The following is a 57,671-nucleotide window of genomic DNA, read 5'->3' on the forward strand; positions in this document are numbered from 1 at the left end:
GCTCTCAAGGTGAACCGATGGCAGGCTTGTCCCGTATGGCTACAAGTAACCACCGTACTGTAGAATTGGCGCCGAATGACACAGTTATTATCTCTGCTACACCAATTCCAGGTAACGAAGGTGCTGTAGGTAGAACTATCGATAATTTGCTTCGCTTAGGTTGTCATGTAGTATACGGTAAAGACCGTGGTATTCACGTATCTGGTCATGCGAGCCAAGAAGAGCTTAAAACTATGCTCAATCTTGTTCGCCCAGAATACTTCATTCCAGTTCATGGTGAGTACCGCATGTTGCGTCGTCATGGTGAACTTGGCGTTGCTATGGGCGTGGATCCTAAGAAAGTCCTTATCGGCGATAATGGTCAAATCTTTGAGTTTGATAAAGATGGTGGCCGCAAAGGTGGCCGTGTACAAGCTGGCGCTATCTTCGTTGATGGCCTTGGCGTTGGTGACGTAGGTAACATCGTTATTCGAGACCGCCAACAATTGGCACAAGAAGGTATGGTTATCGTTGTAATGGCAATGGATAAAGCTTCTGGCACAATCGTTGCTGGTCCAGACCTCGTGTCTCGTGGTTTTGTATACGTACGTGACGCAGAAGAACTTATGATTGCTGCAGAACACCGCGTAGACCAAGTTCTTGAAGAATGTGAAATGCAACGCATTAAAGATTGGACTACCATTAAGCAAAACGTACGTGACGCGTTGGGTAAATTCTTCTACGATAAAACTCGTCGCCGCCCTATGATTTTGCCGATTATTCAAGACGTATAATCAAATACAATACAAAAAGTACCGCATCGTATGATGTGGTACTTTTGACATTTAAAAATGTGCTTTAAAACTACTATAAATAGCTATGCTATCGCGTTTAGCTACTATATGGGGTATTTGAAGTTACCCTTTTAAACTGTTATAATTAAAAGATACCAATTAATCTATCTTCTTATATATAGAATGGAGATCTATGAAACAAACAAATACAAGAGCGATGGTGGAAACAGGATTTGTCAGTGCTATAGGTGTTATCCTTAGTGCTATTAGTGTGTATTTACCAGCTTTCGCTTTTTTATCATTTTTTGTTACACCTGCAGCTATTGGTATAATTGGAACAAAATGGGGTCGCAAATATAGTATATCGGCAGCTGTTGTTACTACTTTATTAGCGGTAGTTTTGTTTGGACCATGGAATGGTATACCTGTTGGCTTATTTGCTACGGTAGGTGTAGGGGTAGGAGAGGGTAATCGTCTTTCTTTAGGAACGATTAAACGGCTATTACTCCCAAGTATTGCTATGTTTGTTGCTGTATTTGTAACTTTTATGGCACAACTATATGTATCTGGTATTGACCTATCAATGATAGATACACAGATGACTGAGCAAGCTCGTATGATTGCTGATCAAGCATTACAGACGAATCCTAATATCACACAGGAACAAGCTGATTTATTTGTAAAAAATATGGATAAACTTGTTACTGGTTTGAATGATGCGTTTTTTGTAGCTGTAGCTATAGCTGCAGTATCATATAGTTATATAACTATCCAGATATCTATATGGTTAGGCAAGCGACTACATATTTCCATACCTCGATTTTTACCAATCGAAGAGTGGAAGATGCCTATTTGGAGTGCAGGGTTATATGCTTTAGGGATTATTGGTATATATGGTGCTCCACATATTAATATGGAGTCCTCATGGGTTACAGCCATTAGCACTAATGTATTACTCCTCGGTAGTTCTATGTGTTCTATTCATGGTTTTGCAGCTTTAGCAGACTTGATGAGTAGTTACCGCATGAGTAATAAATTAAAGTGGATATTGCTAGGTGTATATGCCTTTTTCTTTGGACAAGCACTTGCTATATTTGGTGTTATAGATATGTTTTTAGATTTACGGACACGTTATAAAGCGCGTCAATAGTAATAGAAAGGAGGCCGTTATGAAATCCTTTCAACGGAAATGGCAAGGTTTAGAAATTACCATTATCACCGTTATCGTATTATTGTTATTATTGTTGGCCTATTTGAACTGGGCCGTTGCAATTTTAGCGTTAATTATTGTAGTAGCGGCATATTTGGTTAACTATAATACCCTTCATAACCGGCGTCGTTTAGCGAGAGAACAGTTTAGTGCGATGATGAAAAACGTCACACAAGCTTCTAATTTTGCTTTACAAAATTTACCAATGGGTATTGCCCTTGTTAATAAACAAGGTACTTTAGTATGGAATAACAGTGTCTTTGCAGACTGGATTAAAGTGGACTGGAATAAACTTCAAAAAATGTCTGCTCTTTTACCCGGCTTCCGTATTGATAAAATCTGGGGTAAATCCGGATATATGACGGAGCAGTACGAAGACAAGTACTTCCAAATTATTTACAAATTTATTGATCCTCGTGATACACGTCCAGAGATTCATAGTGAAGATGAACTGGCTAATCATGCAGTGATGGCACTATACTTCAAAAATATTACAGAAGTAGAAAAGGCGCGTATCAAGGCCGAAGAGGATCAGCCTGTATGGGGCATGATTCAAATCGACAATCTGGAAGAGTTGACAAAAGGGCTTAGTGATCGCGAATATACTAGCGTTTGGTCTGATATTAACAATATCATTGTGGATGAAATCGACGGCTATGAAGGCTTCGTTCGTAACTTCCAAAGTGATATGTACACCTTTGCCATCTCTCGTGGCGCTCTTCGGTCGATGGAGGAAAAGGGTTTTAAAATCCTTGAGAAAATCCGCAAATTGCCTTCTCCGCGTCAGGTGCCAGCTACGATTTCTATCGGTATTAGTGAGAACGTAGGCTCTGTAAAAGATGTGTCTAGTCGTGCTCGTGCCGCCTTAGATATCGCATTAGGTCGCGGTGGTGACCAAGTGTGTATTATGGATGGTAAAAGTACCCGCTTCTTTGGTGGTAATACAGCAGGTGTTGAAAAGAACACTCGTGTTCGTGCTCGTGTTGTATCTCAAGCTTTACATGAGCTTATGATCGATTCTGATAAGATCCTTGTCATGGGTCATCGACGCGAAGACTATGATGCATTAGGCGGTATCATCGGTGTCACTTCCATTGCTCGAGCACTGGGAAAAGATGTACGTGTTGTACTTTCAAAAGAAACGAGTGCTATTGATAAAATGGTGGCCGTTCTCAATGAATCTGAGTTCTGGCAGGAACATTTCATCACTATAGAAGGGGCAAAAGTGTGGGTCGATGCAAATACACTCACGATTGTGTGTGATACGCATCGTCAAGAAATGGTAGCAGCCCCAGAGGCGCTTGAAATTTCTGAACGACGCATCGTTATCGACCATCACCGTCGTGCAGCGGACTTTATAGAAAACCCATTACTTACGTATTTGGAACCTAATACATCGTCCACAGCTGAGCTCGTTACAGAGCTCGTACAATATGCAGGTGTTCCTGTGAAGCTTTCAAAAGCAGAAGCTACAGGTATATATGCAGGTATCGTTCTAGATACGAAGAACTTTTTTCAACAAACTGGTGCACGTACCTTTGAAGCGGCTGCATTCTTGCGCCGTGCAGGGGCGGATATTGAAAAGGTTAAGCAATTATTTATTGAAACCTTCGATTCTGTTCAATTGCGTGCTAAAATAGTATTTGAAGCCAATCGTACTGAAGGAATTGCTATTTCTGTAGCCCCTGAAGGGTTGAAGGATATGATGGCATTAGCTGCACAAAGTGCGGATATGCTCATCAGTAATGAAGATATTGAAGCAGCCTTTGTACTGTATTCCTTGAATGACGGCGGTATCGGCGTTAGCGCCCGATCCAAAGGCAAGGTAAACGTACAAGTTGTAATGGAAGCCTTGGGTGGCGGCGGTCATAGGACTGTGGCTGGAGCCCAATTACAAGGTATGACCGTAGAGGAAGCGAAGCAGGCTATCTTAGAGCGTGCTCTAGAAGCCCTTCATTCCGCTGAACAAGAGGAGGAACAACAATGAAAGTAGTATTGTTAGAAGACGTTAAAAAAGTTGGTAAAAAAGGCGAAATCGTTGAAGTTAGCGACGCATATGGTCGTAATGTATTGATTAAAAAAGGTCTTGGCCTTGAAGGTACAACAACTAACGTAAATAACGCAAAACAAAAACAAGACTCCATTGCTCACCACAAAGTAGTAGCGAACGATGAAGCTAAAATCTTGGCAGCTCAATTGACTAAGGTTGAAGTAACTGTAAAAGTTCGCATGGGCGAAGAAGGTCGCGTATTCGGTTCTGTTACTGCAAAAGACATTTCCGATGCAGCTAAAGCTCAATACAAAGTAGATATCGATAAAAAGAAAATCGAAATCAAAGAACCATTGAAAACATTAGGCGTACATGACGTATTAGTTCGTGTTCATCCTGAGATTACAAGTACTATCAAGGTTAATGTAGTAGCTGAATAATAGTGTTCACCATGCTCTTTGAGTATGGTGAATTCTTTTATCCATAGTGGTTGTTGAAGGGGATTATCATGGATGTACGCATTCCACCGCATAATCTAGATGCGGAAAAGGCCGTTTTGGGGGCTTTATTAACCAATGGTTCTAACTCGGGCGCTGTTGTCGATACAGTAACGAGCATTCTAAAATCTGAAGACTTTTACCGCGATGCGCATCGTATTATTTATGATGCTATCTTAGAAATCGTGTATGCCAATAAGACCGCAGACTTTATCACTGTTGGTGAAGAGCTTGATCGTCGCAAGCGACTTGATGCAGTAGGTGGTCTTGCTTATATTACATCTCTTGCCAATGAATCGGTGTCCTACAATGTGGAGGAACACGCAAAGATCATCAGCGAGAAAGCTCAGTTGCGCCGCCTTATCGATGCAGGGAATAAAATCGTAGGCATGACGTATGCTGGCGAAGATGAGCCAACGGCTATCCTCAACAAGGCTGAGCAAATGGTACTAGACGTAAGTGGTCAAACTCAATCTGAATCTTCCTTTGCTCCCATTAGTGAGATCGTATTATCTAACTTAGATAAATTAAACGCATTGCAACAGCATGATGGTGCTATTACAGGGGTGCCAACAGGCTTTAAAGACGTAGACCATGTCTTTAATGGTTTGCAAAAATCTGACCTTATCCTCGTAGCAGCTCGTCCTGCGATGGGGAAAACGGCGTTTACCTTGAACATTGCTCAAAACGTAACTATGCTGTACGACAAGACGGTAGCATTCTTCTCTCTAGAAATGGGTAAAGAACAGCTCGTTGGTCGTATTTTGTCATCCGTGGCAGGCGTAAGCTCTGAAAAACTGCGCCGTGCCAATATGGATCCAGCAGACTGGGAAAAAGTTATTGCCGCTGCGGACCGTATGAGTAAATCTAAGCTCTTTATCGATGATACGCCGGGCCTTACCGTACAAGATATGCGCTCTAAATTGCGCCGTCTTAAGGTGGAACATGGTCTCGACCTCGTTATCGTCGACTATATTCAGTTGATGCAAGGCCGCAACTCCGGCAAGGGTAGCGAGAACCGTCAACAAGAGGTATCCGAAATCTCTCGTAACCTCAAATTGATCGCTCGTGAGTTTAACGTGCCGCTCATCGCTTTGTCTCAGTTGTCTCGTAGTGTTGAAAGCAGACCAGATAAACGGCCTGTACTTTCCGACCTTCGTGAATCTGGTTCTCTGGAACAAGATGCGGATATCGTTATCTTCCTGTATCGCGATAAATATTATGATGAAAACTCTGAAAAAGGGGACAATGCAGAAGTCCTCATTCGTAAACACCGTAATGGTTCCGTAGGTACCGTGGAACTCCAATTCATTGGGGAATTAACACAATTTAGAGATGTGGAATTCCGAGACATGGGGCCGGAACAATAATGAAAACTATCGGTTAGTTCCTATATATTGATGGGGCCCGACTATATTCCGACAACTTAGTTACAAAAAAGCACCACCTATCTCGTGGCTCCAAACGACACGTAAGTCGCCCCTCGATAGGTGGTGCTCTTTTTGTATTACGTTAGCGAAAATAAGTCCCATCAATATAGTGCACTCAATAGTTTTCATTGTATTGCTTAATCCTAAGTCCTAACTATATAGTTAAGGCTTGGGATTTTTTATTTATCTCTAAAATTTACCCTTATAATAACAAACATATGTTTGAAAATACTTTGTATTTTTGTTATACTAATCATAGAAATTCTTTTTTTATATTTCTTGTAGAGCCTAGTGATTAAGCGGTTTGAGGAGGTGTTTGTATGGGTTCAGCTGATACGGATCGAATGTATATGTGCATTGATTTGAAGAGTTTTTACGCGTCTGTGGAGTGCGCCGATTTGGGGCTGGATCCGTTTACAACGCCTTTGGTGGTGGCCGATGGGTCTCGTGGCAAAGGGGCTATTACATTGGCCATTTCTCCGGCTTTAAAAAAGTTAGGTGTTAAAAACCGTAGCCGATTATTTCAGATTCCACCGCATATTGAGTATTTGACGGTAAAGCCTCATATGAAGCGGTATATGCAGGTGTCTGCTGAGATTTACGGAACTTTGCTCAAGTATGTAGCGCCTGAGGATGTGCATGTATACTCTATCGACGAGTATTTTATCGATATTACGCCGTACTTGCCGCTCTACAAGAAAACGCCTCGTGAGCTGGCGCAGATGCTACTTGATGCGGTGTTAGCGGCAACCAAGATTTATGCCACCGTTGGGATCGGTACGAATTTATTCCTCGCCAAGATTGCCCTCGATATCCTCGCAAAACATGCGCCTGATTTTATAGGCTATCTTGATGAAAGCCTCTTTAAGGAGAAAATCTGGCATCATCAGCCCTTGACCGATATTTGGCAGATTGGCAAAGGCATAGCCAATCGCTTGCATAAGTATGGGGCATACGATTTACATGGTATCACCATGGTTCCTGAGGCGAAACTATATAAGGAGTTTGGCGTTAATGCAGAACTTATCATTGATCATGCTTGGGGTCGTGAGCCTTGTACCATTGCAGATATTCACGCCTATCGTCCTATTAAGCATTCTATCTCCCATAGTCAGATTTTATTGCGTAACTATACTTACGAAGAGGCGTATGTGCCCATGCGGGAAATGGTAGAGTCCTTGGTACTAGAGCTTTTACAAATTAAAGGGGTTACGAACCATATTCATGTTCATATCGGTTATGCAGATGAAATGGTGCGCTCCACAGGGGGCTCTAAGAAGCTCAAACAATATACAGATTCTTTGCAGACATTGACGGCGGCTATTATCAAATTATATGAGCAGCATTGCCATAAAAATGAGCCTATCCGTCGTATTGGAATAAGCTTTGAAGATTTAGTGAATCGTTCAGCAATCCCTCAAGAGGAGGATTTATTTAGTGCTCTTACGACAGATACAGAGGAAAAGGAGCGACAAGTACAAGAGGCAATGCTATCTATTAAGGAACAGTTTGGTAAGAACTCTATTTTACGTGCCTCTAGCTTGCAAGAGGAAGGAACCATGCGATTTAGAAATACTTTGGTAGGCGGTCACAATGGGGAATAAATAGTAGAAAGGATACATTGGAAATAATTAGTAGACTAGCTAAATTGGGAATACATTAGTCGCGTAAGAGGAGGTATAGATTAATGAAACATCGCATGTCTCGGTTACAACGGGCTAAACAATTTATGCCCTTTGCGGCATTAAAAGGATTTGAAACCTTGCTCGCTGCTGTTGCGAGGCCTAAGGAGGCGCGGGTGGAGTTATCTGAGGATCAAATTGAGGAATTGAACCGTACTATACAATCCTTGGTAGAAGGGGATTTTGTGCGGGTCCTTTATTATACGGGCCATTGTTATACAGAGTTAGTAGGGTCCATAGAGTCTGTAGGTAAACCTATCCATAGTTTATCTATCGAGGGTATGGTCATTGCGTTTAAAGATATAAAAGAACTAAATCTATATGAATGAAGCTTAGTAAAATTAAAATATACAAGATGATACATTTAAAATATAAAGCTAGCCTATACTTGTGCATAATGAGTATAGGCTATTTTACTATTATTTTTTATCATAGCGAGCCTGATAAATCTTCTTGACATATTGTATATGTTCTATTAAAATAAATATATGAACAGATATTCATATAAAAGAAATATCTAAGAGACACATTTAAAAGATATATCTAATAAGTATTAGAGTCATTCAAAGGATAGTTTACATACATAGATTGAAACTTTCACTATTATCAAAGGAGATATCATGGAAGAAACATTATTGCTGAAGGATTTGAACTGTGCGAACTGCGCGGCAAAAATTGAAGACCGCATCCGTAAAATGGATGTTGTAGAGACTGCAAACTTTACAATTGCAACGCATCAATTAAAATTAACAGGCTCCTGGGAAGACAGAGAAGCTCTTAAACGTGACATTCAAGAGATTTGTGATGCTATCGAAGAGGGCGTAACAGTAGCTGATTATGAGCGTAAATCTAAAGCGGCTATGGAGGACCATGGTCATGATCACGACCACGGCAGTGAGGCAATGACAATTGTAGTTATCGCAGCAGGCTTGTTGTTCATGCTCTACGAAGCGTTGACTACGATTGTTCCGTCCATTAGCATGCCAGAGTCCATCGAAACTCCAATTTACTATATTACTTATATTCTTCTTGCGTTCCCCGTATTGCGTATCGCAGGTCGCAATATCTTGAAAGGCCAAGTATTTGATGAGAACTTCTTGATGTCTATCGCTACATTGGGTGCTATTGCTATCGATGCATTGCCTGAGGCTGTAGGCGTTATCTTGTTTTATCGTATCGGTGAGTTCTTTGAGCATAAAGCTACAGAGCGTAGCCGTACAGAAATCATGAATGCTGTTGATATGCGTCCCCAAGAGGTACGCGTTGTTGATACATGCTGCGGTGGTGAAATCGTAGTTATGGCTCCTGAAAAGGTTGAGGTAGGCTGGACTATTGAGGTTCGCCCTGGCGATTTGATTCCTCTAGACGGCACAGTGCTTGAAGGTGAAACTCGCGTTAATACAGCTCCTGTAACAGGTGAACCTGTACCGGTTCGCGCGGTACCTGGCACTCAACTCATGTCTGGTTGCATCAATGAATCTGGTCGCATTACGATGCGTGTAGATAAGGTTCTTGACGAATCCATGGTTACTAAAATCCTTGATGCTGTTGAAAATGCTGCATCTTCCAAACCTAAAATCGACCGTTTCATTACGCGTTTCGCTCGCGTATACACACCAATCGTTGTAGTGTTTGCATTGGCTGTTGCTATCATCCCATCCCTTATTACAGGTGAATGGCATAAATGGATCTACACAGCCTTAACATTCCTTGTTATTTCTTGCCCATGTGCATTGGTGCTTAGCGTGCCACTTGCATTCTTCTCTGGTATCGGCAATGCGTCTAAACACGGTATCTTGCTTAAAGGTGGTCGTGTTATCGAAGCGTTGGCAAGTGTGAAAGCAGTAGCTCTTGATAAAACTGGTACGATCACATCTGGTGAATTTAAAGTACAAAATGTAGAAACTGTAGGCTCTCATGTGAGCAATACTCAATTATTGTCCATGGCAGCAGCTATCGAAGCCGTTTCTACTCATCCAATCGCAACAAGTATCGTATCTGAAGCAAAAAATCAAGGCATTACTGTAGAGCCTTCTGATTTTGTTCAAGAATTAGCTGGTGAAGGTATGGTAGGTATGACTGATGGTCAACAAGTTCTTGTTGGTAACCGTCGTCTTATGGAACGCTATAATGTTCAAGGCTATCCAACAGAACCTGCTGAATACGGTACAGAAGTTCTAGTAGCAGAAGGTAATGTATACATTGGTCGCATCATCATTGCCGATGAAGCTCGTCCTGATTCCGCAGAGGCTATCGCTGCTCTTAATAGTCAAGCTATTAAAACTATTATGCTTACAGGTGATGCTGAAGCAAGTGCAAATTACATCGCTAAAGAAACTGGTGTAAGTGCTGTTCGCGCTCAATTGTTGCCACAAGATAAGTTATCTGTAGTACAAGATATTCGCTCTGAATATGGTCCAACTATGTTCGTAGGGGACGGTATCAACGATGCTCCAGTACTTGCTGGTGCTGATGTTGGTGGTGCGATGGGTAGCGGTGCTGATGCGGCTATCGAAGCGGCAGACGTTGTATTCATGCGTCCGTCCTTGACTGCCATTGCACATGTCCTCGACTTGTCTAAAGCGACATTGCGCGTCGCATGGCAAAACGTAGTATTCGCGATTGCTGTAAAAGTCATCATCATGGTGCTTGGTCTCATGGGCTATGCATCCATGTGGGGGGCCGTATTTGGCGATACTGGCGTATCCATCCTTTGTATCTTGAACTCTATTCGTATCTTGCGCCGTTAATATGGTGAAAGTATCCTTTATAACAAGATAGAAATATAACAAATATCATTCTTCTAATCTGAAAGATTAGCATACAATAATAACCTCTATACTGGTGAAAGCTAGTGTAGAGGTTATTTTTATAAGCTTTAATCTAATGAGATGTTGTTAACTATTGGTTTGCTAGATTTCTTGGTCAAGTTGATATAAAGATAGTTTTAAGATATTCTTACTATGTACAATTGTGTATTGTTAATATACATAAAGTGATTTGTGCATATACTACATGTACAAAACTTTCACAATTGAATTGAATAATAGCTATGAAATAGTATATAATTTATTAGATGATTACTATATATTTGTTGGAAGGAGGGATAGCATGATCACGGTGTACAAACACATAGAAGAAGAGTTAGTTTCAGACAGCACTGTATCAGATGCCACAAAAGGTTCTTGGGTAAATTTGGTGAACCCAGACCCCGATGAGTTATCCCTAATCAATATTTTGACAGAAATTCCAACGGATGTTTTAAAGACCGCCCTCGATATGGAAGAACGTTCTCACGTGGAGTTAGAGGACAATTATATCTTCGTTGTTATCAACATTCCAGTTGTTCGCGGTAACGACATGTACGATACAGTGCCGCTTGGTATCTTCTTGACGCCGGACTTCTTTATTACGGTCTGCCTCGAAGAATCTGAAGTATTGTATCCGTTTATTTCTAATCAGATTTCTACGTTCTACACGTATAAAAAGACGCGTTTCTTGTTCCAAATCTTGTATCGCACAGCGACCATGTTCTTGCGTTACTTGCAACAAATCAACCGTCGTACAGACGATATTGAAGTTCAATTGCGTCATACTACAAAGAATAAAGACTTCTTCCAATTGTTGGAATTACAGAAATCCATGACATACTTTACCTCTGCATTGCGCACGAATGGTACCGTTATGGAGCGGCTATTGCGCTTGCGTGGTCATAGCTCTTATAGACATTTGCTTAAAATGTACGAAGAGGATGAGGATTTATTAGAGGACGTTATCATCGAGAATAAACAGGCCATCGAGATGGTTGAAATGTACTCCAATATTTTGATGAACATGATGAACGCTTTTACGTCTATCATCTCTAACAACCTCAACATGGTTATGAAAATGTTGGCTACCGTAACCATTGCTATGGCGGTTCCGACTATCATATTTAGCTTGTGGGGGACAAATGTACCATTGCCATTCCAAGAGGATGTGAATGGTTTTTATGAGGTTATAGGTGTTGCGGTAGTATTTACTATTATTGCTATCATTGGCATGTGGAAAAAAGACTTGTTCTAAAATATGCTGAATAGTTGAAAACTAAACTTCAAACACTGAATATACAAGAAAAAGCTGGCTATGAGCCAGCTTTTTTGCTTGCTTAACTATTACGTTATTGCTTATTATTGGGCCAATCTGATATAATAATACCGTTATGGAGAGGTGTCCGAGTGGTTTAAGGAGCTGGTCTTGAAAACCAGTGACTCCGCAAGGGGCCGTGGGTTCGAATCCCACCCTCTCCGCCATTCAATTTTAGATATTAATATACTTGGTAAGGTAATTGGAGCCCGTTCCTTGAATAGTAATATATAGAACCCTTTATCAAATTGATAGAGGGTTCTTTTGTGTTACCAGTCATGCTTTGTATTTGAAAAAATATTTCTATTTATAGTATGATAGTTTTATATGTTTTTATTCTATAGAAAGGAGCTCGTATGAATCGACTTAGTTTCTCACGAACTCAGATTTTAATTCTTGTCAGTGTATGGCTAACGTTTTTGATTAGCTTTGTTATGCGCTTATCTTGGGCATCTTTGATGCCTATCGTTAACGAGGCATTGAATTTTACGCCTCAAATGGGGACGGCCTATTTATCTGCGTTTTATATGGGCTATGCTATCATGGTTCTACCAGGCGGTATATTAGCGGATCGCATTGGTTATCGTTACACTATTTTGGTGAGTTTGCTTGCTATGGCAGTTATTACGGCATTGATGAGTACCATAGATAATTACACCTATGGTTGGATATTGCGATTCCTGTTAGGTATCGTATCTGGTCCTGTACAAGCATCTTGTTTAAGTGCTATTGGGGATTACTTTGGTCCTAATCAACGTGGTGCTGCAGTTGGTATTTTTATGTCCTGTACATCTCTTGGATTGACTACTGTAAACCTATATGCACCATATGTGGCAACTAACTATGGCTGGCAAAATGCATTCCTGTTAACAGCAGTATTACCTATCCTTGTTTTCATTCTTAGCTACTTTACGGTTCGTAAACCAAGTGCTGACATCTTGGCACAACGGGAAGCAGAAGTGAGTGCTGCATCTGCGCATGTAGGTGAAACAACTTCCTTAAAAGAAAACTTATTACATGTTTTGAAAAATCGCAATATTTGTTGCCTTGCCTTTGCAGGTTTCTTCGCTACCGGTGCTACTTGGGCGGTGGCGCAATGGTCAAACTTATACATGGTTAAACAGCTAGGTGTTAATGCAATTTATGCAGGCCATGTAATGTCTGCTTTCGGTTTAGCGGCTCTTATTGCAAAACCGACTATTGGTATCTTATCTGATATTTTACCGATTAAGAAAAATCATTTAACAGCTCTTGTTATGTTCTTATTCGCACCTGCTTTGATCCTTTTTGCAAGTACAACAAATCCAGATATGCTCTTTATAACAGGCCCAATTCTTGGCGTCGGTGCTTTCATGCATAGTGCATTGACAAATGCTCTTGTAGTTCAATCCGCAGCACCTCACTTGCGTGGTACAACGGCAGGCTTCGTAAACTTGTTTAATCAAATCGGTGTTATGTTGGCACCTATGATTTTAGGTAGCATGTTGACTGCTACAGGTAGTTATCAATCTGCATTGATGACTCTTGCTATTGCTCCAGTTATCGGTGCTATTGCATTGTTCTTTGTACGTCTTAAATAATGTGAAAGTATCTAATTAGGATGGATATAGGTACATAAAAATATAAATACTATAACAAGAAAAGGACCCGTAAGGGTCCTTTTTTTGTAGTCATTTATTCTATTGATACGTCCCTATGGTCTAGGAGGCGCATTATAATCTGGTTGTGGGCCCCATTGACTCATAGGTGTGTTCGGATCTGGTAAATCTTGATTTTGTATATCAAGAGCCCAATCAGGGCGTGGTCCTGTTGGAGGTGGTGGAGGCACTGGTCCATATACACCCAGCTTAGATGGTTCTAAGCGCGGCTGTTGATACGCATATGGCGATTCTAGTTGATTTAGTGGTTTATATACACCTTCAGGTGGTTGAATACCAAATAATGGTTTCTCCGCAGTAGGAGCAGGGGTGTTCATTGGTTTATATGGGCGTGGTGGCACATAGGGGTTTGTGAAGGTATATGTGATTCGCTCCATTTCTAAGGCATTGTGTAAGATAAACTGACCTATTTCAGCAATTGCAGAGCCTTTAGTAGCGACATGAGCACCTGTAGATAGGACAGAATGCTCATTATTAGTGGCTTCAATAGGGGCACCATTTACTTGGTAAAACTTCGCCGGTGTTACATGCCAATCCATAAGATAAATATCTTTAGACGAACTGCCTCGATGGTATGTATAATTAGTTGAATAATCTGCAATGATATTTTGCTTTTTATACAGACTAATTGTGCGTGCGTGAAGTGTACTGTAAGTAGGGTTTGCTTGTACCAGACTGATTGTACTCAAGTCGATATATACGGTCTCTGAAGGACTATTATAAGCAACTTGATACTGACTAGGCTTATTTTCTAATTCGTATTGTGAAATAGCACTAGCTGTTTGGAAACTAGCCAGAGCAATCACTAAAAAAGGATATAGTTTTCTCATATTAGACCTCTCTTATGTGGCATTAGTATATCATAGTCACACATGTAATTCTATGAAAAATGAATATAAAACTCCATAATATGTATATTGTGTATAATTGCCTTTTTGTTATATGATTAATGCATAGTTACAGGAGGTCTTGCTATGGAAATTATATGTTTTGGCGACAGTATTACGCGTGGTTACGATGTGCCTTATGGACGAGGGTGGGTTGAAATCTGCGATGCATCTATTGAGGGTGTAAACTTTACAAATTATGGGGTGGATGGCTGCTCTGTACAAGCCATGATTTATAATATTGAAAACTGGGCGGTTGCTGCTATATCTGATCCAACGCGCCACATCTTCTTGATGTGTGGTACCAACGATATCTTACAAGGTCGAGATAGCGATTATGTGTTCCAGACTTTGGTGAAAGCTATTGAATTAGCCAGTACAAAGGGGACAGTCATAATCGGTTTAGAAACTCAGATTGATAGCGATATGGATGGTTTAGACCTCGTCGTACGAGATGTTAATACACAGCTAAAAGCTTACGCAGAGGCTCATAATCTGAAAGTCATCGATTTCTATACAACTTTATATGAAGCTGATCGAATCGGGCAAATCGTCTTTGCTGGAGAAGTGCATCCTAACGAGCTAGGCTATCGATTGATGGCCTATAAGGCATTAGAGGTCTTTACGCGGTTATAATAAAAAATCCCCTCATGAGTTACCTCATGAGGGAATTTGGTGATTTATATAGTCTTTATGTGTGAAGGCATGTGGCTTTCACAATTATATCTAATTCGTCACGAATTAGTTGTTAGAATTAGCGAGTACGTGCATTGGATACGCGAGCGGATTGTGCAATTGCGTATGCAGTACCTTTTACTAAGTCATAAGCATCAGCAGTGTTGCCAGATACTGTTACAGCAGCTACAGTGTCTTCAGTTACAGCGAACAATGCAGTTGCGTAAGGGTGTTGTGCTCCGTTTGGTACAGTTACAGTGCCGGATTTAACGATGATGTAACGGCCGCCGCTGTTGAAGATGTCGTAATGAGCAGCTTGTTTTACACCGTCATAGCTTTCATTGTAAGCAAACAATGCAGCTACTTCACCACCTGCTACTTGACCAGTTTGTTGCATGGAACGCAATTTAGCAGCTGCTACAGCTGTTGGTTGAGTCATGTTAACAGTGATGCGCAAAGGGTTGTTGTTTACAACTGCTTCAGTGATTACGTTTGTAGAGAATACATTCGCTACGCCGTCACCAGCACGGTTGTAAGTGCTAGCAGTTTTCACTTGGTAGCCATTAGTGTATGCAGGCAAGTCAAAAGTGTAAGTTTTGCCGTTCAACAACAAGTCGAAAGCATTTAATTGGTTAGTTTTGTAACGAGAAACGTATGCACTGCCATTGCCATTAGCTGTTACAGAAGTTACAGTTTCTTGGTATACCGGTTGGTTGTTAGTAGGGATTGGATCCATAATTTGAAGACCTACAGCTGTTGTTTGAGGTGCTACGAAGATTGGATCGCCCAATTCTTTGGATACAGGCATTTGTTGAGCCATGTCACCTGCTGTGTAAGGAACCGCTGGCAATGGTTTATAACCAGGGCGTGGTGCACTTGTTACGTAACCAGATTGGTAAGCTGGTGTAGCCGCTTGAGGTGCTGCGTAAGTATATTGCTCTGCTGCAGCACGTTCGTAAGCGCGTGCATTAGCATCGATGGATGCAGCGAAAGCGGAGAAAGACATAGTTGTAGCTGCAAATACTGCGAAAGCAGCTGCTAAATGTTTTTTGTTCATAATAATTCACTCCTAAATACATGATTTTACAAATAACACAAATACTAACATGTATTATATATGAAATCCTGTTAATTGTAAATAAAATATAAATTTTTTTCTTAATTATAAACAAATATAATCAGATGAGTCAAATATTGTACAATTAGCTTGAATTTACCCCAGAATCAAGCACAGAATGTCATATTACTATATAATAATACTTAGTATAGTGATATATAGTAGTATATTATATCGAAAAATTTCATTTAATGCTATACCTGAAGAAAAGAAATATATAAATAAGATGAAATTTGTGGAATATATAAATTATATAAAATTATATAAATTGAGATGGTGAACATTTCACTAGGGAGGTCTCATGAATATTAGCGTCTATTATGGACGAGCAGGATCAGGCAAGACGCGTGCCGTATATGAACGGATCCGTCAAGTCATGACTGATTGTCCAGGGGAACCTATAATCTTACTTGTTCCTGAACCAGCTACCTATAGGGTAGAACGAGAGCTTGCTGAATTTATGCCTGAAAAAGGCTTTACGACGGTCCGTGTGGTAGGCTTTGGTCGTTTGGGGTACCAAGTATATCAATCCATAGGCTCCAAAGGGACCGGTCAATCAAGCTTATCTAGCTTTGGCCGGTCTATGTTGTTGCGCCTTGTTATGAAGCGGAAGCAAAAGGAACTGGGCCTATTAGAACAGGCTACAAAGCGTCCTGAATTTTCTTCTGTATTGCAACAGCTCTTTTCTGAATTTCGCGCCTTCCGCGTCGGTCCTAATGACCTTGAACGTGGGGCGGAGTCCGTTAAAAATAAAGTATTACAAAAGAAATTGCGCGAACTTGCCATTTGTATGGCAGCCTATGAAGAGGAAATCAGTCGTCATGGGGAACGTGACATCGATCCTATCATGGAAATCGTTGAGGCTTTGCCTCAATCTCCACTGATGGAAAACAGTCATGTCTTTATCGATGGCTTTCATTGGTTTACACCGACTCACTATGAGTTAATCTACACCTTGTTTGATTTTGCGAAGGAAGCAGTTATTACCATCGACTTGCCAATGGCTCCGAAAAGCTTGTATCTTGCTCGTCGAGGGGAGCATCTCTTTAGTCGTCCTTTAGAGATTTATGACACCTTAGTGGCTCGTTATGGTTCTAGCATTAACTGGGTTGGATTTGACGGGAAACGGGGACCTCAAATCGTACAAGAATTAGAGGCTAATTACTTTACGAGTCCTAGCAAGCAAAATTCTACTAATACTACTATTCCGCTCATTCGTGGATATAACCGAGAACGGGAAGCCGACGCAGTAGCTCGCCGTATTTTAGCCTACGTAGAATCCTCTCCAGAGGCACGGTACCGCGATGTATGCATCATGCTTCGCGAGTCCGAAACGTACGGGGATACCTTAGAAAAGGTCTTTGCTCGGTATGGCATTCCGCATTTTATCGATCGCCAGCGGCCTATGAAAAATCATCCATTAGGCGAATTGTTGACGGCTCTCTTTGATATTGTACGCCATAGTTACAGCCGAGATAGCATGTTCCTCTTGCTTAAAACGGACTTGATGCCACTCAACCGAGAGGCCGTAGATGAATTGGAGAACTATGTGCTCGAGTTTGGTATTGATTATTATAAATGGGAACGTGAAAGCTGGCCCTATTTACGAGGCTTCCATGAGGGGCAAGATGAAGAAGGTCACCCAGATGCACCTCGTAGAGCCCGTGTTAATAAGGCAAGACAAACTATTATGGAGATTCTATCTCCATGGTTTGACTTTGCCGCTCATAGCGAAGGACATACAGGGGCAGAATGGGGCGAACAGCTGTATGGACTCATAGAAACCTTGCAAGTGCCGCAGCGTCTCTATGAATGGGCGAAGGACGCAGAAACTATAGGTGACCAAGAGTCTAAAGCTAGCCATGAACAGATGTATAATGCGGTCATTTCTTTCATAGACGAAATCTCTATGGTCATGAAGGATGAAGTGTTGACACTGGACGAGATGATGTTACTCCTCGAAAAAGGCTTGAGCGATGTAAATTATTCCATGATTCCACCGTCCTTGGACCATGTAGTAATTACCACCATCGAACGTGGTTATAGCCAATGGTGGCCTAAGGTATTTGTTATGGGCCTCAACCAAGGCGTATTCCCACAAAGCATGGGCGATGAAGGGCTTATCAAGGATAAGGAACGTCAAGAATTAGCAGAGGCCGGCATTACGTTGGCTGAAGGGGCTTTGCCGAAGGCTTTTAACGAAAATTTCCTATTATACCTAGCTATGACGCGGGCATCCGCTTCCTTGACGCTGTCCTATGCAAGTTCTGGTGAGGATGGAACGGGACTTGAGCCATCCCTCGTGGTGAAACGACTAGAATCCCTTGGTTATGTAGGTAAGGCGGTAGATATTCCCCTATCCATTGAGCCTAATACAGAGGCTGATTATGTATGGAGACCTTTACAGAGTTTGTCCCTATTGTCTGAGCGTTGGGGCGCTCTCTTTAGTGGTCATGAGGTCAATCCACTGTGGTGGGGCCTCTATAACTGGGCTCGTGAAAGCGACACCTATCGTCCACGTTTAGGTGAGGTGTCTCGTGGTATTCGAGATAATAATGATGTGCCTGTCATTACAAAGGATTTAGTAAATGGATTGTTCTTATCCAAAGGCTATATGTCTGGTTCTGTAACGCGTTTAGAGAGATATCAGCAATGTCCCTTCAAGTTCTATGCTCAATATGGTTTGAAACTAGAACCGCGTCGTGTGCGCTCCTTTGGTGCGCCAGAAATTGGTACATTCCTTCATGCTAACTTAGAGCGTTTAGGTAATTATCTATTAGCTAACAATAAACAATGGCGTGACCTTAACGAAGAGGATCAACATAACTTATGTCGTACGGTAGCGGAAGAAATTTTACAAGAAAATCAAGGTGGCGAGGAAACGAGCGATGCCTACCAAAAGGCAATCGAGCAGCGTGTACAAAGAACATTACATGTGACGGTAGACCGCCTCGTAGAGTGGTCGAAGCGCAGTGATTTTGATACGAAATACTTAGAGCAAGATTTTGGCCGTCAAGGCGGCTGGGATCCGATTCGCGTGCCTCTTGGAGAGGATCGTTATTTACGCCTCATTGGTCAAATTGACCGCATCGATGAATATACCCAAGATGGTCAAACCTACGGTATGGTTATTGATTATAAGTCGGGCGGTGCACACGTAACGGCGCAAGATGTATACTATGGCCTTAAATTGCAGCTTATGACCTATCTATTGGCCTTAGAATCTGCTTACGGTAAAGCGAAGGGCGAATCGATAGCTCCTGCGGCTGTGGTGTATTCCTATGTGAAGAATCCTAAAATTCCGTCTAAAACGCCTATATCTTATGAAGATGCAGTATCTTTGGCTAAGGAAAGCGATGCATGGCAAAATAGTGGGTACTTCGCAGACGACGTTGAGTTGTTAACGCATATTGATCATAAGTTCTTATCCTATGGTCGTAAGCGAGGTCCGTATGTACCGATTAGGACAACAGGGGATCAAACGATTAATAGTAATGATTTGCGCAAGGTTAAGAATCCTGGTGAATTTGACGTAATGTGCCGTTATACAAACCACGTAATGGCTGAAACGGGCCGTAATATTGGGGATGGTCAATTCCCTATTAAGCCATATCAATTGAATGGCTTTAGACCATGTACATATTGTGACTATCGTACTGTCTGCCGTTTTGACTCTAGCCGTAATAAGTATAATTATCTATCCGGCTTATCTGAAGATGATGCATTAGAACGGATGAAAGAAGTCTTAAACGACGGTAACGACGGAAACAGCAGTAACGAAGAAAACAATAGTAACGATAGAAATAACAGAAACGATAGAAAGAATAGTAACGAAGGAGGTGAAAACCATGGGTGTTAAATGGACGCCAGAGCAGGAGTCTGCCATCATAGCTCCTAAGGATTCGTCCTTAGATAATCAAACCTTGCTTGTGGCGGCAGCGGCCGGCTCAGGTAAAACAGCAGTTCTTGTAGAGCGTATTATTACGCGTCTGAAAGATATGGATAATCCTTTATCCGTACAAGAGCTCATGGTTGTAACCTTTACAAAGGCGGCAGCTCAAGAGATGAGTGCCCGTATCGGACTTGCCTTGGCAAAAGCCATGGAGTCTACTGATGACGCGGCTATGCAAGAGCGTCTCGAAAGACAGCTCAATCTCTTGCCGTCTGCTCACATTTCTACATTGCATTCCTTCTGCCAATGGGTAATTCGTTCCTATTTCTACAAGTTAGATATTAATCCAACGGCTCGCATTGGCAACGAAGCAGAAATGGCGCTCCTACAACAAGAGGTATTAGCCGATTTACTGACTAAATCCTATGAAGAAGGCCTTTATAATATCTATGAATTGGCGGACTTCTTCAGTGATGATAAATCTGATGCGGGCTTAACGGCAAAGATTATGTCTCTCTATAACTACGCTATGTCTCTGGCTAATCCTGATGGATGGCTTAGAAAAGCGTTAGAGCCTTATAAAGAGGCCATGACTGTAAGTCCAAGCAATACGCTATGGGGCCAATATATGTGGGATAACCATGTAGCTGTTATTGACCGTATTCGGGATCGCTTGGAACGGATGGAACAAATCTTGCTCGATCCAGTAGGGCCTCATAAATGGCAAAAGATATACGATAATCAACTAGCTGCACTAAGCATGCTTTCAAGTGCTCAAACATGGGACGATATGGGTGAAGCATGTAAGCATATGGATACCTTTATTAAAGACCAGTTTCGCATGGGCCCAAAAGAGGCACAAGCCTTTGACCCTATATTGGTAGCAGAGTTTAGATCTTTAGGTACACAAAATAAAGATGACCTCAAAGCGATGCAAGCCGCTGTATTCACAGTGCCTGAAGCTACCTTGCAAGAGCAGTTCAAGGCTCAATATCCCATTATTGAAGGGCTTGTGGAGCTCACCATTGCGTTCCACCAAGCGTATGGGGATATGAAACAAGAGCAAGGCATCATGGACTTTAGCGACTTAGAGCATTTATGCTTAGCCCTTCTCGTTGAACCTGGCACAGAGGATGATCCTCAGCCATCTGACGTGGCAAAGGAACTGCAAGATACTTTCAAAGAAATCATGGTCGACGAATACCAAGATACGAACGGCGTGCAAGAGACGATTATCAATTTGATTTCTCGCGTCGATAATCGGTTCTACGTAGGGGACGTAAAGCAGGCTATTTATAGCTTCCGTATGGCGGACAGTTCTCTGTTTATGGAGAAATATAATACGTACGGCGGTACTGACGCGGTGGAGCGTCGCATCGACCTAGCAAAGAACTTCCGATCTCATGAAAATATTTTGGCTACAACGAATTTCTTGTTCTACCAAATCATGACGGAAGAGGCAGCAGAGCTTAATTATACTGAGGCTGAATCGCTCATTCCTGGCCGTATTGTAGAGGATGCGCCACCGGATTGGGTTGGGGGCGACGTGGAATTGCAGCTCCTCGATGTGAGCAAGGATACCCTCAGTGCTAGTGAAAGCGACGAAGACGAAGGGGATGACCCTGAAAACAACGAGCGTGAGCTAGATTTCATCATTCAAAAGATTAAGGAAATCCACGGTGCCAAGAAGAAGGTGCAAAATCCAGATGGCACATTCCGTCAAATCGAGTGGCGTGACTTTGCTATTTTGCGCAGATCCTTGGCGGGCTGGGGCACGCGTGCGGTAGAGGCTATGCGCCAAGCGGGTATCCCTGCGGTGGTAAACGAACGGGATGGCTACTTTGAAGCACAAGAGATTCAGCTCTTACTAGCCTTGCTATCCATCATAGATAATCCTGAACAAGACTTGCCGATGGCTGCGGTGTTGCACTCTGGCCTTGTGGGGCTTGATGCTAATGAGCTAGGTGCACTACGCCTATCTGGTGAGGGCTCGTTGTGGTCTCTCATGCCCGCCTATGCAGAAGAGGCTCAAGATGAGCGCTTATTAGCTTTTATTGGACACATGGAGCGTTGGCGTACCTTGTCGCGCCGTCACGGTGTAACCGATTTGCTATGGGATATTTACGAATCCCAAGATTATGTAAATTATGTAGGGGCCATGCCAAATGGTCTCGTGCGTCGTGCAAACGTACTCGCTTTATACGACAGAGCAAAGGGCTATGAGGCGTCTGGCTTCCGTGGTCTCTTTAGATTTTTGCGTTTTGTTGAAAGCTTGCGCGATAGCAACCAAGATATGCCGCTGGCTAATGTGGTAAGTGAAGCGGACAATGTAGTGCGCCTCATGACGATTCACAAGAGTAAGGGTCTAGAATTCCCTGTTGTATTCCTATCTGGGGTGCAAAAGAAATTCAACATGATGGACCTCCGATCAGAGCTTCTTATCGATAAGAACGCAGGTTTAGGTCTTAAGGGCTACTTCCCAGATATTCGGGTATCCTTCCCAACCATGCCGTGGTTTTATGTGAAAGATGTAAAAGAGGCGGCCCTCAAGGCCGAGGAACAGCGTATTCTATATGTAGCCTTAACACGAGCTAGAGATAAGTTGTTCATGACAGGTCATTTTAGAGGCTTAAAAAACGCTAAAGGTGAGTTAAGTACCTTAGGTAAACTCATTAAAAATGTTGCTTCCGTAGAAGGTCAACAGTTGCCGACAGATATTATTACGCAAGCTAATACCTATTTAGACTGGATGATTATGGGCTTTGCTCGTCATTTAGATGGTGGTAACCCGTTGCGTGTAGCTATTGAATACGAAGGGCCAACTTATTTTGATTTACCAGATAAGAAGTGCCGCATAAAGGTTGAAATTCACGACGGTTCTCTCTATGGTGACCTCGACTACAAAGCAGACATCGACGAAACTACCATCAACAAGGTACGTGAGTTGAAAGCTGTTAATTCTGTGCAATTACCGCAGGAAATAGTAGATCGATTTAACTATACCTACCCATACAGCGATGCAACACGTCGTACTGCTAAAATCTCCGTTAGTGAATTAAAACGACGATTCCAAGAGCGAGAACTAGAAGCAGGGACAGTCGATACCCTTAACACACCTATTGAAGATGATTTAGCGAACTCCGTATTCGGTCGTAAACCTCAAGTATTACAGTCCGAAGAGGATGTGTTGACGGGGGCTCAATGGGGTACCTTGATGCATGAGGCCATGCAGTGGCTACCGCTTGCTAAGTACACGAAGGCTTCTTTAACAAAAGAGCTTGATGCACTCGTAACGAAAGGGACTTTCACAGAGGAAGAACGAAATCTATTAAGCGATACAAGTTTATATAAGTTCTTTAGTTCTGACCTTGGAAAGCGACTTATCAATGCGAAGCGCATAGAACGTGAGTTGCCGTTTAGTATGCTTTTTGAAGGAAAACGTGTATATGATACCTTAGAGGATGGGGAAAATCTATTCCTTCAAGGTATTATTGATACTGCCTTTGAAGAGGACGGTGAATGGGTTCTCGTAGATTACAAGACAGACCGCGTCAAATCTGGGGAAGACCTCATCAAACGCTATAAAATACAAATGGACCTCTACAAAGAGGCCTTACAGCGATTGACGGGAATGCCTGTGAAAGCATGTTATATCTATAGTTTCCGCTTGCACGATGCAATCATCATAGATTAGTCTAGGTTGCTATTTAAGAGTCTTGTGTTATTTATGGGGCCTGTGTTGAGAATAGACAGATATTTCAAATAATGTAATAAACATAAAAAAGCTCTCTATCCTTGGATAGAGAGCTTTTGTGTTAGCTGTATCATTTAACTTTTGTGATAACTATATATGACTCAAATACATTCCTTAGATTGTATTTTACAGTTCTATATGCGGTAGTTTAGGCAAATTCAAAGCCTTTTTCTTTTTATGTTTTGATGGGGCAAATACTTTTAGTACCCGTGGTAATACTTCGATATCTACTGGCATAGATGGACCTAGATCGCCATCCATATTAGTTGCTAAATCATCAACATCAGATAAGAGCTCAATAGATGCTTTGTTTACAGTTAAGGTAGTTGTATACCGAGAGTTATAAATGGCACCATTAATGACGAGTGGTATTACGCTGAGCATATCGAGAATAAAGTATTCTTTAAAAATGATGATACGCATGTAGCCGTCATCTACTGAGGCTTCAGGCATAAACCGTTCAAAACTAGATACTACATTGGTAAGCAATGCTAAAACGAGAGGGGATTTACAGATGAAATCTTCGTTCTCTGTTTTGATGCGATATGTATAGTCTTTTGTGGTAAATAACGCTTGGCCTGCACGCAAGAAGTAGGCGAGAGGGCCGAGTATGCTTTTCTCTTTTGGCGTAACCTCTTCTACTACCTTAGGGATAACGCCTGCTGCAATGTTATTGCAGAAATACTTATCATTGCAACGTCCGATATCAATTGTTCTCGTTTCATTGATGTCGATGTGTTGGATCGCTTGTGCTGGATTTTGGTGAATTCCAAGTGCGCGAGACATATCGTTAACAGTACCAACTGGGATAAAGCCAAAGGTAGATTTGAAGCCCCCTTGGGCAATGCCATTAACAGTTTCGTTAACAGTACCATCACCACCCATGCAAAACACTGCATCGAACCCGCGTTCGCAAGCGTCTTTAGCAAAACGTGTCGCATCACCTGCGCCGGTGGTGAATTTGACCTCGAGCGTTTCGAATAAGGTGCTCAATTTCCATTGTAAGTCGAGGGCATGCTGGCGTGCCGCTCCGCCCCCGGATACAGGATTGATGATAACCAAACAACGGCTCATAGTGTACTTCCTTACTTTCAAAAATGGGATATAGCTAGTATCTATTGTTAGATTGCTAGATTGACAGTTTTAGATATGAGTTTTATAATTATTTTGTATACACTGTATTACATATTGTGTGCGACATATTCTATAAACATATGTCGTATAATATATTATACTCATTTTAGCCGTTCTTTGAAAGTGTGAAAGATAGGACGAGTATTAATGTTTAGGGGATAGTAATGGGAAGACAAGATTCTAAAGATAAATACAAATTATCTGCAGTGGATTCTATTGAAAGATTACCGCTCAGTGAACAAGTATATTTAACATTAAAAACAGCTATTTTGACAGGCGAGTTGATGCCGCAAGAAAAGCTAAACGAAGTAAAAATTGCGGAACAACTACAAGTGAGTGCTACGCCTGTACGTGAAGCATTCCGTAAATTGGCTAAAGATAACCTCGTAGTTATCGTTCCTTGGAAAGGTGTTACTGTAAAAGCGGACACTCCAGAGGAAATTATTGCATTATACCAAGTGCGTGAAGTCATGGAGGGCCTTGGTGCAAGACTGTGTGCTCGCCATGCTACAGATGAACAAATTAAAGAATTGAGAGATATTTGTAAAGAAATGCATGAAATGGAAGATGCTACAGAACGTGTTGAGGTTAATAGCCGTTTCCACACTATGATCGCTCATTACTCTGGTAATGAACGCATTGAAGACTACTTAGCAAGCTTCCGTGAACGCGTTAACCGCGATATGTATATTAGCTCCTTCAATGCTGTCCGTACACATGATTGTGATGATGAACATGATCAAATCGTGGATGCTATCGAACGTCATGACGAAGCAGCTGCAGAGGCAGCTATGCGTCAGCACATTAACAATGCTTTTATCTTCAAAAAAGCCAATGCTGAAGTGCAACACAAAAAACTTAACGAAGTATAATGTCTAACGTGCCCATAGGCATAATGACATAAAAGGCTCCGCTATTGGCGGAGCTTTTTAGTATGGTTTAAAAACTCTAATCGTTTATAGTGTGATGTTAGATGTGCATTGCAGTTTTTATAGTCAACGATGCGTAGCCGTACGAGTTGTGCTACGTCGATTTGAAAGGCTTGAGCGATTTTAAATAAAATCTCTAAGGACATGCCAGAAATGCCTGCGCCACACTCTAGTTTACTTAAATAACTGCGGCTGATGCCGACGTGGTGGGCTAACTCATGTTGGGACATGTTTAGAGATATGCGGAAATTGGCTATTTTATGGCCTAAACATACGTATTGATGTTGTAAAAATGGATCTTCGTACGTATTAATCCGAAGTTCGGTCAATGGTGCTGTTGCGGGGTTCATAGGGACTCCTTCCTTTTCCCGACTCTCTAAATATAGTATACTGAGACTGTTGGCGATTGACTAATATAGAAAACTAGATAATTATCGGTTATTACAGATAATTACACGAATTGTGAAAGTCATACTACTATATACTTTGGTGCTGTCACCAAAGCAATTAGTATATTGTTGTAAATAGAGGAGGACCTATGGAAAAATACATAGCTGTTGCTCTCGGTGGAGCTGTAGGTGCTTTATGTCGTATGGCTCTTGGTGAATGGGTGATGACAAAGGTCAGCTCCTTTCCGTATGGTACGGTCGTAGTTAACCTTGTCGGTTGCCTCATCATTGGCCTCGTGTTAGGCTTTTACATGCAAAAGCCAGATTTACCACAATGGGCTAGATTCTTCCTCGTTGTAGGCGGCCTTGGAGCTTTTACCACCTTTTCTACCTTTGCCTTTGAAATGCTGCAACTCATGATGACCGAGTCCTATGTACAAGCCTTATTCTATGGCTTTGTACAAGTGGTAGGAGGGTTAATCCTTTGCTGGATTGGTGTAGTATTGGCGCGCATACTCTGCGCTATCTAATCTAGGCGAATAAGGTGACTTGAGTTACAGCGTAAATACATCGATTTTTATATGATAGTTTAGTAAGATCTTTAGATAGTTTAGTGAAAGATTTACATAGAATACCAGATTAATTAGTAAGAAATTTAGATAGAATACCAGATTATAGAGGGATATATTATGAAATCTATTAGAACACAAGATGCCGTAGGGCATGCATTAATACACGATCTAGTTCGTATCGTTATCGGCGAGGTGAAAGATACGCCGTTCCGCCGTGGTCATGTTATTACAGAAGAGGATATTCCTAAATTATTAGACCTTGGGAAAGAGCATATCTTCGTTATGGAACCTGAAGATGAAGGTTTCTTGCACGAAGAGGACGTAGCTCGCGCTTTGTATCATATGGCAGGTGGCGAAAATATGCACGAAGGCCCTATGGCACAAGGTAAAATCGAAGCCATTGCAGACGTAGATGGTTTATTTAAGGTCGATGTAGAACGCTTACATGCTATCAACAGTATTGGTGAGCTTACGATTGTAACGAGATTTAATAATACGCCTGTGAAAGCAGGCGATAAATTAGCCGGCATGCGTTGTATTCCTTTATTACTAGAGGAACAACAAGTAGAGGATGCTAAGAAAATTGCTAATGGGGAACCTTTACTTCATGTCAAACCATTCGTGCGCAAAACAATGGGCATCGTTACTACTGGCTCCGAAGTATTTGAAGGTCGCATTAAAGATGCTTTCACCCCTATTATTGAAGAACGTTGCGCTGAATTTGGGGTCACAAAAGTAGCTCATGAAATCGTAACAGACAATACGGACGATATCGTGGCGGCTATCGACAAGGTAAAAGCAGCTGGCGCCGACATTATTTTCTGTACAGGCGGTATGAGCGTTGATCCTGACGATTTAACACCGGGCGCCATTAAACGCTATGCAGATCGCGTAGTGACATACGGATTACCTGTATTGCCAGGTTCTATGGTTTGCATTGCTTACTGTGCTGATGGTACACCGATTCTCGGCGTTCCAGGTGGCGTATTATTCAGCAAACCAACGGCCTTTGACGAAATCTTGCCACGCCTTGTAGCAGACGATGAAATCACTAAAGAAGACTGCATTCAAATGGGCCATGGTGGCTTCTTAGGATAATCTTTGTATCTATAAAATGAGTCAAAGTTTTACTATACAATGAGTTAAAGTTTTACTGTACAAAGGGTAAATCGTTAATTATAACATCTTAAAATTATATAAGCCTATGTAAAAAGCGGGTAGATTGAATCTACCCGCTTTGTGATATTCAAGCAGTTATATGTATTAAAATGATTTTTTCCCCAGTGTAGGATGGCTACAGCGTTTTAAGGTTAGCGTATCAATCATGTGGACTGCTTCGTCCAAGGTGATATCTTCACGCTTTGTCGGTGTTTCGAGGACTGCCAAAGGATGGTCTGTGCCTACTTCACCAGAGGGCAAATAAATATATTCTTGGTTGACAGTATCGCCAAAGATATAGCCTGCTTGTAAATGCTCTTTATGAATGCGACTCATAGTCTCTCCTTACATGATTTCTTTGAGTGTAAAGTTTAGATAGTCTGCAGATACTAGTTCTAGTTTAGTGGTACCAAATTCCTTTGGAATACGCTTGAAGGAAATTTGATCATGTAAATGGCCAAAGATGCACATATCTACATTGTATGTATCCATGAGATCCGTAAAGCCAGAAGGTGCATTGGATTCATTAAATGGAGGATAGTGTAACAATAACAGTTTTGTTACTGGTATGTTGTGTATGTCTATTGTTAATGTCTCTGTCTTTTCAGAACCTATTGTGTTATCTGTTACTTCAGAACCTGTTGATTCCATGTTTCTTTCAGCTGTAAGCTTTTCTAGGAGTGATTCCACAGCTCTATCCATTTCTTGTAATGCTGCTTCGGTGCGCATCAATTCTCTTTCGTAAATAGATTGGTCTGTTTCTGGTGAGAAATGGGAGTCTCCAGGACATAGATAGGCGCGAGTTCCACCAAAAGCGATGATGCGAGGGCCTTCTTCTGTTTGAATGAGCTCTGCTGTGCCATGACCTTGTAAAAAGGTAATAGCATCGCCCATGAGGTTGCGCATCTTGTTTGCTGAAGACCACCAGTAATCGTGGTTGCCGCGAATCATATATTTTTTCCCAGTCATAGATGCGATTTCTTGTAAATCGCAAGCCGCTTCATCGAGGCGTAATGCCCAGCTCATATCGCCTACGAGAAAGACAATATCATCATCTGTTACATGATTAGCCCAATACTCTTTGATGCGGGCCCAGTGATTATCCCAATGGGGACCAAAAATATCCATCGGCTTAGTGGGGGGATTGCCAGATAGATGGAGGTCGCCGATGGCAAATACTTTCATAAAAATCCTTTCAAATATGTATCATCAAAACTATTTAGATGGCTATTTAGAGGTATGGAAGTACGGTGCAATATCATGGATAATTTTAGCAGCTCGTTCTTCGTCACAAGTTTGAGGAATCTTGTAGCCCACATAAAGTGGCGTTGTTACATAACGGGCCACAACTTTGATATAGTCGTAACCATCCTCAAGATTATATACAAAATAGTTATAAGACTGACTGTAATTAGCGATGCTACGCAAAACATAGCGTAACACTTGTTGTAAACGCAATGCTACGGAGCGAACAGGTGCATCAGGTTTAAAGCGAATATTGTACTCAAAAAAGCCAATTATAGGCTGTGTAGACAAGGTGATGCGTACATCTTGATCCTCGTGTAAGAGCCAGCCGTCCATATTTTGAGCCGTAATGTCCTCGTGGTAATCGTAATCTTCGAGACCTATGATTTGGCTGTGTGGATGGCGGATAGAACCGCCAGACATATAGCCATGGTTTTTGAAGAATAGTACGGACTTGAATTCTTTGCGCTCCCGAGTTTTTCGCCATTTATCGAGGCCGAATTGGAGAATGCGAGCCGCTTCGTCTGCTGGTAATGTAGAAAACTCGCCTTCGTCCGTTTCTGTTTCGACGATGACCGTTGGCCATGTTTTATCTAATACAGGATATTTGTTCATAAGCCATATGATATGACCTGATGTATCTAGAATATCCGTTAATTTTGAACGATCACAGAAGGGGCAGCGCACTTCTTCGTTGCGAATATTAACAGGCTTAGTGCGCCCTAGTGCGATGTTAAATCGTAGTGGTTTATTCATCATGTGCCTCCTTCCTCATAAGAAAATCTATACTTTTAATCATACCATAATTAGCGCATTCGTACATAAAATAATGGTATAATAAAAAGGTATTATTTTAACGATTAAGGAGGCCCTATGAAACCGACGACGCTCGTATTTCCTATAGATGAACAAAATCGCATATTACTAGGTCGTAAGAAACGTGGTTTTGGGGCTCATAAATATAATGGATTTGGTGGTAAACTCGAGGCTGATGAAAGCTTCCGAGACTGCGCTATTCGCGAATTATTTGAAGAATCTGGCCTTCAAGGGCGCCCCGAAGATTTAGAATGTGTGGCTGCTTTTGATTTTCAGTTCCCTTTTGATGAAAGCTTAACGCATGTGGGTTACGTCTATTTCTTGCGAACTTTCACAGGCAATGCAGAAGAAACAGATGAAATGGAGCCTCATTGGTTCGAACCAAATGAGATTCCGTACGAGCACATGTGGGACGGTGACCGTCAATGGTTGCCGATGCTGATAGAAGGCATGAAGTTAAAAGGACCTATCGTGTTTGACCGAGACAACAGTACGGTAGATAAGATGGATTTGACCGCGGTGGATACCGTTCTTGAAAGCGAACACTTGGCGCGCATTGATCTGTATATTAACGGATAAGTTGTACCTTATTGGCTGCAACACGTATGCAATATGCCTTGTTATGCCAGAAAGCATGAAAGTGGTACTGAAGTCCTAAATTTGTAATATATTGAGGTAATATGACTGATAAAAAGAACCCTAAGTGGGTGCCACAGCTATTGGCGTGGTATGATGTGCATAAACGGGAATTGCCCTGGCGCGATTGTGGAGACCCTTATAAGATTTGGGTGTCTGAGGTGATGAGCCAGCAGACGCGCATTGAGGCGATGAAGCCCTATTATGATAACTGGATGCGACTATTTCCAACCTTAGAGGACCTAGCAAAGGCCTCTGAGGATGAGGTAGTTCATGCTTGGCAGGGGCTGGGCTATTATAGCCGTGCTCGCAACTTGCGCCTTGGCGTGAAGGACGTCGTGGAAAACTATGGTGGTATCGTGCCCCGTGACCGCAAGACTATGGAGTCCTTAAAGGGTGTAGGATCGTATACGGCAGGGGCCGTGCTATCCATGGCGTACAACGAACCAGAGGTAGCTGTAGACGGTAATGTGCTACGTATTTACGCTCGTTTATATCGCATCTTTGATGATATTTTGAGCACGAAAGGTAAGAAGGCAATCACGGCCATCGTAGAGGACACATTACCTCACGATCGACCTGGTGATTTTAACCAAGCACTGATGGATTTTGGCTCTGCTGTGTGTATTCCAAAGACACCGCGCTGTGGAGAATGTCCGATTGTAAACATGTGCGAAGCATACCAACATGAGGATACGGACAAATTACCTGTGCGCATCAAGAAGACAAAGGTAGTAGAGGTGCCTCTATTTGTAGGTATCTTGCAATACGAGGACTATTATCTATTGCATAAACGTCCGAATCGTGGGTTGTTACGGTCCATGTGGGAATTCCCTTCGGTGGAAATGGTATCTGCCTTTGACGAAGGGGAACGAGGCCTTGCTGAATTAGTTGAGGACCTAGGTTTTGAACTATCTTTACAACCAGTATTAGTTAAAGAAATAACACATATTTTCTCTCATAGAAAATGGTTTATGAAAGCATTCCGCGGCGATTTGACGTACGCAGGCGATGCTAAAAATATAACGATTGGAGATATCCAAAAACAATTGCCAAAGGATTGGATGCTTATCAAGCGCGATGACTTTGCTAACTACGCTTGGGCGGGTCCTCATGGCAAACTGACAGAAATGGCAAAATAATTTGTAGGAGCAATGCATGAGAATTCTATTTAATATCATTTTCTCTACTATCCTCGTAATAGGATTGGTAGGGTTTTGGGCGCTATTCCTCAACCTGTGGAAGCCTAAAAAGAAATGGCCCGCTTGGGTAGGCTATATTATTATAATTGGCGCCTGGTTTGCAGGTATTCGATACTATATACTTAATCAAGTAGATCTGTACGGCACACAATATTATCTGTTGATGAATATGTTCCGTACTGAAAGCTATGGTTTCCTCTTTGGATTATTTTTGGCTATTCCTGTGTTTATTGTACTTAGCTTGCTATATTGGGCGGTCAATAAGATTTGGAGCAAAACGCCAGAGGAAAATAGAACAGGTCGCCGTGCTTTCTTTAGAACGGCAGCTACAGTAGTGCCCTTGGCAACCATAGGTGGTTCTAGTTATGCTGCCTATGTAGGGCAGCATGAGATTGAGGTCACTCATGAAAGCTTCGGTTATACGAACTTACCACCCGGGTTAAAAGACTACAAGATTGTCCAACTTAGTGATATTCATGTGGGCCCTAGTATCGATTTAGATGACCTAGATGAGATTTTAAAGTTAGCCCTTATAGAAAAGCCTAATCGTGTTGTTATTACTGGTGATTTAATCGATAAAATTGCCTGGTTGCCGGAGGTCTGTGAAAGACTGACAACCTTTGCAAAACAAATTCCTGACGGTGTCGATTTCATCTTAGGTAATCACGAGTACCATCACGATGTGAATAAGGTGCTCGATGAATTGAAACATAATACACCAATGAATATTCTTGTGAATAGCAATATTCAAATCATGGGTGGTAAGCAACCGGTATATATTGCTGGTGTTGCGTACGACAATGATCGGGAAAAAGAAAAGCGTGAAGCTATGATTGATAAGGCTTTATCCGGTATTCCAGATTATGCCTTTGTTATTCTATTAGCGCATCACCCAGAATTCTTTGAGGAAGCCATTGAACGTAAAATTCCGTTGACCATTTCAGGTCATACTCACGGTGGTCAAATCGTGTTTATGGGCATGCCGCTAGTACCAACGGGCACTCCATATACAAAAGGGCGCTACGTTGAAGAACAAAGCGTGTGCTACGTCAATAATGGATCAGGCCACTGGTTCCCAATCCGTATCAACTGCCCACGAGAAATTACAGTCATTACATTCTTTGATGGAGTAGCTTAGGATATAAGTCATGCTCCTTATAGGAATACAATAAAGCCCCGATACGTCATTGATATGTATCGGGGCTTTCTCCGTTCGTTTGAGGTATGAGAGGATGTTACAGATATGTCATAGAGATGAGAGAGATTTTATTTCATGCGAACTGCATCGGCAAATTCGTCTTCGGTCATGAGTTTTTCTTCCAAGATGATTTCTTTAATAGAGCAACCGCGTTTGTATGCTTCTTTTACTACCTTAGCACTCTTATCGTAGCCGATGTATGGTGTTAAGGATGTAGCGATCATAAGGGATTGTTCTACGAAGAAGTTGAGTTTTTCTGGTACAAATTCTACACCGTCGATACAGTGTGTTGTGAAAGAATTCATCGCGTCTGCAAGGAGGCGACAGCTTTCAACAAAGTCATAGATCATGATAGGCATGTACACGTTCAATTGGAAAGCACCGCTGCCTGCACAGATGGTCATAGTCGTATTGTGACCGAATACTTGGGCACATACCATGGTCAAGGCTTCGCATTGTGTAGGGTTTACCTTGCCTGGCATGATGGAGGAGCCCGGTTCGTTTTCAGGTAGATGCCATTCGCCATAGCCACAGCGAGGGCCGGATCCTAAGAAACGAACGTCGTTAGCGATTTTAAATAATGTAGTAGCTAATGTGTTAAGTGCGCCGTGAGCCATCATAAACGCATCTTTCAAGGATAGTCCTTGGAATTTGTTGTTCTTCACGCGGAATGGAGCACCTGTTACCTCTGGCAATACAGTTTCCATAACGTCTAGATAGCCTTTAGGCGTGTTTACACCTGTGCCGACTGCAGTGCCGCCTAGGGCTACATCGAGTAGGTAGTCAGCGTTTTGAACGAGCATAGCTTTGGCAGTTTTTAAGCCGTCCACAAAGGCGCTAATTTCTTGGTCCACCATGATGAAAGTTGCATCTTGTAGGTGAGTACGACCAACTTTTTGCAAACCTTTTCCTTTTTCTTGTAATTTTTCAAAGGATGCGATAAGGCCGTCCAATGCAGGGATTACCCGTTTTGTAATTTCAAAGTATCCGCAGATATGCATTGCCGTAGGGAATGTATCGTTTGTACTTTGTCCGCGGTTTACATCGTCGTTAGGATGGAGCGGGTTGCTTTCATCTAACTGTTTAGCTCGGTGAGCGATTACCTCGTTCACATTCATATTAGTTTGTGTGCCAGAACCTGTTTGGAATACGGTTAACGGGAACTCATCATCCCATTTGCCGTCTACGATCTCATCGACTACTTGAGCGATGAGTTTCGCTTTTTCCTCAGTTACTGCGCCACATTTTGCATTGGTTAAAGCACATGCTTTTTTTACAAGCGCAAGCGCTTTGATTTGTTCAATAGGGATGCGGTGGTCACCGATCTTAAAGTTATTGAACGAGCGTTGCGTTTGAGGTCCGTAAATTCGTCTAGCGTCGACTTCGACTGGTCCCATTGAATCGTATTCAATTCTTGTTTCCATAATGTTTACAACCTCCTTAAAAGACATGCCGACCTTAATGTCGGTTCTTTTTTATTATAGGCTAAAAAAAGAAAAAATATAATAGAAAATGATAATAAATACCAATTAGATATAATTAAAGGGGTATAATTACCTTTACACATAGTATTTTATTGTCAACATCGCTTTAACACGTTAAAATGGAAGTAGCTTATTATATTATTTTAAGCTCTAGTTTCACAGAGGAGGTAAGTACTTATGAAACATGACTTTATGAGCCATGACCTTCATCTGCCGGAACTGACACTACGTGGGATGCTACTTGGTGCATTGATTACTGTAATTTTTACAGCATCTAACGTATATCTCGGTTTGAAGGTTGGGTTGACATTCTCGTCATCCATTCCGGCAGCCATTATTTCAATGGCAATTTTACGTTTCTTCAAGGATTCTAACGTTCTTGAAAACAACATGGTACAAACACAGGCTTCTGCAGCCGGTACTTTGTCCGCCATTATCTTTATCTTGCCAGGTCTACTTATGATTGGGTATTGGAACGGCTTCCCATTCTGGCAAACATTCTTGCTCTGCGCATGCGGTGGTTCTCTAGGTGTGTTATTCACTATTCCATTGCGTCGTGCCATGGTAGTAAATAGTGATCTACCATATCCAGAAGGCCGTGCAGCAGCAGAAATTTTGAAAGTTGGCTCTCACAATGCTGGCCAAGGCCCTCAATCTAGCTCTGGTATGGGTGATATTGTATCCGGTGGTATTGTAGCTGGTATTATCAGCCTTTGTGCAAATGGTTTTAAAGTACTTGGGGACAGCATGAGCTTCTGGCTTCCTGTAGGTAGCAAAGGTATCACTCAAATTCCATTGGGCTTCTCTACAGCGTTGTTAGGTGCTGGTTACCTTATCGGTATCGCTTCTGGTATCGCTATCCTCGTTGGTGTACTCATCGCGTGGGCTGGCTTCGTACCTTACTACACTAACTTGTTTGCTCCAGATGGTGGCGCTACTGCTAAGTTCGCAATGGGCATCTGGAAATCTAAAGTTCGTTTCATCGGTGCTGGTGCTATCGGCATCGCAGCGATTTGGACTTTGATTACTTTGATTAAACCTATCATCGAAGGTATGAAAATTTCTGTACAATCCATGAACAGCAGTTCTAGTGAACGTGAATTGCATCGTACTGATACAGATATGAGCACAAAATCCGTTTTATGCGTGTTCGCAGTAATTCTTGTTGGTTTAGTATTTACATTCTGGGATTTCGTATCTGCAGTACCTATTAGTACTGGCTTAATGTGGACTTTCGTTGTTGTGGGTATTCTAGTAGCTTTGCTAATCGGTTTCTTCGTAGCTGCTGCATGTGGTTACATGGCAGGTCTTATCGGTACATCTGCATCTCCAATTTCTGGTATTGGTATCTTGGCGACTATTATTTCTTCCTTAGTGGTGTACTTCATCGCTGCTGAAAATAACTTGTTCGCTACAGAAGCAGGCGTACAATTCGCTACAGCTATGGCTATCTTCATGACATCCGTAGTTATTGCGATTGCATCTATCTCTAATGATAACTTGCAAGACTTGAAAACAGGTCAACTTGTTGGTGCTACACCTTGGCGTCAACAAATTGCGTTGTTACTTGGCTCTGTAGCTGGTGCAGTTGCAATTGCTCCTGTTCTTAACTTGCTTTACCAAGCATATGGCTTCACAGGCGCGTTACCACGTGCTGAAATGGATCCTAATGCTACATTATCCGCTCCTCAAGCGACTTTGATGACTACAATTGCTCAAGGTATTTTTAACTCTAGCATGGATTGGGATTACATTTTGATTGGCGTTGGTGTTGGCGTAGTAGCAATCATCGTGAATTTGATTCTTAAGAGTACAACCGCTTCCTTAACATTGCCACCATTGGCAGTTGGTATGGGTATCTACTTACCTCCAACATTGGAAGTGCCTCTCATCGTAGGTTCCTTCATTAGCTACTTCGTAGGTCGTTACCTAGTTGCTCGTGCTAAAATGCGTGCTGGCGACCTCGCTGAGTACGATGTTGAACAATCTAACCGTCGTGGCGTTCTCTTCGCTTCTGGTTTGATTGTTGGTGAAAGCTTGATTGGTGTAATCATAGCTGTTATTATTGTATTGTCTGTTACAACTGGTGGTGGTGAATCTCCACTTGAATTAGTAGGTCCTGATTTTGAAAGCACAGCACAATGGTTAGGATTGCTTGCGTTTGCATTCTCTGGTCTCTACCTTGTTCGTCGTGTTGTAACACACAAATTCAATAAAGAAGAAGCTTTAGCGATGAAAGCTGAGCAAGAACAACAATAAGAGGTTAAACAATGAAATTAAAACAGTCTGTACTTATCATGATGGCTGCTGCATTGCCAGTAGTATCCTTCGCAGCAAGCGAAGCAATTCCTGTAACAAAAGACACTGCGACAGTGCAAGCAGTTCAAGCTAATACGAATAAAGTGAATCGCAATGATTTGACATACCGTATCTCTAGTACTGCTACACCAGAGCAAAATCGTGCGTTACGCTCTGTAGCAACTAAGGTTGATCGCAATGCGGTTGAAGTAGTAGCACCTAATGCTGACCGTTATATGGATCGTAAAGAGGTTGCTGTATCTCCTGTGGAATCTACTACAGATCACTTGGACCTAGTATTCCCAGAAGTTAAATCTGTTAGCCCAACTGTAGAGAAAGCAATCAATACAACTATCAAAAAGTATGTTGCTAAAGTTCAAAATGATGTAGAAAAATTGAATGCTAAAGAAGCTAATAAAACAAACGTAGTTATGTACTACGATGTGAAAACAAATAAAAATGGCATTCTTAGCATCCTAATTCATACGTATACAATGCGTGATCAAGATGCAAATGGCGTCAACTATGTAAAAGGCTTCACTTTCAACACTACAACAGGTCGTCAATTGTCCTTGTATGACCTTGGTGGTCTTAACAAAAAAGAGTTAGTGAATGCTATTAATAATAATCAAGACGTGAAAGACCAACTAGGCGGCGATGTAAACATCGACAAAATGCCTACTGAGTTCTACACAACTGATGATTATTCCGTTGTAATGATCTTGCAACAAGATGTGGATGCAATCCACAGTGCAGGCACTGTATTTGTACCAGTTGGTAACTTACGTGACCGCCAAAATGATGTAACAAAATAATAATCGAACTGTGTGAATTCGATTGTGTGTATAGTAACAGCTGTTTAATTGTGGAAAGAACCGCTCCCAATGGGGGCGGTTCTTTTTCTTTTGAAGTTTCTTCAATTATTTATTTGTTGTATCGTAGTAGTTTACCCGTGGAGGCAATGGGAATTGAATTGTTGCATCCGGTTTTACTGTTTCAGGTTCTGGCAACTGAACTACTACATTGTTTTTGAATTTCTTTTTGAATGCTTTCACAGTGTCCTTTTGAACGGAGTCAGCTGTGACGATAAGGGCACTTGTATCATCGTTAGGGCGAATAGAGATAATGTTGCCTTTTGGCTCTTTAGCTTTGTATAAATCAAGCGCATCAGATTGGTAATCCTCTAATTGTTCTTGGTTTAATTTACCTTGAGATACAACGACTGTGCTTTCAAGTTGTGGGTCATGGGTTTCAGAAATTGCATGAGCAACGGCATCAGCTTTTTTATTATCTGTTAAAGAAGCATGTAACTTACCACCATCCCAGAAGAGGGCGCCATCTTGACGGAATTTCGTGAAGTCATTGTCATAACCTAACGCTTTACTGATGATGTTTGCTGTCTTTGTTTCTACTTGCTGTTTAAACAATGCATTGTGGAATGCAAGGGCTTGTTTCGTTTGGGTCATGCGGTACGCAATTTCAGCAGCTTCGGCACGAGTTATGTATTTTTCAGGGTTGAATAATGTACCAGGGGAGTACATTGTGAATCCAAGGTATGCAAGTTCGCGAACTGCATCTTGAGCCCAAGGGGCTACGAATTTTTGGTCTCCGTAAGCAATATTATCGAGAACTGTTGGATCCTCTGTAGTATAGCCTAAGTAGTGAAGATAGTTATCTGCTACTACAGCAAATTCTTGGCGAGACATATATTTTTCAGGTTTATATGTTTCGTCGCCATAGCCGCTGATAATATTTTTGCGAGCTACGGACTCGATAGCAAGAGCAGACCAACGGTCAGATGTAATATCTTTAAATTTGCCAGATAAGAAGGCTGCAGTCCCATCATCAGTGATGTTGTTGAAGAGCGCTGCTACTTCTTCACGTGTCATAGGTTGATTAGGTCGGAATGTGCCGTCAGAGTAACCTTTCATTAGATTTGCTTTTGTTACAGTGCTAATGGAGTTTGCAGCCCAAAAATCGCTAGGTACATCTGTGAAGATGTGAGCGCGAATCTTTTGGATGTCTTGGGGAGTACCAATAGATTTGTTTACAACTACAGGTGTTGCCGTTGTAGAGGATTCTACTTTAACAGCATCCACATTAGATGTATCTGTTTTAGCGGAGCTAAAAGTAGGGGCTTGTAAAGCAGATTCAGCTTTAGCGGATTCAGTTGTAGTTGTAGGAGCATTAGTCGTAGTTGTTGTATTGGCAGAGGCAAAACCAAGGCCTGTAGCAGCTAATAATGCGCCTAGAACGAGGGCACGTAATGCGTAAGGGGTATTCTTGTACATAAAATCCTTCCTAATCTTGGTAAAGGCTATCGCTCGATAGCCATAGAATATAAACTTTCACCAGCATAAAAATCTATATTCGTCGTAATATAGTCAATAGGGGCATGCATAGTGAGATACAACAAAGCAGCGTAGTACTATCGAGTATACGCTGCCTTGGCTGGTTAAGTGTAACGCCGATTAGCGTTTTACTGTCATTTTTACTTTGGAACCGAATAATTTAGAGATTCCTTGTTGAGTGTCTTTAGATGCAGTAGATACTACAGCGTAAAGTTGGTTGTTTTCTACATCAGGGAATGTAGCTAAGATTGTGCCAGCTTTTTCGTTTTTGTTGTAGTAGTTGCGGAAGTTCGCATCGATTGCATCGTATTCTGTTTGGCTGTATTGGGATGGTTCAACTACAACGTAGTTATTAATAGTGGAATCGCCACGGGAAGCAAGGTTCGCTTTTACTGTGGAAATATCGCTATCTGTTTTCAACGCTACGTGTAATTGGTTATCACGCCAGTACATTACACCGTAATCTTGGAACGCTTCTGGTGTTTTGTAGGTTTTATTTAATTCTACAAATACTTTATCTTCCAAGGCGGATTGTTGCTTTTGATCAAGTGCTTTTAACGTGCTGCGACGAACAGGACGAACGGTACGAGTAGATTCAGTCTTTTGAGCCACTGCTTCGTTTTTATTGTTTTTTACGTCTTTGTCTACTTTTTTAGCGTCCGCTTTAGCAGCTTTATCTACTTTCTTAGCATCTTCTTTTACTGCTTTATCAGCTTTTGCAACGTCTTTTTTAGCATCTTTATCTACTTTAGCTACGTCTTTTTTTGCATCTTTACTTACGTTAGATGCATCTTTTTCGATTGCTTTATCAGCTTTTTTAACATCTTCTTTTACAGCAGTTTCTACTTTACTTTCAGTTGTAGCGTGTTTTGGTGTAGCTAAGCCAGCACCGTTAAGCATGCGGTTCAAAATAGTTGCCGCTTGTGCTCTTGTTACAGGTTGTTTAGGGTTGAAGTTTTCTGTTGCCCCAGATGCTACGATGCCACGTTGAGCCATGTATTGGATATCTGCCAAGTAATCACCAGAGATAGACGCTTCATCTTTAAACGTTACTTTTTCTGCTTTTACAGGTGTAGAAATATTTAATTTTTTAGCTAAGCTAGCTGCGGAGGCAACAAACTCTTCACGGTTCATAGTTTTGCTAGGTGTGAAAGCTGTTTTAGAAGTGCCTTGCATAACGCCTGCAGCACTCACTAATTTAATAGCGGAGTTAGACCAACGATCTGCTTCTACGTCAGAGTAGGAAGTAGCAGATTCTTTAGTTACGATATCAGCTAATTCTTGTTCGTTTAAGTTGTGTTGCAACACTTTACCATAAATAGCAGCTGCTTGTTCACGTGTGATTTGAGCGCTAGGTCTGAAAGTATTGTCAGAGTAACCCGAAAGGTAACCGGCTTGAGACATCGCTTGAATTGCATCGCGTGCCCAGTTATCTTTAGTATCTGTGTACACACCTGCTGGCAATGTTTCTTTAGCTTTAGTTGTTGTTTTAGCTTCTGTTGCTTTTGTAGCAGGTTTAGCTTCAGCTTTTGCTTCTGCCTTTGTTTCAGTAGCTTTTTCAGCAGTTGCTGCTTTAGCTTCTGTAGCTTTAGTTTCTACTTTAGTATCTGCTTTTGCAGTTGTTTTAGCTGCAGTTGTTTTAGCTGTAGTTGTAGTTGCTTTAGCTTGTGTATTTGTTACTGTTGTTGCTTTTGTATGTGCCGCGGTTGTTTCAGCGTGAGCCATGCCGAATGTGGAACCAAGGGCCAATGTGATTGCCAAGGACAAAGATAATTTATTTAGTTTCATTGAAAAGGCTCCTTTCAAACTATACTTATATAAAATAAATTATAACACTTTTTAAATTTATACACTACTATAAGAAAATGTAATATATAAGGATAAAATTTACATGAATTTGACATTCTACTGCTATTTATGTAAAAGTACGATGAATTACGGTAGAAATCAGATTATTATAACTTTGAAAATGCAAAATGATAAACATTCGCAAAATCTAGGTTTTATATAGCTTTTACAAGAAAAATTGATAAATAAAATAATGTATGTGATAAAAAACAATGTTTGCCATTACAAAAAGTCATAACGATATAAGAAATAAATGGGTACATACGAATATAGCAATTCTTTGGACAATATATATATGATTACTTTATAATTATATCGATAAGCTTTTGAATATTTATTTGAAAGCATAAGTAATGTTCAGGGCAGAAATTTAGTCGAAAAATTCACTATTAATCTTGCCATAACACATACATATCAAAATTTTTTATTAGGTTAAGTACTAGAAAAGACGAGGACGATAATATGAAAATTCATCTTTTCCAACAGTGTTTGATTGACATGTTCTACCCACATGTAGGCATGGCTGGTGTAGAAGTACTTGAAAGATTAGGTTGCGAGCTCGTAGTTCCTAAGAAACAAGTATGTTGTGGCCAAATGTTCACTAACTCTGGTTACAATGAAGCGGCTATGGACGCTATTAAGAACACAATCGAATGCTTCGAGAACGCTGAATATGTAGTCAGCATGTCCGGCTCTTGCGCATTTGCAATCCGTGATGAATACCATCATTTCTTGAAAGATCAACCAGAGTGGTTGGCACGTGCAGAACGATTGAGCGGCAAAATTTATGAGTTCACTCAATTCATTACTGACGTATTAGGTGTTGAAGATGTAGGCGCTCGTTTCAACGACTCCGTTACATACCACACATCTTGCCACGTAACTCGTTTGATGGGGATTAAAGAGCCTCCTTTCAAACTCCTTAAAAACGTTAAAGATATCAATTTGATCGAATTACCACGTGCAGACCGTTGCTGTGGTTTCGGCGGTACTTTCTCCGTTAAAAACCCTGAAATTAGTGAAGTTATGACACGCGAAAAAGCATTGGAAATCGCTAGCACCGGTGCTAACGTAATTTCCGGTTCTGACCAAGCGTGCTTGATGAACATCGCTGGTATGCTAGACCGTCTTCATAAAGAAGGCGAAATCGATCGCCGTATCAAAGTAATGCATATTGCTGAAATCTTAAACTGCCGTTAAGGAGGAGACGACATGGCACTTATATATGACAATCGCCCCTATAAAACACGTATACAAGAATGTTTGGCTGATGATTTCAAAGTTGCAGCTATCAAAAAAGCACAAGACGTGTTTTATGATAAACGTAATGCAATGGTTGCGGATGTTCCTGAATGGTTAGATTTCCGCGCAGAAGCTGCAAAACTACGTGATCATGTACTTAATAACTTAGATTATTATGTAAATCAATTTGCTGAGAATGCCGAAAAAGCAGGCTCTAAAGTTCACTTTGCATTCGATGATAAAGAAGCAACTCAAATCGCTTTAGATATCCTTCGCGAACGCGAAGCTAAAATGATCGTTAAATCCAAAACAATCTTAACTGAAGAAATTGGCTTGAACGAAGTATTAGAAGCAGCTGGTATCGAAGTAAATGAAACTGACTTGGCTGAATTTATTTTGCAAACTGCAGTAAGCCCACCATCTCACATCGTAGTACCAGGGCTTCACTTTGAACGTAACAAAATCCGTGAAATTTTTGCTGAAAAATTAGGTTATACTGGCACCGAAAACCCTACAGAAATGACTCACTTCGTACGTGGTTATGTACGTGAACGCTTCTTGAAAGCTGACGTAGGCGTTAACGGTTGTAACTTTGCAGTTGCTGCATCCGGTACTTGTACAATCGTTTCCAACGAAGGTAACGGTCGTATGGCTAGTTCCATTCCTAAGACTCAAGTAATCTTCTTGGGTACAGAACGTATCGTTCCTGACTTCAAAGCTCTTGACGTAATGATGGAAATGTTGAACCGCTCTGCAGTAGGTGCTAAAATTTCCAACTACTTCTCCATGATGACTGGTCCTGGTCGTGCTGGCGAAGCTGACGGTCCTGAAGAAACTCATATCATCATTATCGATAACGGTCGTTCCGGTATCTTGGGTGGTACATTCCAAGAAATGTTACGTTGTATCCGTTGTGGTGCATGTATGAATATCTGTCCTGTATACCGTCACATCTCTGGTCACGGTTATGGCTCCGTATATCCAGGTCCAATGGGTGCTGTATTGACTCCATTGTTCAAAGGTTACGACGTAGCAGGCGATCTTCCATATGCTTCCACATTGTGCGGTGCATGTACAGAAAACTGTCCAGTAGCTATTCCATTGCATGAATTATTGATGGAACACCGTCATATTATGGCTGACATCGAAAAAACTCGTCCGAAAGCAGAAGAAGCAATCTTCACTGCAGCGGCTAAGATGTTTGGTAACTCCACATTATTCGACCTTGGTACAAAAGCTGGCGCTATCGGCATGAACTTGATTAGTAACAAAGAAGGCAATATGCCTACATGGACTCAAGCTATTCCAGTTATGAACGGCTGGACTAAATCTAAAGAAATGGGTACATTGAAGTTCAAGAAATTCCGTGACTTATATGCTGAACATGAAAAGAACAAGAAGAAGGAGAAAAAATAATGGATGAAGCTAAACGTAAACAATTTATTGCACGTTTATCTCGTGCATTAGGCCGTGATCAAGAAATGTGCCCTGCATTTGTAGAGGGCTTTGATTACAGCCATGGTCCTCAAGAAACTATGTTCAAAGATTTGAATCAAGATCAAATTTTGACAATGTTTAAGGAACAATGTCAACGTGTTGGTACAAAATTCGTTGAAACTACACCTGATAAATTAGGTGAAACAATTTTGGCAGCTATCGAAGACTGGGGCAATGGTAAGATTGTATTCCCAAGCACTCCTGAAGTAGACGAATATAAATTAAAAGAATTATTCGAACAAGATGCAGCTAATAATGGCGGCACTCGTACATACTTCCAATGGGACCCAGCTAAAGGCCGTGAAGAATGTATCTCCAACACTGCCAATGCAGATATCGGTATTACATTCCCATACTGCGGTATTGCTGAAACAGCTACTGTAGTACAAGCATCTGGTGAAGAATCTGGCCGTGCTATCAGCTTGTTGCCTACAACACATATTGCTGTATTGTACACTGATACAATTAATCCACGTATGACTCAAACTATGGAACATTTGGCTGAACGTTATCATAAGGATCCATCCAAATTCCCTACAAATATCTGCTTGATTTCTGGGCCATCCCGTACAGCTGATATTGAGTTGGTTACTGTAGATGGTGCTCATGGTCCTATCCAAGTAACTTACGTTTTGGTTAAACGCTAATACATTAACTAGGTATAGCTATAACTGAATCACTTTAAAGGTGATCTTCCTTAGGAAGGTCACCTTTTTTATATCTGTTAATTTCTATTGTGATGTAGAGCTCTCTTGGAACTGTATAGGCGCCTGTAGAGCTATGGAGATTAATGTGTTTATGGAACTTGCAGATTCTGCATAGATAAACTCATAAAATTCGTATTATTTTACTTGTAAAATTTTCGATATATGCTATACTTAGTCCATAACCTATTATTGTGATATGAATTAAAGAGGTGTATTATGAATATTCCATTCTTTACAGATTACCTCATGTTAAGCAATCCACTAAGTATTGGTATTATCGCAGTGTTTGTACTTGCGTTAATCGGTATTTATGTGTTGCAACGCAAGGGCACATCCTTTGGTAATCTCGTTATTATTGGTACCATTGTTGGTGCCGTACTCGGTATTGCAGTTCAAATCATTGCGGGCTTCCCAGATGATCCATCTAAAGTGGTTTACATCAAAGAAAGTACTAAGTGGTTCTCTCTAGTGGGTGGCGGTTTCATTGATTTGATTCGTATGCTTGTTATTCCTATTGTATTTATTTCTATCGTCCATGTTATCTTGCACATGGAGGCGGGTGCTAACCTTAAAAAGTTAGTAGTTGCCATGGTATCTACAAACCTTGGCATGGTAGCTGTTGCTGCTATCGTTGGTCTTATCTTGGGTAATGCCTTTGGTTTAGGTCAAGGTTTTGATGTAGTTGAATCTGGTAAAAAGATTCGAGAAATCAAACCAATGGTTGATACATTTCGTGCTTTGATTCCAAGCAATCCAATTCAAGCAGCTGCTGAAACTAATGTTATTGGCATCGTGATATTTGCTATTATCTTGGGTAGTGTTGCTCGCTTATTGAAGAAAACAGGCACAAATAGCATGGAAATCTTTACTAAGCTATTTGATGAACTTCACCAATTAATTTCTTGGGTTGCAGACTTCATTATTGGTCTTATGCCATACGGCGTAGTTGCTTTATTGGCATCCACATTGGCAACACGTGGCCTGCAAGCTATCTTAGACATGGGTCTCTTCGTAGTATTGCTTTACGTTGGTCTTTTGATTATGTTCGTTGTTCAAGCTATCTTGATTGCTAGCTTTGGTTACAATCCGATTACATACTTCAAAAAAGCAAAAGCTCCGCTCTTGTTAGCTTTCACATCCCGTTCCTCTATGGGCGTATTGCCATTGACTGTGGAAACATTGACAAAACGTCTTGGTGTAAATGCTACAACAGCTAATACAGTAGCATCTTTCGGTACTACTGCGGGCATGCAAGGTTGTGCCGGCGTATTCCCCGCACTTGTAGTGGTATATATCTCTAATGTAGCAAATATTCCATTCGATTTGACTATGTACATCATGAGTGTTATTGTTATCGCCATCGGTTCTGTTGGTATCGCTGGTGTTCCTGGTACAGCTACAATGGCTGCATCCGTATCTCTTAGTGGTACAGGCCTTGGTGCGTACTTCACATCCATTAGCCCAATCCTTGCTATCGATCCATTGATCGACATGGGCCGTACATGCTTGAACGTATCCGGTTCCTTAACAAATGCTCTCGTAGTAGATAAAATTATGGGTACTATTGATAAAGACGCATACAACAATCCTAATGAAGGCAGTGTATAAATTTTTACATTGTGGATAGTATATAAAAGTAATCAATACAATTTCAGAACTAATCATAATAAAAAGAACAGTCTTAGGACTGTTCTTTTTGGTTTTTAAAACCTACTATATATTGATGTAGTATTTTATTAAAAATAATTATTATTACAGATTGTAAAGAATGTTATTTGTAATTGATATTAAAATTGTGAGCATGGCTACTAACATACGTGTGCGTGTATGGTATACTTAGCAATACAAAGTTTTGTATTATGCTTAATAGATATAAGCCAAGAGGGTAATAGTATGATTACACAAGAATTGAAAGATCGATTAATTGCGGATTATCCAAAGTTTGAAGATATGACGCATAAATTCTATAAGAAAGAAATGTCTATTGCAGACTATAAAGGCCAATCTGGTACCTATGGTAGCTACGCGGAACGCGGTGCAAACTCTGGTATGAGCCGTTGGCGTTTCAATGGGGGACGCATGACTCGTCAGCACATGCAGTTCTTAGCTGACTCTATCCGTAAATATAACTTACAACACGTACATTTTACTACTGGCCAATGCTTGCAAATGCATGGCCTCGATGGTGATACAATTTTAAATCTATATAAAGAATGTTATGATCACGGTATCTATAACCGCGGTGCTGGTGGGGACAATCCAAATGTGGTAGCTAGTATTTTACGCGGTATTGATCCTCGTGAAACCTTAGATATTACGCCATATGCAACGGCTATTAGCGAGTTCCTTCTAGAGCAAATGTTCTACATCAAAATTCCTCGCAAATTTAAAATGGGTATCGATAATGGCTTCGATAGTACGCCTCATGCTACATTCAAGGACCTTGGTTTCAATTTAACAAAACACAATACCTTTGATGTATATGCTTGTGGTGGTATTGGCCCAAATCCTCGCATTGGTATTCCTGTAGTGCACGATGTGGCGCCTGAGGATGTTTTGTACCATGTGAAAGCTATGCTTATGGTCTTTGCTAACCATGGAAATTTCAAAAACCGTGGTAAGGCTCGTACTCGCTACATGCCTGCTGAAATGGGTGGAGCGGAAGCTTTCATCAAGACCTATGAAGAAACATTGGCGATGGTGAAAGAAGTTGAACAATTAACAATTAATCCTGCTGATTATGCTTATGAAATTACAAAAACAGGTAAGCGTGATAATTCTGTGGAAAATGATCGTATTCACCGTCAAAAACAAGAAGGTTTATACTACGTTGAATACCATCCGGCAGGTGGCGACGCTAATGTAGAACATCTATTGGCTGCTCTCGATTATGCAGTAACACTGGATCAAGTGGAAGCTCGTATTGCGCCGGACCAAGCATTGTTCTTCATCAACCTTACTGCTGATGAGGCTCGTAAAATTGCAGAATTAACAGATGACAGTGCAGAAAATGACTTCCGTCGCTCCGTGTCCTGTGTAGGCTCTACAGTATGCCAAATTGGTATGCAAGACTCCAATGGTCTTTTGAAAGACATCTTCGAACACCTTGAAGAAAAAGGTGTAGACACAAGTAAACTACCTCGTTTACACATCTCCGGCTGTCCACACTCCTGTGGTACACACCAAATCGGTGAAATTGGTTTCCATGGCGCTGTAAAACTAGTAGACAAGAAACCTACAGTAGCATTCATCCTCGTAGACGGTGGTTCCGAACACATGGGCTCCGAAAACTTCGGTAAAATGGCAGGTAATATCGTAGCCACAAAAATCCCAGAATTCCTAGAAGCCTTGGCAAACATCCTGAACCAATCTCCAGAACCAGACTTTGGTACATGGAGAATGACACACAAAGCGGAATACATGGAACTTATAAAAGCATTTGAGTAAATTCCTCCTCCGCTTGTGATGGGGCCTCGTTATATTGCGACAACTCAATAAATAATAAAAAGAGTTCCCTCTTTGCTCCGTTCTTCGCAAAGTCGCTGCATAGGGAACTCTTTTTATTATTTGAGCGCCTACTATTAACTAGTCCCATCACAAGCTACATATGACATTTACTCAATATGCTTTTATATGATGGGGGAAGGGAAGGACTAGCCGCAGGCTAGTCCTTCCCCTACGGTGGGCATGGCACCACTACTATAAAGCCTAGCTGCAGGCTATTTTTTCCCACATGGTGGGCGTGGCGCCATTAGTTTAAAGCCTTTTTACATAGAACAATCGGCTTATCTAGGTGTTATGTATTTAAGTGTGTAGTTCTATTTTGATGGGACGCCTTTATAAATATAATTATAAAAAAGTACGAATATACTTGTGCAGCGACTTTGCGAAGGACGGAGCAAGCAAGTATATTTGTACTTTTTTTACTAGGTTGTAGAAATGAAATAGGGCCCCATCAAAATAGGGAGAATAACCTTGAAAAGCATATGTTGTCTAGATAACCCTTGATTGATTGTGTTATAATGGGCTTTATAGTAGTGTTTGGAGGATTTATCAGATGTTATTTACCGTCAATACAGAAGTCTGTACACGATGCGGCCTTTGCGTAGCTGACTGTCCGACAGGCTTGCTAGTGATGTCCGAAAATGGGCCTGTAACTGGCAAAGGAGGTTGTATCTCCTGTGGGCATTGTATTTCTGTCTGCCCTACACTTGCTCTTGATAGTGATATGACACCACGTAAAGAGCAAATCGATATCACAAAAGAACAAAAGTTAACGCCAGAGCAAGCTGAGTTATTCTTACGCAGCCGTCGCTCTATTCGTAATTACCAAAATAAACCAGTTCCTGCTGAGCTTATTCGCAAGGTATTAAATGTTGCGAGAATGGCTCCCACACCAACAAATACACAAGGTATTTCTTATATTGTAATTCGGGATAAACAAAAGTTGCGCCGCATTGCAGATCTCGTTCTTGAGTGGATGCATTTAGCTGCGAAGACTGTGCCGATTATGCGTCTTTATGCTCGTGCAGCACAGGCTGAAGTGGATAAGGGCAAGGAATATATCTTGCGCGATGCGCCTGCGTTAGTAGTGGCTATCGGTTCTAAAAAGGATATTCATCGTACTCACGATAGTGGTCATTCTTGCTTGTCTTATGCAGAGTTGTATGCACCAACATTAGGCTTAGGTACTTGTTGGGCAGGCTTCTTTGAACATGCTGGGAAAGCAGAATATGAACCATTATTGGAGCTATTAGGTGTGCCTGAAGATAAAATCATTGCTGGTGGTATCTTAATGGGCTATCCAAAGGTTCGTTACCGCAATATTGTGGAACGTCAACCATTGGACGTTACATTTGATACAGAAGAGTAAAAAAAGAGATACTTCAATGATTGTAATCATTGAAGTATCTCTTTTTAGCTATACAGTGATGCTATAAATTATATTAGTTGGCAGTTGTAATAGTGCCTTTGAATGTTTCGTCGATGTATTGTTTAATAGCATCAGATTTGTAAATGTCTGCAATTTTTTTGTAAGTTTCGTTGTCTTTGTCTTCACTACGTACCGCAAGTACCATAACTGTTAATGGTTCATCTTTAGATTCGAAGAAGAAGCCTTGTTTTTCTACATTAAGACCAGCACTTTGTACATAGTTCATTGGAATAACTGCAATTGTTACATCATCTAGACTACGAGGTAATTGAGCTGCTTCTAGTTCTTGAATCTTTATATTTTTCGGGTTAGATGTGATATCTGCAACAGTTGCTTTGAAGCCGACACCATCTTTTAATGTAATTAACCCAGCTTTAGCTAATAAGGCTAATGCACGACCACCATTTGTAGGGTCATTTGGAATAGAAACAGTAGCGCCTTCAGGTACGTCTTGTACGCTGTGTACGCTATTACTGTATAAGCCCATACGCACTAAAATGGTTTTACCGATTGCTACTAAGTTGGAACCATTTTGTTTGTTAAAGTTTTCCATAAATGGTACGTGTTGATAAGCGTTTAGTTGAATATCGCCATCTGCAAGGGCTTTATCAGGTGTTACATAGTCTGAAAATTCAACTACTTTAAGATCGATTCCTTGTTTTTTAGCCTCTTTAGCAACTGCTTCAGCTACTTGAGCATGAGGGCCAGATGTAGCACCTATTTTGATTTCTTTAGGTGTTTGTGTTGATTGATTTGATGTACTACCACAACCAGCGATAGCAAATACAAGAGCACCGATAAGTAATGGCGCTAATAATGTTTTTAATTTCATATAACCATCCCTTTCTACAATATATGTAAATATCCTATCATGTAAGTTGGGTTTTGTATATAGAGAAATATCTATTAGTTAGCTATAGATTAAAGTTATATGCTTTAGCATATCTAAAAATCTCGAAAAGTGATATAATATAATCAATAAGTTTTATACAACTTAATTTAAACGTTACGGTTTAATATATCCATTACAATTTAATATAAGTATTACAAATAATCTAACCGTAAATTTTGGGAAATATAGGAGGCTACCATGTTTAACTTTGATTTTTATAATCCAACCCATATCGTATTTGGTAAAGACCGTTTAGATGAATTAGATGTATTGGTGCCAAAGGATGCAAAGGTACTCATTACTTACGGCGGCGGATCTGCTGTGCGCAGTGGTCTTATTGATCGCATTGTGGAGGCACTTGGCAACCGCAAGGTAGAACAATTCGGCGGTATTGAGCCAAACCCATCTTTTGAAACTTGTGAACGTGCAGTAGCTTTCATTAAAGAACATAGAGTAGATTTCGTGCTCGCTGTAGGCGGCGGTTCTGTAGTAGACGCTACAAAACTTATCGTTATGGGCGCTACCTATGATGGTCCTGTCATTGATGTTATGAGAGCTGGTGTGCCAGAGGTTCCAGTAGAGATGGTACCAAATCCATTACCATTTGGTACAGTTATGACACTTCCTGCGACTGGTTCTGAAATGAACAATGGTGCAGTTATTACTTATGGGGACGGTAAATACCCTGTATTCAGTAGCTTAGTATTTCCTAAGTTCTCCATGCTTGATCCGACATTGACTTTCACATTGCCTGAAAAACAAGTTAAGAATGGTGTTATCGATACATTTGTACATACTACAGAGCAATATTTAACATATCCTGTAGAAGGCCGTATTCAAGATCGTTTCAGTGAAGGTATTTTGAAAACTATGATTGAAATCGGCAAAGAAACAGTAGAGAATCCAGAAAACTACGATATTCGTGCTAACCACGTGTGGGCTTCTACCTTGGCGTTAAATGGCTTGATTGGTGCTGGTGTGCCACAAGACTGGGCAACACATCTTATTGGTCATGAGTTAACTGCGGCGTACCATCTCGACCATGGTATTACATTAGCTATTGTATTGCCTGCATTGTTAGAAGTGAAAAAAGCAGACAAGCTTGAAAAACTAGCGCAATATGCTACGCGGGTATGGCATATTACAGAAGGTACAAACGAAGAAAAAGCAGATAAGGCTATTGCTAAAACTCGTGAATTCTTCGAGTCTCTTGGTGTATCTACGCATTTGAAAGACTATGGTCTTGGAGAAGAAGCAGTTGATAAAATTGTGAAACAATTAGAAGATCATGGTATGACACAACTCGGTGAAAAAGGCGATGTAACACCAGCAGTAGCTCGTGAAATTTTAACGCGCGCTTTATAATACATTTGATTAAAGCCATCAAAATTTGACACTAATTATATACAATGTATAATATAATAGCTTACATAAAAGACACCTTATGGTGTCTTTTATTATTGTTCGAATTTGTTTTAGTGTTTGGAAGAGGGCGAAGAGGTCTAAGATTAGTTTTGACCATCGTTTACATAATACATGATGTATGATTTTGAAAGGAGGAAATCATTTGAGTGAAATAAAGCGGCGAAGTGCCTTCTCCTTTGCACTTCCTATTATGATTCCTATGGGGATTAGCTTCTTTTTCATAGGGTTAGGGTTTGGTCTGTATGCGACGAGCCAAGGCTTCCCGTGGTGGACCGCGCCTGTTTTAGCAGCCACTATTTTCGCAGGCTCTATGGAATTCGTAACTATTGGCATGCTCATGGCAGGCTTTGATCCAGTGAATACGTTTATGTTGACCTTGTTTGTTAATGGGCGTCATTTCTTCTATGGACTGTCTATGTTACAACGCTATGTTAATATGGGTTGGAAATGGTTTCCTACCGTGGCTTGGATGTGTGATGAAAGCTTTGCTATCAACGCTACAACTAAACTTCCAGAAGATGTAGATGAAAAGTGGTTCTATTTCCATGTATCTTGGCTTAACTATGTATTCTGGGTATTTAGTACTCTTGTAGGGGGCTTATTCGGGAATTTGTTGGCTACTGTAGATTTACGGGGTATTGATTTCGTATTACCGGGCCTATTTATTGTTATATTCCTTGAAATGTTATTGAATGCTAAGAATAATAGGATTAAAGCCTTTGGTGTAGCGGGTGCCGTAGTAGCACTTATTATGCTATTAGTGGTAGGTAAATCCCTCTTTATGCTTACTTCGATGAGTTGTATGCTCGTAGCTTCTTATATTGCGTATAAGTGGGGAGGTGTGCGCCTTGACTAGTTTTGAAATGGTTATGACCGTTGCTATCGTAGTAGCGGGTACATTATTGACTCGCTTTGGGGCGTTTCTCATATTTCCACCCGGCAAAAAGGCTCCAGACTTTGTTCTCTATCTTGGTAAAGCGCTACCTGCCTCTGTAATGGGGATGCTCGTTGTATATACATTTAAAGAAACCGTTGTCCTATCGTATCCATACGGAATACCTGAATTGATTGCATTGCTTGTTACCGTAGGCTTACATTTATGGAAACGAAATATGCTTGTATCTATTGGAACAGGCACTGTAGTGTACATGATACTTATACAAGTCGTATTTAATGTGCCGAAATAAAATAAGGCACGCTGAAATAAGCCAGACTAAAATAGACTACACTAAAATAAACTAAACTAAAATAAACCAAACTAAAATAAACCACTTATATCTATTCCATAAGGAAGATGATATAAGTGGTTCTGTTTTTATATTCTATTTAAGTTGCAATAGTCTTTCTAGACCTGGTGCCGTGTGGTGGTCTTCCAAGAAGTCTTGTTGATCTAATAATTCCATAACGTCCATATCGATGTTAGTGAGTTTGAAGTCGAATATATTGAAGTTAGTTTCCATATGGCTTACAGTATTTGCCTTTGGCAATGGAATGATGCCTCGTTGGATGTGCCAACGCAAGATGATTTGGTGTTTACTAACGCCGTATTTTTCAGCCAAGCTTTTGATGATGGGGTGGTCGAAAATTGGTTGGCGATCACGGGTAAATGGTGACCACGCCATGCCTACTACTTGATGTTTACGCATCAATTGTAATAAGGATTGACGTTGGTTGAATGGGTGGCACTCGATTTGGTTTACCACAGGTTTTACATTACAGTGATATAGTAAGTCGATGAGGCGATCTTCGTAGAAGTTAGAGAGCCCTAGACCACGCAATACGTTTTGGTCGTACAACTCCTCCATGGCGCGCCAGGAGCCGTAGTAATCGCCTAGAGGTTGGTGAACGAGCATGATGTCGATATAATTAGTGTCTAATTTTTTTAGAGAACTTTCAACAGCGCGCATCGTATTATCATAGCCCGCATCGGTGTGCCAAATTTTTGTAGTAATAATGACATCTGTACGATTAACGCCAGATGCTTTGATACCTCTGCCAACGGCTTCTTCGTTGCCGTAGTAAGCGGCTGTATCGAGCAAGCGGTAACCTACGCTAAGTGCATTAGCAACGGCTTGCTCTGTTTCTCCTTCAGTACCTGTTTTATATGTGCCATAACCGATAGAGGGAATAAAGCTGCCGTTATTTAATATTCTGAAGTCCATCCGTTCTTCCATAAGAACCTCCGTTATATCCATAAATTAAAGGAATTAGCTTTCATACAATTCTAATTGATTTTATGATATACTAAGGTATTGATAAAAATCAATATGATAGGAAGTGACAGAATGAAAATCAATCGTTTATGTTCTGTAGTTGCTATTCTTAGTGTTATGATAATGGCGCTGGTCATTGCCGGTTGTGGTACAAAAACCGTATCCGTTGCAGAGGTAACATACAAGGATATGCCGTTGCAGATTCATAATGAGGCCAATGTGACAGCCCTTAATAAGGCGACGGTAACACCGACTTTGACTGGGCAGGTCGTATATGCTGTGAAAGTAGGCGACCAAGTACAACAAGGCCAAACCTTGGCAACTGTAGATACATCGGCTTTACAACAACAGCTAGCATCCTTACAAGGACAGTTAGCACAAGCTCAATCGCAATCATATGCGACAACTGTGACGACTACGGCGGCGGCGTCCGTAGATAGTGCTCAATTAGCACAGGCACAGAAAATGCGTGAAGCGGGCATGATTACACAAAAAGAATATGATCGCATTGTGGAACGATCTCAACCACAAACTACGACAGTAACAACTGGCGGTGGTGGCGGTGGCGCTAATGTAGCAGCTATAGAAGCACAAATCGCTCAAGTATCGGCACAAATGGCTGCATCTACAATTGTAGCTCCTATAGCTGGGACGGTAACAGCCATTTATAATGAAGACCGTCAAATGGCCATTGCTGACCGCCCGTTTATGATGATACAACAAACCACACCGATGGTAGCATCTCTCAGCATCCCTCGTGATGCGGCGATGAAACTCGGTACGCCTGATGCTAAAAAAGGTATCAAGGTACTTCTCAAGGTCGGTGATCAAGAATTGCCAGGTGAATTGACGTATGTAGATGTGACTCAGCCAGAAAATGTTCCAAGTGTCCTTGTGAAAGCTACTTTCAACAATGACAAAGGTCTTATCAAGGCTGGTGAGTTCTATACGCTCATCATCGAGTCTGATATAAAGGCGAAGATGTTAACCGTTCCAAGTAAGGCTGTTCGTGAAAACCAAGACGGCAAATATGTGTATGTATTGACTGAAAATAATACAGTGGACGTACGCGTAGTAGAGGTAGGCATCACAGAAGATGATGCTGTAGCTATTATTTCTGGTCTAAACGCAGGTGACAAGGTTATCACAACTGATGGAACCTTTGAGTTAGGCGAATCTGTAAAATTGTAATTACGAACCGTAAGGTTTTATATTAGCGTTTTAATTTATGTTGAATGCATGACTGCAAGAAAACTTTCACATACTGTAAAAGTAACCTCGTAAGAGGAATCTGATAGGAGGGATTATTATTTTAGAATTTAAACGTTTTGAATTAAGAGATAAACCATTAATCGATAAGTATTTTGAACAACATCATTATGAAGCATCTGATAACTGTTTCACTACATTGTTCATGTGGCAAGATCCGTACGGCATCCGTTGGGCTGAAGAAAATGGCGTGTTGTACATTCAAGGTGGCGGTAAGCGTGAACCGTTCCTATTGCCTCCATTTGCTGGTAAAGATGCAAAATTCCTTGATGGTTTATTGCGCGCTAAGGAATGGTTCGTAGAAAATAAATTGCCATTCCGCTTTAAAGGTGTTAGTAAAGCAGTAAAAGAGCGTATGGAAGAACTTTGTCCTGGTCGCTATGAGTTCACACCTGACCGTGATAACTACGAATACATTTACAAGACTGAAGATCTTATCAATTTGTCGGGTAAGAAATTCCGTCAAAAGAAAAATCATTTGAACCAATTCCGTATGCAATATTCCAACTATGAGTACTTGCCAATTACGGAAGATATTATTCCATTATGTCGCGAAACAGCAGCATCTTGGGTGGAAACTCACCACGAAGAAGGTATCGAAGATGAATTAGTAGCAATCAATTTGTTGTTTGATAACTGGGAAGCACTAGGCCTTAAAGGCGGCGCTATTAAACTGTTTGGTCGTGTGGAAGCTTTCAGTATCGGTGAATTGTTGAATGATAAAATGGCGTTGATTCATATTGAAAAAGCAAATCCAGATATTCGTGGTTTGTATCAAGCGATTAATAATGAATTCATTCGTCATGAATTTAGTGATGTGGAATTCATCAACCGTGAAGAAGACATGGGCTTGCCTGGCCTTCGTCAAGCAAAAGAATCTTATAACCCAGATCACTTTGCTGAAAAATATGACGCTGTTTATGCTAATGAAGCAGATAATGCAACAGGCGGTAAATAAAAATTTGAGCTATGAAGCCGATGTGCTTCATAGCTCCTTTTGTTATAATAGAAGTATTAGCCTATCTATTTGACTATACATTGTGTATCATCATGGCGATGCGATGCGATGCGATGTAACAGATAGAGAGCGTTTTTTATACTAAACGAGGATAAACTTATGGAATTTAGAATTGCAACGGCCCAAGATACGCCACATGTGGAAAACCTTTGGGCGTACTGTTTTGAACCTAAGGAAGATCCATTCTTCCAATATTATTTTACAAATTGTTATGAACCTGAAAATACAATGGTAGGCCTTGAACAAGGCCAATTGTTGAGTACTGTTCATTTGCGTCAATATAATCTTAATGTACGCGGTGCTATACTGCCTACAAGTTATATGGTAGGTGTTGCCACACATCCTGCGGCTCGCCGTGGTGGTGTAGGTGGGGCCTTATTGACTGCTGCATTAGAGGAACTTCGTAAGCGCGGTCAAGCTATAACGATTTTGATGCCATCCAAGGCGGCGTTCTATCAACAATATGGTTGGGAACTTTATGCTCATCAATGGGTGAACACCATGTCTCTTGAAGACTTGCGCCCTATGACGGATAAAATGTTGAGTTTTGGCTTGCTTAATAGCGTAGACCAATGGACCTTGTTAGATCCAGTATATAAAGCGTATACAGCGCGTTTATCTGGTTATGCGGAGCGCGGTGAAAAGGAATGGAAACGTTTGCTTGGTAGCTTCTTCGGAGAAGGCGTAAACATCGCCGTTGTACGCAATGATGAAAGTATCATTGAAGGATATGCGGTATATCGTTTAGGCCAACCTGAAATCCCTGTTTCTGAATTCGTTTATACTACACGCCGTGCACAACGAGCATTACTCAATTATTTCTACAATCATCGCTCCCAAGGCACTTCTATCCGTTGGAATGAAGGTCTTCACGATACATATTATCGTTTCTATCCAGATGGTAGAAGTGGCCATGCTACTATGCCGTATATGATGAGTCGCATTGTTGATGTGAAAGCGGCTCTTGAAGCAATCCCTGTAAATCCAGAGGCATTGATGATGCCTATTACTTTGACCTTTGGTGTTAAAGATAGCCTTTGTGCATGGAATGAAGGGCGCTACGAAGTACAATACGGCGGCGGGTTAACTCCAACTGTTAAGAAAGTATCTGATACGCTTGAAGGTGAAGTCGATCTTACTGTTGAAGTAGGCGCTTTGAGCCAACTTTTGATGGGCACATTAACAGCACGTGACCTTGCCTTTGAAGGTAAGCTTTCAGTAGGACAAGAATGGCTAGATTATTTCGATATCCTCTATCCTGAACAAAAAACATATATTAACGAGTGGTGGTAATATGAGCTGGAAAACATATACGGTAAAAGAACCGACAGAATTAACAGTCTCTAAATATGTAAAGGAACGATTTTCTCTATCCTCTCGGGATATTCAAATGATGTTCCGCAAGAAACGGGTAAAGGTAAACAGCCGTGTAGCCCATTCTCAGCGTTCCCTCAAAAAAGGTGATGTATTAACCTTGGAACTGCCACAGGATAAGGATTATGGGGTAGATGTAGAAAAGGGTCCT

The 57,671-nt window shown here is 41.1% G+C and carries 46 protein-coding genes and 1 tRNA gene (1 of these 47 running past the window's edge); 35 read left to right on the forward strand and 12 right to left on the reverse strand.

Features of this window, described 5'->3' with window-relative positions; all coding sequences use genetic code 11:
• The 11 genes from RWZ05_RS02310 to RWZ05_RS02360 form a co-directional block, all read left to right on the forward strand.
• On the forward strand, nucleotides 1-773 hold a 773-nt coding region (locus RWZ05_RS02310; RefSeq protein WP_314641714.1), incomplete at its 5' end, for a ribonuclease J.
• 193 nt (nucleotides 774-966) lie between these two features.
• Entirely contained in the window at nucleotides 967-1,923 is a 957-nt protein-coding gene (locus tag RWZ05_RS02315; RefSeq protein WP_314641717.1) for a DUF2232 domain-containing protein, read from the forward strand.
• 19 nt (nucleotides 1,924-1,942) lie between these two features.
• On the forward strand, nucleotides 1,943-3,970 hold the full coding sequence (locus RWZ05_RS02320) for a DHH family phosphoesterase (protein ID WP_314641720.1): 2,028 nt from the start codon (nucleotides 1,943-1,945) through the stop codon (nucleotides 3,968-3,970).
• The gene (gene rplI, locus RWZ05_RS02325; protein ID WP_009352526.1) at nucleotides 3,967-4,413 is read left to right on the forward strand and encodes a 50S ribosomal protein L9; all 447 of its coding nucleotides are present in this window, start codon (nucleotides 3,967-3,969) and stop codon (nucleotides 4,411-4,413) included. The genes RWZ05_RS02320 and rplI overlap by 4 nt, the downstream gene beginning before the upstream one ends.
• A gap of 68 nt (nucleotides 4,414-4,481) precedes the next feature.
• Nucleotides 4,482-5,840 (forward strand): replicative DNA helicase, encoded by a 1,359-nt coding sequence (dnaB, locus tag RWZ05_RS02330; RefSeq protein ID WP_314641723.1) that lies wholly within the window; start codon nucleotides 4,482-4,484, stop codon nucleotides 5,838-5,840.
• A 380-nt stretch (nucleotides 5,841-6,220) separates the two neighbouring features.
• Nucleotides 6,221-7,504, forward strand: a complete 1,284-nt coding sequence (locus RWZ05_RS02335; RefSeq protein ID WP_314641724.1) for a DNA repair protein — start codon at nucleotides 6,221-6,223, stop codon at nucleotides 7,502-7,504.
• 83 nt (nucleotides 7,505-7,587) lie between these two features.
• Nucleotides 7,588-7,911, forward strand: a complete 324-nt coding sequence (locus RWZ05_RS02340; protein WP_314641725.1) for a hypothetical protein — start codon at nucleotides 7,588-7,590, stop codon at nucleotides 7,909-7,911.
• A gap of 291 nt (nucleotides 7,912-8,202) precedes the next feature.
• Nucleotides 8,203-10,332, forward strand: a complete 2,130-nt coding sequence (locus RWZ05_RS02345; RefSeq protein ID WP_314641728.1) for a heavy metal translocating P-type ATPase — start codon at nucleotides 8,203-8,205, stop codon at nucleotides 10,330-10,332.
• Nucleotides 10,333-10,693: 361 nt separating this feature from the next.
• Nucleotides 10,694-11,647: a magnesium transporter CorA family protein gene (locus tag RWZ05_RS02350; protein ID WP_314641730.1), complete on the forward strand. Its 954-nt coding sequence runs from the start codon at nucleotides 10,694-10,696 to the stop codon at nucleotides 11,645-11,647.
• A gap of 138 nt (nucleotides 11,648-11,785) precedes the next feature.
• Nucleotides 11,786-11,874, forward strand: a tRNA-Ser gene (locus tag RWZ05_RS02355).
• Nucleotides 11,875-12,063: 189 nt separating this feature from the next.
• Nucleotides 12,064-13,287: an MFS transporter gene (locus RWZ05_RS02360; protein ID WP_314641733.1), complete on the forward strand. Its 1,224-nt coding sequence runs from the start codon at nucleotides 12,064-12,066 to the stop codon at nucleotides 13,285-13,287.
• A gap of 113 nt (nucleotides 13,288-13,400) precedes the next feature.
• On the opposite strand, the gene RWZ05_RS02365 is transcribed toward RWZ05_RS02360, so the two are convergent.
• On the reverse strand, nucleotides 13,401-14,195 hold the full coding sequence (locus RWZ05_RS02365; RefSeq protein WP_314641736.1) for a hypothetical protein: 795 nt from the start codon (nucleotides 14,193-14,195) through the stop codon (nucleotides 13,401-13,403).
• A gap of 144 nt (nucleotides 14,196-14,339) precedes the next feature.
• On the opposite strand from RWZ05_RS02365, the gene RWZ05_RS02370 reads away from it, so the two are divergent.
• On the forward strand, nucleotides 14,340-14,888 hold the full coding sequence (locus RWZ05_RS02370) for a GDSL-type esterase/lipase family protein (protein ID WP_314641739.1): 549 nt from the start codon (nucleotides 14,340-14,342) through the stop codon (nucleotides 14,886-14,888).
• 118 nt (nucleotides 14,889-15,006) lie between these two features.
• Here the strand turns inward: RWZ05_RS02370 and RWZ05_RS02375 are convergent, their stop codons facing one another.
• Nucleotides 15,007-15,984: a hypothetical protein gene (locus RWZ05_RS02375; RefSeq protein WP_314641741.1), complete on the reverse strand. Its 978-nt coding sequence runs from the start codon at nucleotides 15,982-15,984 to the stop codon at nucleotides 15,007-15,009.
• A gap of 361 nt (nucleotides 15,985-16,345) precedes the next feature.
• Here RWZ05_RS02375 and RWZ05_RS02380 point away from each other — a divergent pair, with 361 nt between their 5' ends.
• Nucleotides 16,346-19,903: a PD-(D/E)XK nuclease family protein gene (locus RWZ05_RS02380; RefSeq protein WP_314641744.1), complete on the forward strand. Its 3,558-nt coding sequence runs from the start codon at nucleotides 16,346-16,348 to the stop codon at nucleotides 19,901-19,903.
• A complete protein-coding gene (addA, locus tag RWZ05_RS02385) occupies nucleotides 19,893-23,630 on the forward strand; it encodes a helicase-exonuclease AddAB subunit AddA (protein WP_314641746.1) in 3,738 nt (1,245 codons plus the stop codon). The genes RWZ05_RS02380 and addA overlap by 11 nt, the downstream gene beginning before the upstream one ends.
• Before the next feature lie 186 nt (nucleotides 23,631-23,816).
• On the opposite strand, the gene RWZ05_RS02390 is transcribed toward addA, so the two are convergent.
• Nucleotides 23,817-24,764, reverse strand: coding sequence for a diacylglycerol kinase family lipid kinase (locus RWZ05_RS02390; RefSeq protein ID WP_314641748.1), 948 nt, complete (start codon nucleotides 24,762-24,764; stop codon nucleotides 23,817-23,819).
• Nucleotides 24,765-24,988: 224 nt separating this feature from the next.
• Between RWZ05_RS02390 and RWZ05_RS02395 the strand changes: the two genes are divergently transcribed.
• A complete protein-coding gene (locus RWZ05_RS02395; RefSeq protein WP_314641750.1) occupies nucleotides 24,989-25,696 on the forward strand; it encodes a GntR family transcriptional regulator in 708 nt (235 codons plus the stop codon).
• Between the two features lie 41 nt (nucleotides 25,697-25,737).
• On the opposite strand, the gene RWZ05_RS02400 is transcribed toward RWZ05_RS02395, so the two are convergent.
• On the reverse strand, nucleotides 25,738-26,103 hold the full coding sequence (locus RWZ05_RS02400; RefSeq protein ID WP_314641752.1) for a helix-turn-helix transcriptional regulator: 366 nt from the start codon (nucleotides 26,101-26,103) through the stop codon (nucleotides 25,738-25,740).
• 188 nt (nucleotides 26,104-26,291) lie between these two features.
• Here RWZ05_RS02400 and crcB point away from each other — a divergent pair, with 188 nt between their 5' ends.
• Nucleotides 26,292-26,672, forward strand: a complete 381-nt coding sequence (gene crcB / locus RWZ05_RS02405; protein ID WP_314641755.1) for a fluoride efflux transporter CrcB — start codon at nucleotides 26,292-26,294, stop codon at nucleotides 26,670-26,672.
• Between the two features lie 159 nt (nucleotides 26,673-26,831).
• Nucleotides 26,832-27,812: a molybdopterin-binding protein gene (locus RWZ05_RS02410; RefSeq protein ID WP_314641757.1), complete on the forward strand. Its 981-nt coding sequence runs from the start codon at nucleotides 26,832-26,834 to the stop codon at nucleotides 27,810-27,812.
• Nucleotides 27,813-27,977: 165 nt separating this feature from the next.
• Here RWZ05_RS02410 and RWZ05_RS02415 read toward each other — a convergent pair whose 3' ends face one another.
• Genes RWZ05_RS02415 through RWZ05_RS02425 form a run of 3 tightly spaced genes read right to left on the reverse strand, consistent with a single transcriptional unit; the run spans nucleotide 27,978 to nucleotide 29,873 of the window.
• On the reverse strand, nucleotides 27,978-28,208 hold the full coding sequence (locus RWZ05_RS02415) for a hypothetical protein (protein ID WP_008602207.1): 231 nt from the start codon (nucleotides 28,206-28,208) through the stop codon (nucleotides 27,978-27,980).
• A 9-nt stretch (nucleotides 28,209-28,217) separates the two neighbouring features.
• The gene (locus RWZ05_RS02420; RefSeq protein WP_314641761.1) at nucleotides 28,218-29,057 is read right to left on the reverse strand and encodes a metallophosphoesterase; all 840 of its coding nucleotides are present in this window, start codon (nucleotides 29,055-29,057) and stop codon (nucleotides 28,218-28,220) included.
• Nucleotides 29,058-29,099: 42 nt separating this feature from the next.
• Entirely contained in the window at nucleotides 29,100-29,873 is a 774-nt protein-coding gene (locus tag RWZ05_RS02425) for a DUF4931 domain-containing protein (protein WP_314641764.1), read from the reverse strand.
• Nucleotides 29,874-29,990: 117 nt separating this feature from the next.
• Between RWZ05_RS02425 and RWZ05_RS02430 the strand changes: the two genes are divergently transcribed.
• The 3 genes from RWZ05_RS02430 to RWZ05_RS02440 all read left to right on the forward strand — a co-directional run bounded on the left by RWZ05_RS02430 (nucleotide 29,991) and on the right by RWZ05_RS02440 (nucleotide 32,909).
• Nucleotides 29,991-30,512, forward strand: a complete 522-nt coding sequence (locus RWZ05_RS02430) for an 8-oxo-dGTP diphosphatase (RefSeq protein ID WP_314641766.1) — start codon at nucleotides 29,991-29,993, stop codon at nucleotides 30,510-30,512.
• A gap of 101 nt (nucleotides 30,513-30,613) precedes the next feature.
• Nucleotides 30,614-31,711: an A/G-specific adenine glycosylase gene (gene mutY, locus RWZ05_RS02435; RefSeq protein WP_314641768.1), complete on the forward strand. Its 1,098-nt coding sequence runs from the start codon at nucleotides 30,614-30,616 to the stop codon at nucleotides 31,709-31,711.
• Between the two features lie 16 nt (nucleotides 31,712-31,727).
• Nucleotides 31,728-32,909 (forward strand): metallophosphoesterase, encoded by a 1,182-nt coding sequence (locus tag RWZ05_RS02440; RefSeq protein WP_314641771.1) that lies wholly within the window; start codon nucleotides 31,728-31,730, stop codon nucleotides 32,907-32,909.
• Between the two features lie 128 nt (nucleotides 32,910-33,037).
• Here RWZ05_RS02440 and RWZ05_RS02445 read toward each other — a convergent pair whose 3' ends face one another.
• Complete coding sequence (locus RWZ05_RS02445; RefSeq protein WP_314641774.1) at nucleotides 33,038-34,393, reverse strand: class II fumarate hydratase; 1,356 nt, start codon at nucleotides 34,391-34,393, stop codon at nucleotides 33,038-33,040.
• Between the two features lie 237 nt (nucleotides 34,394-34,630).
• Here RWZ05_RS02445 and RWZ05_RS02450 point away from each other — a divergent pair, with 237 nt between their 5' ends.
• Nucleotides 34,631-36,712 carry an OPT family oligopeptide transporter gene (locus RWZ05_RS02450; protein ID WP_314641777.1) on the forward strand — a complete coding sequence of 694 codons (2,082 nt, stop codon included), beginning with the start codon at nucleotides 34,631-34,633 and terminating at the stop codon, nucleotides 36,710-36,712.
• Nucleotides 36,713-36,723: 11 nt separating this feature from the next.
• Nucleotides 36,724-37,566: a PdaC/SigV domain-containing protein gene (locus RWZ05_RS02455; protein ID WP_314641780.1), complete on the forward strand. Its 843-nt coding sequence runs from the start codon at nucleotides 36,724-36,726 to the stop codon at nucleotides 37,564-37,566.
• Between the two features lie 105 nt (nucleotides 37,567-37,671).
• Here RWZ05_RS02455 and RWZ05_RS02460 read toward each other — a convergent pair whose 3' ends face one another.
• Together RWZ05_RS02460 and RWZ05_RS02465 are read right to left on the reverse strand one after the other, a co-directional pair.
• Nucleotides 37,672-39,042 carry an S-layer homology domain-containing protein gene (locus RWZ05_RS02460; RefSeq protein ID WP_314641781.1) on the reverse strand — a complete coding sequence of 457 codons (1,371 nt, stop codon included), beginning with the start codon at nucleotides 39,040-39,042 and terminating at the stop codon, nucleotides 37,672-37,674.
• Between the two features lie 180 nt (nucleotides 39,043-39,222).
• Complete coding sequence (locus RWZ05_RS02465) at nucleotides 39,223-40,890, reverse strand: S-layer homology domain-containing protein (RefSeq protein WP_314641782.1); 1,668 nt, start codon at nucleotides 40,888-40,890, stop codon at nucleotides 39,223-39,225.
• A 522-nt stretch (nucleotides 40,891-41,412) separates the two neighbouring features.
• On the opposite strand from RWZ05_RS02465, the gene RWZ05_RS02470 reads away from it, so the two are divergent.
• The 6 genes from RWZ05_RS02470 to RWZ05_RS02495 all read left to right on the forward strand — a co-directional run bounded on the left by RWZ05_RS02470 (nucleotide 41,413) and on the right by RWZ05_RS02495 (nucleotide 49,269).
• Nucleotides 41,413-42,150, forward strand: a complete 738-nt coding sequence (locus tag RWZ05_RS02470; RefSeq protein WP_009352456.1) for a (Fe-S)-binding protein — start codon at nucleotides 41,413-41,415, stop codon at nucleotides 42,148-42,150.
• A 12-nt stretch (nucleotides 42,151-42,162) separates the two neighbouring features.
• Complete coding sequence (locus tag RWZ05_RS02475; RefSeq protein WP_314641785.1) at nucleotides 42,163-43,608, forward strand: LutB/LldF family L-lactate oxidation iron-sulfur protein; 1,446 nt, start codon at nucleotides 42,163-42,165, stop codon at nucleotides 43,606-43,608.
• Nucleotides 43,608-44,336, forward strand: a complete 729-nt coding sequence (locus RWZ05_RS02480; RefSeq protein WP_314641787.1) for a lactate utilization protein C — start codon at nucleotides 43,608-43,610, stop codon at nucleotides 44,334-44,336. Before RWZ05_RS02475 ends, RWZ05_RS02480 begins: the two co-directional genes overlap by 1 nt.
• A gap of 276 nt (nucleotides 44,337-44,612) precedes the next feature.
• Complete coding sequence (locus RWZ05_RS02485; RefSeq protein ID WP_314641790.1) at nucleotides 44,613-46,004, forward strand: cation:dicarboxylate symporter family transporter; 1,392 nt, start codon at nucleotides 44,613-44,615, stop codon at nucleotides 46,002-46,004.
• A gap of 285 nt (nucleotides 46,005-46,289) precedes the next feature.
• On the forward strand, nucleotides 46,290-47,843 hold the full coding sequence (locus RWZ05_RS02490; protein ID WP_314641792.1) for a nitrite/sulfite reductase: 1,554 nt from the start codon (nucleotides 46,290-46,292) through the stop codon (nucleotides 47,841-47,843).
• A gap of 610 nt (nucleotides 47,844-48,453) precedes the next feature.
• Nucleotides 48,454-49,269, forward strand: coding sequence for a nitroreductase family protein (locus RWZ05_RS02495; RefSeq protein WP_314641794.1), 816 nt, complete (start codon nucleotides 48,454-48,456; stop codon nucleotides 49,267-49,269).
• Between the two features lie 73 nt (nucleotides 49,270-49,342).
• On the opposite strand, the gene RWZ05_RS02500 is transcribed toward RWZ05_RS02495, so the two are convergent.
• Nucleotides 49,343-50,161 (reverse strand): MetQ/NlpA family ABC transporter substrate-binding protein, encoded by an 819-nt coding sequence (locus RWZ05_RS02500; protein WP_295213225.1) that lies wholly within the window; start codon nucleotides 50,159-50,161, stop codon nucleotides 49,343-49,345.
• A 258-nt stretch (nucleotides 50,162-50,419) separates the two neighbouring features.
• On the opposite strand from RWZ05_RS02500, the gene RWZ05_RS02505 reads away from it, so the two are divergent.
• The 3 genes from RWZ05_RS02505 to RWZ05_RS02515 all read left to right on the forward strand — a co-directional run bounded on the left by RWZ05_RS02505 (nucleotide 50,420) and on the right by RWZ05_RS02515 (nucleotide 52,833).
• Complete coding sequence (locus RWZ05_RS02505) at nucleotides 50,420-51,586, forward strand: iron-containing alcohol dehydrogenase (RefSeq protein ID WP_314641795.1); 1,167 nt, start codon at nucleotides 50,420-50,422, stop codon at nucleotides 51,584-51,586.
• A gap of 250 nt (nucleotides 51,587-51,836) precedes the next feature.
• On the forward strand, nucleotides 51,837-52,502 hold the full coding sequence (locus RWZ05_RS02510; RefSeq protein WP_314641930.1) for an AzlC family ABC transporter permease: 666 nt from the start codon (nucleotides 51,837-51,839) through the stop codon (nucleotides 52,500-52,502).
• Complete coding sequence (locus RWZ05_RS02515; protein WP_314641797.1) at nucleotides 52,495-52,833, forward strand: branched-chain amino acid transporter permease; 339 nt, start codon at nucleotides 52,495-52,497, stop codon at nucleotides 52,831-52,833. Before RWZ05_RS02510 ends, RWZ05_RS02515 begins: the two co-directional genes overlap by 8 nt.
• Before the next feature lie 135 nt (nucleotides 52,834-52,968).
• Here the strand turns inward: RWZ05_RS02515 and RWZ05_RS02520 are convergent, their stop codons facing one another.
• Nucleotides 52,969-53,820: an aldo/keto reductase gene (locus RWZ05_RS02520; protein WP_314641799.1), complete on the reverse strand. Its 852-nt coding sequence runs from the start codon at nucleotides 53,818-53,820 to the stop codon at nucleotides 52,969-52,971.
• A gap of 111 nt (nucleotides 53,821-53,931) precedes the next feature.
• Here RWZ05_RS02520 and RWZ05_RS02525 point away from each other — a divergent pair, with 111 nt between their 5' ends.
• The 4 genes from RWZ05_RS02525 to RWZ05_RS02540 form a co-directional block, all read left to right on the forward strand.
• The gene (locus RWZ05_RS02525; protein WP_314641802.1) at nucleotides 53,932-55,050 is read left to right on the forward strand and encodes an efflux RND transporter periplasmic adaptor subunit; all 1,119 of its coding nucleotides are present in this window, start codon (nucleotides 53,932-53,934) and stop codon (nucleotides 55,048-55,050) included.
• Nucleotides 55,051-55,150: 100 nt separating this feature from the next.
• Nucleotides 55,151-56,086, forward strand: coding sequence for a phosphatidylglycerol lysyltransferase domain-containing protein (locus RWZ05_RS02530; protein WP_314641932.1), 936 nt, complete (start codon nucleotides 55,151-55,153; stop codon nucleotides 56,084-56,086).
• A gap of 159 nt (nucleotides 56,087-56,245) precedes the next feature.
• Complete coding sequence (gene eis / locus RWZ05_RS02535) at nucleotides 56,246-57,439, forward strand: GNAT family N-acetyltransferase (RefSeq protein WP_314641803.1); 1,194 nt, start codon at nucleotides 56,246-56,248, stop codon at nucleotides 57,437-57,439.
• Nucleotide 57,440: 1 nt separating this feature from the next.
• Nucleotides 57,441-57,671: the start of an RluA family pseudouridine synthase gene (locus RWZ05_RS02540; RefSeq protein WP_314641805.1), read on the forward strand. The gene runs 642 nt beyond the window's last position; the window shows 231 of its 873 coding nt (coding positions 1-231); the start codon lies at nucleotides 57,441-57,443; its stop codon lies beyond the right edge, outside the window.

The sequence above is a fragment of the uncultured Veillonella sp. genome (assembly GCF_963543145.1).
Classification (GTDB): domain Bacteria; phylum Bacillota; class Negativicutes; order Veillonellales; family Veillonellaceae; genus Veillonella.

Bases quoted from the DNA above. Each gene is read 5' to 3' on its own strand.
- RWZ05_RS02525 (WP_314641802.1), top strand. From the start codon at position 53,932: ATGAAAATCAATCGTTTATGTTCTGTAGTTGCTATTCTTAGTGTTATG.
- RWZ05_RS02390 (WP_314641748.1), bottom strand. From the start codon at position 24,764: ATGAGCCGTTGTTTGGTTATCATCAATCCTGTATCCGGGGGCGGAGCG.
- RWZ05_RS02410 (WP_314641757.1), top strand. From the start codon at position 26,832: ATGAAATCTATTAGAACACAAGATGCCGTAGGGCATGCATTAATACAC.
- RWZ05_RS02420 (WP_314641761.1), bottom strand. From the start codon at position 29,057: ATGAAAGTATTTGCCATCGGCGACCTCCATCTATCTGGCAATCCCCCC.
- RWZ05_RS02455 (WP_314641780.1), top strand. From the start codon at position 36,724: ATGAAATTAAAACAGTCTGTACTTATCATGATGGCTGCTGCATTGCCA.
- RWZ05_RS02490 (WP_314641792.1), top strand. From the start codon at position 46,290: ATGATTACACAAGAATTGAAAGATCGATTAATTGCGGATTATCCAAAG.
- RWZ05_RS02480 (WP_314641787.1), top strand. From the start codon at position 43,608: ATGGATGAAGCTAAACGTAAACAATTTATTGCACGTTTATCTCGTGCA.
- crcB (WP_314641755.1), top strand. From the start codon at position 26,292: ATGGAAAAATACATAGCTGTTGCTCTCGGTGGAGCTGTAGGTGCTTTA.
- RWZ05_RS02315 (WP_314641717.1), top strand. From the start codon at position 967: ATGAAACAAACAAATACAAGAGCGATGGTGGAAACAGGATTTGTCAGT.
- RWZ05_RS02495 (WP_314641794.1), top strand. From the start codon at position 48,454: ATGTTATTTACCGTCAATACAGAAGTCTGTACACGATGCGGCCTTTGC.
- RWZ05_RS02350 (WP_314641730.1), top strand. From the start codon at position 10,694: ATGATCACGGTGTACAAACACATAGAAGAAGAGTTAGTTTCAGACAGC.
- eis (WP_314641803.1), top strand. From the start codon at position 56,246: ATGGAATTTAGAATTGCAACGGCCCAAGATACGCCACATGTGGAAAAC.
- rplI (WP_009352526.1), top strand. From the start codon at position 3,967: ATGAAAGTAGTATTGTTAGAAGACGTTAAAAAAGTTGGTAAAAAAGGC.
- RWZ05_RS02445 (WP_314641774.1), bottom strand. From the start codon at position 34,393: ATGGAAACAAGAATTGAATACGATTCAATGGGACCAGTCGAAGTCGAC.
- RWZ05_RS02440 (WP_314641771.1), top strand. From the start codon at position 31,728: ATGAGAATTCTATTTAATATCATTTTCTCTACTATCCTCGTAATAGGA.
- RWZ05_RS02425 (WP_314641764.1), bottom strand. From the start codon at position 29,873: ATGAATAAACCACTACGATTTAACATCGCACTAGGGCGCACTAAGCCT.
- RWZ05_RS02345 (WP_314641728.1), top strand. From the start codon at position 8,203: ATGGAAGAAACATTATTGCTGAAGGATTTGAACTGTGCGAACTGCGCG.
- RWZ05_RS02430 (WP_314641766.1), top strand. From the start codon at position 29,991: ATGAAACCGACGACGCTCGTATTTCCTATAGATGAACAAAATCGCATA.
- mutY (WP_314641768.1), top strand. From the start codon at position 30,614: ATGACTGATAAAAAGAACCCTAAGTGGGTGCCACAGCTATTGGCGTGG.
- dnaB (WP_314641723.1), top strand. From the start codon at position 4,482: ATGGATGTACGCATTCCACCGCATAATCTAGATGCGGAAAAGGCCGTT.
- RWZ05_RS02485 (WP_314641790.1), top strand. From the start codon at position 44,613: ATGAATATTCCATTCTTTACAGATTACCTCATGTTAAGCAATCCACTA.
- RWZ05_RS02395 (WP_314641750.1), top strand. From the start codon at position 24,989: ATGGGAAGACAAGATTCTAAAGATAAATACAAATTATCTGCAGTGGAT.
- RWZ05_RS02320 (WP_314641720.1), top strand. From the start codon at position 1,943: ATGAAATCCTTTCAACGGAAATGGCAAGGTTTAGAAATTACCATTATC.
- RWZ05_RS02415 (WP_008602207.1), bottom strand. From the start codon at position 28,208: ATGAGTCGCATTCATAAAGAGCATTTACAAGCAGGCTATATCTTTGGC.
- RWZ05_RS02460 (WP_314641781.1), bottom strand. From the start codon at position 39,042: ATGTACAAGAATACCCCTTACGCATTACGTGCCCTCGTTCTAGGCGCA.
- RWZ05_RS02400 (WP_314641752.1), bottom strand. From the start codon at position 26,103: ATGAACCCCGCAACAGCACCATTGACCGAACTTCGGATTAATACGTAC.
- RWZ05_RS02335 (WP_314641724.1), top strand. From the start codon at position 6,221: ATGGGTTCAGCTGATACGGATCGAATGTATATGTGCATTGATTTGAAG.
- RWZ05_RS02375 (WP_314641741.1), bottom strand. From the start codon at position 15,984: ATGAACAAAAAACATTTAGCAGCTGCTTTCGCAGTATTTGCAGCTACA.
- RWZ05_RS02510 (WP_314641930.1), top strand. From the start codon at position 51,837: ATGATTCCTATGGGGATTAGCTTCTTTTTCATAGGGTTAGGGTTTGGT.
- RWZ05_RS02470 (WP_009352456.1), top strand. From the start codon at position 41,413: ATGAAAATTCATCTTTTCCAACAGTGTTTGATTGACATGTTCTACCCA.
- addA (WP_314641746.1), top strand. From the start codon at position 19,893: ATGGGTGTTAAATGGACGCCAGAGCAGGAGTCTGCCATCATAGCTCCT.
- RWZ05_RS02380 (WP_314641744.1), top strand. From the start codon at position 16,346: ATGAATATTAGCGTCTATTATGGACGAGCAGGATCAGGCAAGACGCGT.
- RWZ05_RS02475 (WP_314641785.1), top strand. From the start codon at position 42,163: ATGGCACTTATATATGACAATCGCCCCTATAAAACACGTATACAAGAA.
- RWZ05_RS02505 (WP_314641795.1), top strand. From the start codon at position 50,420: ATGTTTAACTTTGATTTTTATAATCCAACCCATATCGTATTTGGTAAA.
- RWZ05_RS02500 (WP_295213225.1), bottom strand. From the start codon at position 50,161: ATGAAATTAAAAACATTATTAGCGCCATTACTTATCGGTGCTCTTGTA.
- RWZ05_RS02520 (WP_314641799.1), bottom strand. From the start codon at position 53,820: ATGGAAGAACGGATGGACTTCAGAATATTAAATAACGGCAGCTTTATT.
- RWZ05_RS02340 (WP_314641725.1), top strand. From the start codon at position 7,588: ATGAAACATCGCATGTCTCGGTTACAACGGGCTAAACAATTTATGCCC.
- RWZ05_RS02450 (WP_314641777.1), top strand. From the start codon at position 34,631: ATGAAACATGACTTTATGAGCCATGACCTTCATCTGCCGGAACTGACA.
- RWZ05_RS02360 (WP_314641733.1), top strand. From the start codon at position 12,064: ATGAATCGACTTAGTTTCTCACGAACTCAGATTTTAATTCTTGTCAGT.
- RWZ05_RS02365 (WP_314641736.1), bottom strand. From the start codon at position 14,195: ATGAGAAAACTATATCCTTTTTTAGTGATTGCTCTGGCTAGTTTCCAA.
- RWZ05_RS02370 (WP_314641739.1), top strand. From the start codon at position 14,340: ATGGAAATTATATGTTTTGGCGACAGTATTACGCGTGGTTACGATGTG.
- RWZ05_RS02465 (WP_314641782.1), bottom strand. From the start codon at position 40,890: ATGAAACTAAATAAATTATCTTTGTCCTTGGCAATCACATTGGCCCTT.